Origin of the sequence: Rugosimonospora acidiphila (genome assembly GCF_039543385.1) — a bacterium.
In the GTDB taxonomy this organism is placed as follows: domain Bacteria; phylum Actinomycetota; class Actinomycetes; order Mycobacteriales; family Micromonosporaceae; genus Rugosimonospora; species Rugosimonospora acidiphila.
The window spans coordinates 1-57,671 of the sequence record NZ_BAABJQ010000044.1; the positions used below are offsets into that span (position 1 = coordinate 1).

41 protein-coding genes, 1 pseudogene and 2 riboswitches (1 of these 44 running past the window's edge) are annotated in these 57,671 nt (G+C 69.4%); of the genes and pseudogenes, 18 read left to right on the plus strand and 24 right to left on the minus strand.

The annotated features are described in order from the left end of the window. Positions 1 to 35 precede the first annotated feature (35 nt). The 4 genes from ABEA87_RS39145 to ABEA87_RS39160 all read right to left on the minus strand — a co-directional run bounded on the left by ABEA87_RS39145 (position 36) and on the right by ABEA87_RS39160 (position 3,769). Positions 36 to 1,013 carry an asparaginase gene (locus ABEA87_RS39145; protein WP_345638533.1) on the minus strand — a complete coding sequence of 326 codons (978 nt, stop codon included), beginning with the start codon at positions 1,011 to 1,013 and terminating at the stop codon, positions 36 to 38. 96 nt (positions 1,014 to 1,109) lie between these two features. Next, positions 1,110 to 1,922 (minus strand): Clp protease N-terminal domain-containing protein, encoded by an 813-nt coding sequence (locus ABEA87_RS39150; RefSeq protein ID WP_345638535.1) that lies wholly within the window; start codon positions 1,920 to 1,922, stop codon positions 1,110 to 1,112. Positions 1,923 to 2,069: 147 nt separating this feature from the next. Beyond that, positions 2,070 to 2,960 (minus strand): aminoglycoside phosphotransferase family protein, encoded by an 891-nt coding sequence (locus tag ABEA87_RS39155; protein WP_345638537.1) that lies wholly within the window; start codon positions 2,958 to 2,960, stop codon positions 2,070 to 2,072. Positions 2,961 to 3,052: 92 nt separating this feature from the next. Then, positions 3,053 to 3,769 (minus strand): SRPBCC family protein, encoded by a 717-nt coding sequence (locus ABEA87_RS39160; protein ID WP_345638539.1) that lies wholly within the window; start codon positions 3,767 to 3,769, stop codon positions 3,053 to 3,055. A gap of 205 nt (positions 3,770 to 3,974) precedes the next feature. On the opposite strand from ABEA87_RS39160, the gene htpG reads away from it, so the two are divergent. Further along, positions 3,975 to 5,891 (plus strand): molecular chaperone HtpG, encoded by a 1,917-nt coding sequence (gene htpG, locus ABEA87_RS39165; RefSeq protein WP_345638541.1) that lies wholly within the window; start codon positions 3,975 to 3,977, stop codon positions 5,889 to 5,891. A 137-nt stretch (positions 5,892 to 6,028) separates the two neighbouring features. Here htpG and ABEA87_RS42820 read toward each other — a convergent pair. Further along, positions 6,029 to 6,112: pseudogene (locus ABEA87_RS42820) on the minus strand (IS5/IS1182 family transposase); the annotation flags it as partial. A gap of 394 nt (positions 6,113 to 6,506) precedes the next feature. Between ABEA87_RS42820 and ABEA87_RS39170 the strand changes: the two are divergent. The 4 genes from ABEA87_RS39170 (at position 6,507) to ABEA87_RS39185 (ending at position 19,095) form a co-directional block, all read left to right on the plus strand. Next, on the plus strand, positions 6,507 to 9,143 hold the full coding sequence (locus ABEA87_RS39170) for a LamG-like jellyroll fold domain-containing protein (protein WP_345638543.1): 2,637 nt from the start codon (positions 6,507 to 6,509) through the stop codon (positions 9,141 to 9,143). A 70-nt stretch (positions 9,144 to 9,213) separates the two neighbouring features. After that, positions 9,214 to 13,299 (plus strand): LamG-like jellyroll fold domain-containing protein, encoded by a 4,086-nt coding sequence (locus ABEA87_RS39175; protein WP_345638545.1) that lies wholly within the window; start codon positions 9,214 to 9,216, stop codon positions 13,297 to 13,299. A 410-nt stretch (positions 13,300 to 13,709) separates the two neighbouring features. After that, complete coding sequence (gene araB, locus ABEA87_RS39180) at positions 13,710 to 15,362, plus strand: ribulokinase (protein WP_345638547.1); 1,653 nt, start codon at positions 13,710 to 13,712, stop codon at positions 15,360 to 15,362. Between the two features lie 655 nt (positions 15,363 to 16,017). Beyond that, positions 16,018 to 19,095, plus strand: coding sequence for an RICIN domain-containing protein (locus ABEA87_RS39185; RefSeq protein ID WP_345638549.1), 3,078 nt, complete (start codon positions 16,018 to 16,020; stop codon positions 19,093 to 19,095). 194 nt (positions 19,096 to 19,289) lie between these two features. On the opposite strand, the gene ABEA87_RS39190 is transcribed toward ABEA87_RS39185, so the two are convergent. The 4 genes from ABEA87_RS39190 to ABEA87_RS39205 all read right to left on the minus strand — a co-directional run bounded on the left by ABEA87_RS39190 (position 19,290) and on the right by ABEA87_RS39205 (position 24,452). Further along, positions 19,290 to 21,239, minus strand: a complete 1,950-nt coding sequence (locus ABEA87_RS39190) for a glycoside hydrolase family 127 protein (protein ID WP_345638551.1) — start codon at positions 21,237 to 21,239, stop codon at positions 19,290 to 19,292. Beyond that, a complete protein-coding gene (locus ABEA87_RS39195; protein ID WP_345638554.1) occupies positions 21,236 to 22,054 on the minus strand; it encodes a carbohydrate ABC transporter permease in 819 nt (272 codons plus the stop codon). The genes ABEA87_RS39190 and ABEA87_RS39195 overlap by 4 nt, the downstream gene beginning before the upstream one ends. A gap of 6 nt (positions 22,055 to 22,060) precedes the next feature. Beyond that, positions 22,061 to 23,023 carry a carbohydrate ABC transporter permease gene (locus ABEA87_RS39200; protein WP_345638556.1) on the minus strand — a complete coding sequence of 321 codons (963 nt, stop codon included), beginning with the start codon at positions 23,021 to 23,023 and terminating at the stop codon, positions 22,061 to 22,063. Between the two features lie 109 nt (positions 23,024 to 23,132). Beyond that, a complete protein-coding gene (locus ABEA87_RS39205; protein ID WP_345638558.1) occupies positions 23,133 to 24,452 on the minus strand; it encodes an ABC transporter substrate-binding protein in 1,320 nt (439 codons plus the stop codon). 212 nt (positions 24,453 to 24,664) lie between these two features. Between ABEA87_RS39205 and ABEA87_RS39210 the strand changes: the two genes are divergently transcribed. After that, the gene (locus ABEA87_RS39210) at positions 24,665 to 25,678 is read left to right on the plus strand and encodes a LacI family DNA-binding transcriptional regulator (protein ID WP_345638560.1); all 1,014 of its coding nucleotides are present in this window, start codon (positions 24,665 to 24,667) and stop codon (positions 25,676 to 25,678) included. Between the two features lie 67 nt (positions 25,679 to 25,745). Here ABEA87_RS39210 and ABEA87_RS39215 read toward each other — a convergent pair whose 3' ends face one another. From ABEA87_RS39215 to ABEA87_RS39245, 7 genes are all read right to left on the minus strand, one after another. Further along, on the minus strand, positions 25,746 to 26,810 hold the full coding sequence (locus ABEA87_RS39215) for a substrate-binding domain-containing protein (RefSeq protein ID WP_345638562.1): 1,065 nt from the start codon (positions 26,808 to 26,810) through the stop codon (positions 25,746 to 25,748). Positions 26,811 to 26,926: 116 nt separating this feature from the next. Next, positions 26,927 to 27,955: an ABC transporter permease gene (locus ABEA87_RS39220; protein ID WP_345638563.1), complete on the minus strand. Its 1,029-nt coding sequence runs from the start codon at positions 27,953 to 27,955 to the stop codon at positions 26,927 to 26,929. Then, on the minus strand, positions 27,952 to 29,004 hold the full coding sequence (locus ABEA87_RS39225; RefSeq protein ID WP_345638564.1) for an ABC transporter permease: 1,053 nt from the start codon (positions 29,002 to 29,004) through the stop codon (positions 27,952 to 27,954). The genes ABEA87_RS39220 and ABEA87_RS39225 overlap by 4 nt, the downstream gene beginning before the upstream one ends. A 58-nt stretch (positions 29,005 to 29,062) precedes the next feature. Further along, a complete protein-coding gene (locus ABEA87_RS39230) occupies positions 29,063 to 30,604 on the minus strand; it encodes a sugar ABC transporter ATP-binding protein (RefSeq protein ID WP_345638566.1) in 1,542 nt (513 codons plus the stop codon). A 143-nt stretch (positions 30,605 to 30,747) separates the two neighbouring features. Next, entirely contained in the window at positions 30,748 to 31,737 is a 990-nt protein-coding gene (locus tag ABEA87_RS39235) for a LacI family DNA-binding transcriptional regulator (protein WP_345638569.1), read from the minus strand. A gap of 1,180 nt (positions 31,738 to 32,917) precedes the next feature. Further along, positions 32,918 to 33,931 carry a hypothetical protein gene (locus ABEA87_RS39240; RefSeq protein ID WP_345638571.1) on the minus strand — a complete coding sequence of 338 codons (1,014 nt, stop codon included), beginning with the start codon at positions 33,929 to 33,931 and terminating at the stop codon, positions 32,918 to 32,920. Positions 33,932 to 34,068: 137 nt separating this feature from the next. Continuing rightward, a complete protein-coding gene (locus ABEA87_RS39245) occupies positions 34,069 to 36,921 on the minus strand; it encodes a beta-L-arabinofuranosidase domain-containing protein (protein ID WP_345638573.1) in 2,853 nt (950 codons plus the stop codon). A 694-nt stretch (positions 36,922 to 37,615) separates the two neighbouring features. Between ABEA87_RS39245 and ABEA87_RS39250 the strand changes: the two genes are divergently transcribed. Continuing rightward, a complete protein-coding gene (locus tag ABEA87_RS39250; RefSeq protein WP_345638574.1) occupies positions 37,616 to 38,653 on the plus strand; it encodes a zinc-dependent alcohol dehydrogenase in 1,038 nt (345 codons plus the stop codon). Here ABEA87_RS39250 and ABEA87_RS39255 read toward each other — a convergent pair. Further along, positions 38,637 to 39,449, minus strand: a complete 813-nt coding sequence (locus tag ABEA87_RS39255; protein ID WP_345638576.1) for an IclR family transcriptional regulator — start codon at positions 39,447 to 39,449, stop codon at positions 38,637 to 38,639. The two genes, ABEA87_RS39250 and ABEA87_RS39255, sit on opposite strands and share 17 nt — an antisense overlap. 135 nt (positions 39,450 to 39,584) lie before the next feature. Here ABEA87_RS39255 and ABEA87_RS39260 point away from each other — a divergent pair, with 135 nt between their 5' ends. Then, positions 39,585 to 40,520 (plus strand): U32 family peptidase, encoded by a 936-nt coding sequence (locus ABEA87_RS39260; protein ID WP_345638578.1) that lies wholly within the window; start codon positions 39,585 to 39,587, stop codon positions 40,518 to 40,520. A 22-nt stretch (positions 40,521 to 40,542) separates the two neighbouring features. Here the strand turns inward: ABEA87_RS39260 and ABEA87_RS39265 are convergent, their stop codons facing one another. After that, complete coding sequence (locus ABEA87_RS39265; protein WP_345638580.1) at positions 40,543 to 41,709, minus strand: mandelate racemase/muconate lactonizing enzyme family protein; 1,167 nt, start codon at positions 41,707 to 41,709, stop codon at positions 40,543 to 40,545. Beyond that, entirely contained in the window at positions 41,706 to 42,578 is an 873-nt protein-coding gene (locus ABEA87_RS39270; RefSeq protein ID WP_345638582.1) for a FadR/GntR family transcriptional regulator, read from the minus strand. The genes ABEA87_RS39265 and ABEA87_RS39270 overlap by 4 nt, the downstream gene beginning before the upstream one ends. Before the next feature lie 336 nt (positions 42,579 to 42,914). Between ABEA87_RS39270 and ABEA87_RS39275 the strand changes: the two genes are divergently transcribed. Beyond that, entirely contained in the window at positions 42,915 to 43,289 is a 375-nt protein-coding gene (locus ABEA87_RS39275) for a VOC family protein (protein WP_345638584.1), read from the plus strand. A gap of 382 nt (positions 43,290 to 43,671) precedes the next feature. After that, positions 43,672 to 45,906, plus strand: a complete 2,235-nt coding sequence (locus tag ABEA87_RS39280) for a transglycosylase domain-containing protein (protein ID WP_345638586.1) — start codon at positions 43,672 to 43,674, stop codon at positions 45,904 to 45,906. Positions 45,907 to 46,013: 107 nt separating this feature from the next. On the opposite strand, the gene ABEA87_RS39285 is transcribed toward ABEA87_RS39280, so the two are convergent. Together ABEA87_RS39285 and ABEA87_RS39290 are read right to left on the minus strand one after the other, a co-directional pair. After that, on the minus strand, positions 46,014 to 46,505 hold the full coding sequence (locus ABEA87_RS39285; protein ID WP_345638588.1) for a MarR family winged helix-turn-helix transcriptional regulator: 492 nt from the start codon (positions 46,503 to 46,505) through the stop codon (positions 46,014 to 46,016). Positions 46,506 to 46,672: 167 nt separating this feature from the next. Further along, a complete protein-coding gene (locus ABEA87_RS39290; protein ID WP_345638590.1) occupies positions 46,673 to 46,918 on the minus strand; it encodes a hypothetical protein in 246 nt (81 codons plus the stop codon). A gap of 198 nt (positions 46,919 to 47,116) precedes the next feature. Between ABEA87_RS39290 and ABEA87_RS39295 the strand changes: the two genes are divergently transcribed. The 7 genes from ABEA87_RS39295 (at position 47,117) to ABEA87_RS39325 (ending at position 53,290) form a co-directional block, all read left to right on the plus strand. Next, on the plus strand, positions 47,117 to 47,842 hold the full coding sequence (locus ABEA87_RS39295) for a class I SAM-dependent methyltransferase (protein ID WP_345638592.1): 726 nt from the start codon (positions 47,117 to 47,119) through the stop codon (positions 47,840 to 47,842). A 54-nt stretch (positions 47,843 to 47,896) separates the two neighbouring features. Continuing rightward, positions 47,897 to 48,469 carry a GNAT family N-acetyltransferase gene (locus ABEA87_RS39300; protein WP_345638594.1) on the plus strand — a complete coding sequence of 191 codons (573 nt, stop codon included), beginning with the start codon at positions 47,897 to 47,899 and terminating at the stop codon, positions 48,467 to 48,469. Positions 48,470 to 48,689: 220 nt separating this feature from the next. After that, the gene (gene trpD, locus ABEA87_RS39305) at positions 48,690 to 49,964 is read left to right on the plus strand and encodes an anthranilate phosphoribosyltransferase (protein WP_345638596.1); all 1,275 of its coding nucleotides are present in this window, start codon (positions 48,690 to 48,692) and stop codon (positions 49,962 to 49,964) included. 93 nt (positions 49,965 to 50,057) lie between these two features. After that, entirely contained in the window at positions 50,058 to 50,576 is a 519-nt protein-coding gene (locus tag ABEA87_RS39310; protein WP_345638598.1) for a toxin-antitoxin system HicB family antitoxin, read from the plus strand. A gap of 45 nt (positions 50,577 to 50,621) precedes the next feature. Further along, a complete protein-coding gene (locus ABEA87_RS39315; protein ID WP_345638600.1) occupies positions 50,622 to 51,467 on the plus strand; it encodes a DUF4097 family beta strand repeat-containing protein in 846 nt (281 codons plus the stop codon). 18 nt (positions 51,468 to 51,485) lie between these two features. Further along, on the plus strand, positions 51,486 to 52,502 hold the full coding sequence (locus ABEA87_RS39320) for an ATP-binding cassette domain-containing protein (protein ID WP_345638603.1): 1,017 nt from the start codon (positions 51,486 to 51,488) through the stop codon (positions 52,500 to 52,502). Further along, a complete protein-coding gene (locus ABEA87_RS39325; protein ID WP_345638605.1) occupies positions 52,499 to 53,290 on the plus strand; it encodes an ABC transporter permease in 792 nt (263 codons plus the stop codon). Before ABEA87_RS39320 ends, ABEA87_RS39325 begins: the two co-directional genes overlap by 4 nt. 86 nt (positions 53,291 to 53,376) lie before the next feature. Here the strand turns inward: ABEA87_RS39325 and ABEA87_RS39330 are convergent, their stop codons facing one another. From ABEA87_RS39330 to ABEA87_RS39335, 3 genes are all read right to left on the minus strand, one after another. After that, positions 53,377 to 54,372, minus strand: coding sequence for a C40 family peptidase (locus tag ABEA87_RS39330; RefSeq protein WP_345638607.1), 996 nt, complete (start codon positions 54,370 to 54,372; stop codon positions 53,377 to 53,379). Between the two features lie 7 nt (positions 54,373 to 54,379). Further along, positions 54,380 to 54,513: riboswitch (cyclic di-AMP (ydaO/yuaA leader) on the minus strand. A gap of 134 nt (positions 54,514 to 54,647) precedes the next feature. Beyond that, entirely contained in the window at positions 54,648 to 54,767 is a 120-nt protein-coding gene (locus tag ABEA87_RS42870) for a YciI family protein (protein ID WP_459112889.1), read from the minus strand. Between the two features lie 221 nt (positions 54,768 to 54,988). Then, the gene (locus ABEA87_RS39335) at positions 54,989 to 55,840 is read right to left on the minus strand and encodes a C39 family peptidase (RefSeq protein ID WP_345638609.1); all 852 of its coding nucleotides are present in this window, start codon (positions 55,838 to 55,840) and stop codon (positions 54,989 to 54,991) included. 346 nt (positions 55,841 to 56,186) lie between these two features. Beyond that, positions 56,187 to 56,329: riboswitch (cyclic di-AMP (ydaO/yuaA leader) on the minus strand. Positions 56,330 to 56,896: 567 nt separating this feature from the next. Here ABEA87_RS39335 and ABEA87_RS39340 point away from each other — a divergent pair. Further along, positions 56,897 to 57,671, plus strand: part of the annotated coding region (locus ABEA87_RS39340) for a sialidase family protein (protein WP_345638611.1) (this coding region is incomplete at its 3' end). Its footprint extends 353 nt past the window's final position; 775 of its 1,128 annotated nt are in view.

A 57,671-nucleotide genomic window follows, 5' to 3' on the forward strand; every position in this document is an offset into this window, starting at 1 on the left:
GCCCCGCGCCCGGCGCCGGCGCCCCGCGCCCGGCGTCAGAGCTGTTGGAACCAGTCGCGGGCGGCCCGCACGCCGCCCTGCGAGCCGAGGGCGACCATGAGGGCGGCGCGTGCCTTGCCGGGCGCCAGTCCGCGGGCCCCGATCGCGCCGACGCGTCCGGCGAGGCCCGCGATGAGCGGCAGCTCGGCCAGGTCCACCGGGCGGGTGTGGCACCGGGAGGCGATGACCACCGGAATGTCCTCCTCGATGAGGTCGCCGATGGCTACCAGGAGGTTGCCGGGAACGTTGAACATGCCGGTGCCCTCCAGCACGATCCCGCGGGCACCCCGGTCGACGGCGGTGGTCAGTAGTGCCGGTTCGATGCCGGGGTAGGTCTTGATGAGCGCGACCTCGGATTCGGCTTCGCCGTCCGGCTCGGGTGGCCGGGGCGGCGGGGTGCCGAGCGGTTCGACGCGCGAGTCGACGATCCGTCCGATCGGGGCATGGGGAGCCGAGGAGAACGCGGCGATGCCGGCGGCGTCGACCAGCGTCACCCAGCGCGCGGCGTGCAGCTCATCGTTGAGGCATGCCGCGACGCCGGCGCCGGCGAGGGTGGGATCGGTGGCGGCGGCGATGGCGCCGGCGAGGTTGCGTGGCCCGTCGGACGAGAGGTCGTCCAGCGGGCGCATCGCACCCGTGATGACTATCGCCCCCTGCCGGGCGGCCGGCCCGGCCAGCAGGTCGATGAGGAAGGCGGTGTCTTCGAGGGTGTCGACGCCGTGCGTGATGACGACGCCGGCGAAGCCGTCATCGAGGATCGCGGCGCGGGCCCGGCGGGCCAGTGCCATCATCGTCGCCGGGGTGGTGTCCCAGCCGGGTTCGGACAGGACGTCCTCGACGCTCACGTCGGCGTCCGGCAGGTCCGCGCCGATGGCGTCGAGCAGCTGCGCCCCGGACGCGACGTCCTCGTGCCCCGGGCGGCGGCGGTAGGCGATGGTGTCCTTGTTCGCGAGGAGCAGGATCCGCTCGGCCACGTGTGGTCTCCCTCTATCCGGTAGTCCCTGCCGCGGCGCCGGCCGGGGCGGACCATGCCGCGCCGGCCGGCGCGCGTGGTCGGTCGGTGCCGGGACTCAGGCCCCCGGTGCCGGGTTCACCCGCTCCTCCAGCCGCTGGATCCGGTCGAGCAGCGGCTGCAGCTGCTGGCTCATCACGGCCGCGAGCGCCGTGGTGTCCGCCGCGCCGGCGGCCGAGGACGCCTGGGCGCGCAGGTGCACGTAGCCCGCGAGGGCGGCGACGACCCCGCGACGGGTCAGCCGCAGCTCCGCGCCCAGTGACCGGAGAATCTGACCGGCCGTGCCGTCCGGCTCGGCGACCAGCCCGATGAGCAGGTGCTCGCACCCGACGTAGTTGTGCCCGAGGGCGGTGGCCTCGGTGACGGCCAGCTCCAGCGCATTGGCGGCCGGTCCGGTGAAGCGCTGCGACTGGCCGGCCCCGGACGGGTCTGCCACGGCCGAGCCCGCTCCGGACGCGCCCGCTCCGGCCGGGCTCGCTCCGGACGCGTCCGCCTCGGTCTGCTGGTGGCGGGCGAGCTCGCTGGCGATCTGGTCGGGCCTGATCTCCAGGGCGCGTAGCACCTGCACTGCCAGGTTGCCGCCCTCGTCGAGGATTCCGCCGAGGAGGTCTTCGCTGCCGACCATGGTCGATCCGGCCGTGCGTGCCCGCTCGGCGGCGAGCCGCAGCGTGGCGCGGGCGCGGGCGGTGAAGTTCGGCAGCCTCGCGGCGAGGGCGGCGTCGTCCAGGTCGCCGAGGGCCGTTTCCCGGATCGCGGTGACGCGGCGCACCGCCTGCTCCAGTGCCCGCTGGCAGATCGCGGAGACGGGCACGCCGCTGTCCCTCACGGCCTCGGCGAGCTCATCGGGCAGATAGACGTTGATCTTGGGCATCACGGGGTCCTCCCTCGTCGCGCAAAGGTGTACCCCTTGTATACCCCCACTGGGGTTATCTGTCGAGTCCGGGATCTCCGGCGGCCGTTGTCGGATGCCGGCGGAGCGCGCGGCCGCTGTCCGGGCGGAGGGCCTTCCGTACGGGAATCAGCGCAGGGCGAGCAGCCAGCGCGCGCTCTCCACATGGCGCGGCGTCCCCACGCCGCCCCGGATGGCCCACACCACGGTCTGCGCCAACGTCCAGTCGCGGGCGCGCTCCCGGTCGATGTCCAGTTCCGCGCTCAGCCGGTCCAGTCGCAGGCGCAGCTGCCGCCGGCTGTGGCCGAGCTCGTAGTCGCGCACGATGGGGGCGATGGCGAACGCCCGCTCGCCGACCAGCGGCTTGGGGTCGATGGCCAGCCATGGCTGCCGGTCGGCGCTCAGCACGTTGTAGGAGTGCAGATCCTGGTGCAGCAGCACGTGCTCGTCCGGGCCGTCAACGAGCCCGTCCAGCAGGTCGCGGGCCGCGTCGACGAGCCGGCGCTCGCACGGCCGGCCGGCCCGCTCCCACTCCGGCATCAGGTTCTCGGCCCACCGCCGCGCCTCGTCCGACAGCGGAGTGAACGGCTCCGCCGCCGGCTTCGACAGCACCGGCAGCAGGTCGACGAAGACCGACAGAGCGTTGTCGAGGTCGGCCCGCGCCAGATAGTCACCGGGGGCGCAGTGCTCGACCAGCAGCGCGCAGCGCCGCTCGTCGTGGGCGAGCAGGCGCACCACGCCGTTGCCGTCCCAGTGCCGCAGCGCCGCCGCCTCGTGTTCGCTCTCCCGGTCGGGAAACTGGAGCTTGAGCACCGCCGTCGACGAGTCCGGCAGGGTGGCGGGCAGCACCAGGGAGACCTTCGAGTCGCCGTACGGCTCGCCGATGCGCAGCGACCAGTCGGATACCACCTCGGCCAGCGTGTCCGGCAGCGCCGCCAGCCACTCCCGACCCGCGTCGGTGCCGCGCAGCCGGCCGAGCGGCTCGGGCGGCTTCAGGGACCGAGGGTCGTAACCCCCCATGCCCTGATCCTGCCCAAGCCGGCCGCCGCGCGCGTCGATTCGGGCCCGATACCCGGGCTCGCTCGGGTGACCGGGCCCGTGCGCCCGGCGGGTTATCGCCCGGGATGCGGCGCTGTGGCGCCTTCGGGCGGTTCGGTGGCGGGCGGTTCGGCGGCAGGCGGTGCGGCGGCAGGCGCGGGTGCCCCGGTGTAGGCGGCGGTCACCCGGTCCGCCGCCGCCCGCGCCTCGGTCGGGTCGGTGCCACCCGCGATGCTGGCGTCGCACCATCCTCGGCTGCTGGCCGCCATGAACTCACGCCCCTGCTCGGAGGCCACCCAGGTCGCCACCTCGGCCGGGTCCAGCGCGGTGCCGCCCGACGTGAGGTGCAGGGCCAGGCCCATGATGATCGAGTCCCAGCCGATGCCCACCGCGCCCGGCCCGAATTCGGCCCACCGCTGCTGGTCGAGGGGGGCGATGTGCTCGATCTCGAGGCGGGTGCCGCCGCTCGGCGCGGGGTCCAGGCGCACCTCGATCCAGCTGACCTCGCCGCCGAACTCCCAGGTGGCCGCGAAGCTCTTCGGCGGGTCACACTGCTGGACGGTGCCGCCGGCCTGGCCCTCCAGCTGGTAGTGGCCGCCCAGGCGCAGGTCGCCGGAGATCGGCAGGAACCAGCGGGGGATGCGCTCGGCGCTGGTGCAGGCGTCCCAGACGTCGTCGATGGGCGCGTCGTAGGTCTGCGTGAGGGTGACCGTGCGCGCCTCGCCGGCGTCGAGCGTTCGCGAGCCGACCTGCCGTCGGACGGCGTTGATCTGGGTGGTGACGTCAATCATTGAGCCTCCTCGGATCTGACCTGCCGGATCTCATCCCGGCTCAACGTAACAGCGCTGGCTTATATAAGCCAGACCTATAATAAGCGCGGGGCCGACCCCGAGCGGTCGGCCGTTGATCGACCCGTTGCCCTACGCTGGACGCGGCCCAATCGCCAACCCCTCAGCAACAAGCGGTCCTCGTGACCTGCCCGCGGAAAGGAGTCCCATGAGCGGCCAGCCGGAGACGCTCGAGTTCCAGGCAGAGGCTCGCCAGCTTCTGCAGTTGATGGTGCATTCCATCTACTCCAACAAGGACATCTTCCTGCGTGAGTTGATTTCCAATGCCTCCGACGCGCTGGACAAGCTTCGACTCGAGTCGCTGGTCAACAAGGAGTTGTTGGTCGACGCGTCCGACCTGCACATCACGATCGAGGTAGACAAGCAGGAACGCACGCTGACGGTGCGCGACAACGGCATCGGCATGTCTCGCGACGAGGTCGTGACGCTGATCGGCACCATCGCGAAGTCCGGCACGGCCGAGCTGCTGCGCAAGATGCGGGAGACCAAGGACGCCGCCTCGCAGGACCTGATCGGCCAGTTCGGCGTCGGCTTCTACGCCAGCTTCATGGTCGCCGACAAGGTGACGCTGGTGACGCACCGGGCGGGGGAGAGCGGCGCCACCCGCTGGGAGTCCACCGGCGAGGGGACGTACGAGATCTCCTCGGTCGACGACGCGCCGCAGGGCACCGCGGTCACGCTGTACCTCAAGCCCGAGGACGCCGAGGACCACCTGTTCGACTACGCGGCGGACTGGAAGATCAAGGAGATCGTCAAGCGATACTCCGACTTCATCGCCTGGCCGATCCGGATGGACAACGAGCGCACCGACGCCGAGGGCGTGACGACGCGCGAGATCGAGACGCTCAACTCGATGAAGGCGCTGTGGGCACGCCCCCGGGACGAGGTCAAGGACGACGAGTACAAGGAGTTCTACCGGCACATCAGCCACGACTGGAGCGACCCCCTCGAAATCGTCCACATGAAGGCCGAGGGGACCTTCGAGTACGAGGCGCTGCTGTTCATCCCGTCCCACGCGCCGTTTGACCTGTTCATGCGGGAAGGCAAGCGCGGGGTTCAGCTCTACGTCAAGCGCGTGTTCATCATGGACGACTGCGAAGAGCTGATGCCGGAGTACCTGCGCTTCGTCAAGGGTGTGGTGGACGCGCAGGACCTGTCGCTCAACGTGTCGCGCGAGATCCTGCAGCAGGACCGGCAGATCCAGCTGATGCGCCGGCGCCTGGTGAGGAAGGTGCTCTCGACGGTCAAGGACCTGCTGACCAGCAACCCCGAGGGGTACCACACCTTCTGGACGCAGTTCGGGCGGGCGGTCAAGGAGGGACTGCTCAACGACCACGAGAACCAGAAGGCGATCCTCGACATCGCCTCGTTCGCGTCGACCCACGACGGGGGGAAGGACACCACTCTCGCCGAGTACGTGGCGCGGATGAAGGATGGGCAGCAGAGCGTCTACTACATGACGGGCGAGTCGCGACCGACGCTCGAGAACTCGCCGCACCTCGAGGCCTTCCGCGCCAAGGGGTACGAGGTTCTGCTGCTGACCGACCCGATCGACGAGATGTGGGTCGAGTCGGTCCCCGAGTACGACGGCAAGCGGCTGCAGTCGATCGCGAAGGGGCAGGTCGACCTCGACACCGAGGACGAGAAGAAGGACGCCGAGCCGCAGCGGGAGCAGCAGAAGAAGGACTTCGCCGCGCTGCTGTCCTGGATGGGCACGGCGTTGCGGGACTCCGTCAAGGAGGTGCGGCTGTCCTCCCGGCTGACCACCTCGCCGGCCTGCATTGTCGGGGACGCGCAGGACGTGACGCCCACGCTGGAGAAGATGTACCGCGCGATGGGTCAGGAGGTGCCGCAGGTCAAGCGGATCCTGGAGGTCAACCCGGCGCACCCGCTGGTGACCGGGCTGCGGGAGGCCCACGAGCGCGGCACGGACGGCGACGACGGGGCGCTGGCCGAGACGGCCGAGCTGCTGTACGGGATGGCGCTGCTCGCCGAGGGCGGCGAACTCGGCGATCCGGCCCGGTTCACCCGCCTGCTGGCGGACCGGCTGGCGCGCACGCTGTAGTGCGGTGGGGCCCCGGACGCGCGATGTCCGGGGCCCCACCGCGTCGACGACGCGCAGGCGTGGCTGGCCGACTCGGCGCGCCACGCTCTGCTCGCCGTTCCCGACACCGGACCGGCGCGGTAGCCGACTCCGGTCCGCCGAGAGCGGGCGGAGTGCGATACCCCGAACAATGAGCCGATCTGCCGCATCGTGAGCTTCGTGCGCCGGTGCCTGGCGACCAGCGGGCGGGTAGGGATCTCCTCCACCGCGAAGTGATCCACTGTGGACCGCCTTTGGAGTCTGCGAGACGTCCCTTAGCGATCCATATCGTGCCAATGGCCGCGGCCCGCCGCCGGGGCCAGTTTTCGTGGCCGATGCGGCCGTTGACATTGGCCGAGGCGACTCATAGGGTTTCGTCACTACCGGCCGAACGTCATCCGATATCTCGAACAGAACGTCAAGGCTCCCTAGAGTTTGACCGACCGTCGCGCCCCGGGCAATGGTTGGCTGCTCGATGGTGTGCGGGCAACTGTCATGGCAGCCGCCGGTTCTCCCGACTCGCTGCCACAGTGTCGCGGCGTCGTTCGGATCGACCGGACTGTATGACGCGGGGCCGCAACCCATGAGGAGGGAACGGTGTCTGCAGAACAGCCCGAACGGCCGCGGTTCGACCGTCGTGTCTTCCTGCGAGCCGCGGGTGGGGCGACGGCCGGCGCGGTGGCCTCGGCCTACCTCGCCGGACCGGCCCAGGCCGCCTCCGACGCGGGAGGTGCCGCGCCGGACGCGACGACTCCGGTGCTGACCGGGCCGGTGAACGCCGGGGCGTTCACCTCAACGGGCAACCCGGTCGTCACCAGCATCTACACCGCCGACCCGGACGCATTCGTCTACAATGGACGTTTGTATCTCGACACCGACCGGGATGAGGCGCCGCTCGGCTTCGGCAACTTCCGGATGCGTGAGTGGCACCTGTACTCGACCGACGACCTCAAGCACTGGACGGATCACGGCCCGCGGCTGACGCTGGACGACATCCCCTGGGCCAACGCCAACGCCTGGGCGCCGCAGATGGTGGAGAGGGACGGCAAGTTCTACTGGTACCTGCCGATGCAGCAGGCGTCGTCGGGCGCGATGACCGTCGGCGTGATGGTCGGCGACTCGCCGCTCGGGCCCTGGACCGACCCGCTCGGACACCCGCTGATCGACGGTTCCGTGGCCAACCACAGCGGGTTCGACATCGACCCGACGGTGCTGGTCGACGACGACGGGCAGGCATACATCTACTGGGGTTCGTTCGGCTCACCGCGCGCCGCCAAGCTCAAGAGCAACATGATTGAGATCGACGCCCTGGGCGGCCCGGCCGCTGGGGGCGGCGCGATCGGCCCCCGGGCGACCGGGAAGATCGGCAACGCGGTCAAGCTGAGCGGCACCAGCGACTACGTGAACCTCCCGTCGAACATCACCGCCGGCCTCAACGACTTCACGGTCGCCACCTGGATCAACCCGGCCGCCCTGACCACCTGGACGCGCATCTTCGACTTCGGCACCGGCACCGGCGTCTACATGTTCCTCACCGTCAGCGCCGGGGCCGCGCCGCGGTACGCCATCACCACCGGCGGCAACGGCCGCGAGCAGCAACTCAACGCGACCAGTCCGCTGGCCACCAACGCCTGGTCGCACGTGGCGGTGACCGTCACCGGCAACACCGGCACGCTCTACATCAACGGCAACCCGGTGGCCACCAACGCGAACATGACCCTGCACCCGGCCGCCCTGGGCAACACCAACCAGAACTGGATCGGCCGCTCGCAGTTCGGCGACCCGTTCCTGAACGCCACCATCGACGACTTCCAGATCTACAGCCGGGGGCTGTCCGCCGCCGAGGTGCAGGCGCTGGCCGGCGGAGCGCCGGGCACGGGCGACGTCGCCAACTACAAGTTTGACGAGGCCAGTGGCGCGACCGCGGTCGACTCCTCGGGCAACGGGCGCGATGCCACCATCATCTCGCCGGTGGTCAATGTGCTCACCCCGCAGGGCCTGACCGGGTACTGGGAGGCGCCGTACCTGTTCAAGCGCAACGGCCTGTACTACCTGGCGTACGCCCGGGGGAACCCGGCCACCGGGGGCAACCCGGCGAGCATCGACTACGCGACGGCCACCGCCCCGATGGGGCCGTGGACCTACCGGGGCCGGATCCTCGACACCGTCACCAACACGACCACCAACCACTCGGCGATCGTGCAGTTCAACGGCCAGTGGTACATCGTGTACCACAACGGGGCACTGCCCGGCGGTGGCGAGTTCCGCCGGTCGGTCTGCATCGACAAGGTGTTCTTCAACGACGACGGCACCATCCAGAGGGTGGTCCAGACGTTGGGTGCGGCCGCCCTGGCGCCGGTCGCCTGGTACCGCTTCGACGAGACCAGCGGTGCGGCGGTCGCCGACGCCACCGGCAACGGAAACGCCGCCACCCTGGTGGGCGGGGCCGCCCGGGCGCGCGGCGTGCTGGCGGGCGCGATCAGCCTGGACGGGCAGACCGGGTACGCGGCCCTGCCCACCGGCCTGATGTGGAGCATGTACGACTTCACCATCGCCTGCTGGGTGAAGCTCAACCCCGGCACCACCTCCCCGCACATCTGGGACTTCGGCACCGGCACCAACGTGTACATGTACCTGACCCCGAACGGCGCCGGCACCGTGCGGTACGCCATCACCACCGGCGGGGCAAGCCGCGAACAGCGCATCAACGGCACCGCTCCGCTGCCGACCGGCGAGTGGGTGCATGTCGCCGTCACCAAGTCGGCGCTGACGGCCCGGCTGTACGTCAACGGCGTACAGGTCGGCCAGAACACCAACATCAGCCTGTACCCGGCCCCGTTGGGCAACACGCCGAACAACTGGATCGGCCGCTCGCAGAGTCCGGCCGATCCGTTCCTGGGTGGCCTGGTCGACGACGTGCGCATCTACCAGCGTGGCCTGCCGCCGAGTGAACTGGCCGGCCTCATCGTCGACGGTCAGGTCGCCGGGCTGCTGGACTACGTGTCCGCCCAGCCGTACGGCGCCGGTGCCACCAACTCGCTGACGGTGGTGCTGACCCAGGCCCAGGCACTGCTGCGGGCGGGGCGGCCCGCCGACGCGAGCGGCGTGCTGGCCGGCGACTTCCCCGATGCCGTGGGCGCGCTGCGTGGCGGGGCGCTGACCGACGCGCAGGCCACCGACCTGCTCACCCGCGGCGCGGCGATCGTCACCACCATCCAGACCAGCCTGTCCTAGTAGTTGCCAACCAACGCACAAGGAGAGGGAACGGACGCGCATGTTACGACCACGATCCAGATCCAGAGCAGTGCCTGCCGAGGAGCGTGAGCTGGCGGCGAGCCTGGCGCGGACGAACGGCCGGCGCCGGGCGCCGCGCCGGTTGGCGGCCAAGGCCCTGATCGCCTGCTTCGCGATGGTCGCCAGCATGGTGGCCACCGCCGGCACGGCGCACGCGACGTACCACCCGGGCGAGCCGGCGGGCATGGACCCCGGCACCCCGCCGTTCGTCGGTTCGGCCGACCCGGTGCCCGCACCGCCCGGGACGTTCGACCCGTCAAAGAGCGAGCTGCAGACCATCTACGACGCCGACGTGGCGGCCGGCGGCACCTCGTACTGGTTCGACCGGATCCTGGCCCGCCCCTATCTGAACGACTCCGACCCGCTGATGACCCGGGGCCGGGCGCTGTACATGTACAGCACGTCCGAGCGCCAGCTCGGCTTCCAGGCCGGCGGCACGGGCGCCAACGGCGGCGGCGGGTACGCCTACCGGCAGCCGCCCACCACCGGTGCGGCGCAGAACCTGTACACCGTGGCGGTCTCGGGCGCGACGGTCACCGAGGACACCTCGAAGCAGCTGCAGTACCCGAGCTACTTTTCCGGCGTGTACAACGCCGGCGCGCTGAACATCGCGGAGAAGAAGTTCATCACCGACAACGACGTCGCGGTCACCGACCTGACCCTGACCAACACGGGTACCACGTCGACCACGACGACGCTGACCGCCAGCTCGCCGATCGCCACCACGCCCTCGGCGGACAACTCCGAGCTGACCGGTACGGTGGCCATCCGCTACGCGCTGACCACCATCTTCCCGCGATTCAGCGGGGACGGCTTCACGGCCAGCGGCAACGCGCTGACCCGCACCGTGACGCTGGCGCCGAACGCGTCGATCAGCCTGAAGCTGCAGCTCGGCGCGATCGCCACCGAGATCCCGCAGTCGCTGACCGACTACCAGCGCTACCGCGGCTACGACCCGAACACGGCCTGGTTGACCCAGATGAAGGAGTACAACCAGTTCTGGGTGGACACCGTGCCGTACGTCGACCTGCCGGACGCGAACGTGGAGAAGATCTCCTACTACCGCACCTGGGAGAACCGGTACAACACGTTCGACGGCAACATCCCGGGCAACGACTACCAGTTCCCGGTCGACCTGGAAGGCGCGCTCGGTTACAACAACCAGATCTCGCTGACCGTGCCGATGCGGATGAACGACCTGGAGTACTGGCGCGATCCCGAGTACTCGTACGGCTCCTGGCTGTCCCAGGGTGAGGAGTCGGCGTGCCAGGCGTACCACGACAACCCGGGCAACACCGGGAACTGGAACAACACCTACGAGCAGTGGACCTCGGCCCAGGCGTGGCAGAGCTACCTGATCCACGGCGGTCCGACGTCGGTGGTGAACAACCTGGCCGAGTACAGCGACTGTGACCTTGAGGGCACGCTCGGCAAGATCGACACCAACAAGAACGATCTGATCGAGTACTCGTCCGGCACGCTGCCGGGCAACGACGCCGACTCGGTGGCGTTCAAGTACTACGGCACCCGGCCGCAGGACCGCACCGAGAGCTCGTACTGGTACGCCGGCGCGCAGGCCGCGTCGCAGGAGTACGCGCTGGTGGGCAACACCGCCAAGTCGTCGCAGATGAGCGACATCGCCAGCGGCATCAAGAGTGCCCTGCTGAACAACCTGTGGGCCAGCGGCCCGGTGACCAACACGCCGACCGGCACCGGCACGGTCGCCACCGGACCCCGGGTAACGGGGAAGATCGGTAACGCGGTTCCGCTCTCCGGTAGCAGCGAGTACGTGAGCATGCCGACCGGCATCGTCAGCGGCCTGTCCGACTTCACCATCTCGACCTGGGTCAACCCGGGCGCGAACACCACCTGGTCGCGGGTGTTCGACATCGGCACCGGTACCGGCACCTACATGTTCCTGACGGTCAACGCCGGCAGCGGTCCCCGGTTCGCCATCACCACCGGCGGCAGCGGGGCCGAGCAGCAGCTGAACGCCACCTCGCAGCTGCCGCTGAACCAGTGGTCGCTGCTGACCGTGACGCTGTCGGGCACCACCGGAACCCTGTACGTCAACGGCAACCCGGTGTCGACCAACGCCAACATGACGCTGCACCCGTCGAACCTGGGCAACACCAACCAGAACTGGATCGGCCGCTCCGCGTTCGGGGACCCGTACCTCAACGCCAAGGTGGACGACTTCCAGATCTACGACCACGCCCTGCCGGCGACCGACGTGCAGGCGCTGGCCGGTGGGCAACCGGGCGCGGGCAACGTGGCGTCCTACAAGTTCGACGAGGCCAGCGGCGCGACCGCGACCGACTCGTCGGGCAACGGCAAGAACGCGACCATCATCTCGAGCACCAAGCCGACGGTCACCTGCCCCGGCGGCGTGTTCCTGCAGAAGGACCTGACCACCGGCAACCTGGTCTGCTGGAAGGACCAGCAGAACTTCACACCGTTCATCAACGGCATCCCGCCGGACACCGCCGAGTACACCCAGGCGCTGCGGTACTACGCCAGCTCCGCGGATTTCCCGATCTTCCCGGTGTACACCGCCGACCAGGCCGACCAGGCCGCGGACATCGCCTGCGCAGCCTGCTCGCAGGGCACCAACAACTTCTCGAACATCAACGCCACCCTGCAGGCGATGCTGTACTCGTCGGCGCTGCGCAAGTACCCGTCGCAGTACATCACGCCGGACATGTACCGGCAGCTGATCGAGTGGTTGGCCTGGAACGAGGACATCAACGGCAACAACCAGTTCCCGGACAACAACGAGTACTTCTTCAACTGGAACCCGACGACCCAGACGCTGGGCCGCTCCGGTATCCACGACGACGTGCTCGGCTCCTTCAACTGGATGTTCTTCCAGGACATCGCGGGCCTGCAGTCGCGGCTGGACAACCAGGTGGAGCTGTACCCGATCGACATGGGGTACGACCACTTCACCGCCAACAACCTCAGCTACCACGGCAGCAACCTGACCATCGTCTGGCAGAAGCCGGGCGGGACCGTCTACTACCCGAACGCCCCGATGGGGTACTCGCTGTACATCGACGGCAAGCGCGCGTTCACCGTCGACGACCTGGCCCACGTGACGTGGAACTCGGCGACCGGCGCGGTCACCGTGAACGACGGCAGCGCGACGCAGGTCTCGGCGCACGCCGCCGTGCCGCTGAAGACGGCCACCCAGGTGAGCCTGTCAGACAACGCGCGAATGGTGGACAGCTTCCAGAAGGCGGGAGTGGACATCTCCTCGACCACCGGCGGAGTGACCAACCTGGCCCAGGGCAAGACCGCCACGGCCTCGTTCACCACCACCACCCCGGCCTCGCAGCGCACCAGTCCGGCCAACGCGGTGGACGGATTCACCATCAGCGGCCTGCCGGTGACGTCGGGCTCGTACGTCGGCACCAACCCGATCTGGGGCGACGTGGGCTCGCCCAACGCCCAGGACTGGTTGCAGGTGGACCTCGGAAAACCGACCCAGATCAACAATGTGAAGCTGTACTTCTACAGCAACAAACAGTTCGGCTCCGGCGGCAACACCTACCGAGAACCGAGCTCGTACTCGGTGCAGTACTTCGACGGTACGAACTGGGTCGACATACCGAACCAGGCGCACTCGCCGGGTACGCCGCAGGCCAACTACAACGAGGTCGACTTCGCTCCGGTCACCGCGCAGCAGGTACGGGTGCTGATGACCCGGCAGACCGGCTTCGCGGTCGGGCTCAAGGAGGTCCAGGTCGAGAACGTTCTCGACTGGCAGGGCTTCTCGGGCCGGGTCGGCGACGAACCGACGGTGAACTCGGCGCCGGCCGGCGCCGCGGTGCCGGTCAGCTTCGGGATCGGCGGTGACCAGGGCACCTCGGTGCTCGCCGGCTCCCCGCAGTTCCAGCCGATGTACTGCGGCACCGACACGCCCAGCGGCCCGGCGGTGTCCGAGCTCAGGTCGGCGGGGCTGCACTACGACCCGGCGACCAAGCAGTACGTGTACACCTGGCAGACGGACAAGGGCTGGAAGGGCACCTGTGGCCAGCTGGACCTCAAGCTGAGCGACGGCACCACCCACAGCGCGACCTTCTCGTTCTCCTGATCCGTTTTCCTGGGTCGTGCTAGCGCGACCCAGCCGAGAGGCCCGGTGCCGGTGGGTGGAATGCCCGCCGGCACCGGGCATCCGCGCTTCCCGGGTCGGGAAAACGGCCCAAAAAAGCGAATGAATGTCCGATATACCGAACAACATCCGGCACGGGCGGCCTACCGCTCGTGCCGCTCCCGCTCTCGACCGAGCCCGGGATCGGACCGGTCGATGGCCGGCGAGACCGCAAGCGTAGGCGAAAACCCTTGCCCGCAAAGGGGGGCGGGCCAACCCGAAGGCATTGACAGCCGGCCGTCGATGGGCCAGCCTATGCACACACGTTATGCGCGTGTTCAGTATTTCGAACACGGGCGGCCGATAGCGGCCTGAGCCAAGCGTCGGCACCGCACTGACTGACAGGAGTTCGGATGGCCAGCTACGTCGTCGGGATCGACTTCGGCACCCTGTCGGGCCGGGCCCTGGTGGTACGCGTTGAGGACGGGGCGGAGCTGGCCAGTGCCGTGCACCCCTTCGCGCACGGCGTGATTGATCGGACCCTCGGCGGCGAGGAGTTGCCGCAGGGCTGGGCGCTGCAGGACCCGGAGGACTACCGGGACGTGCTGCGCGAGGCGGTGCCGGAGGCGGTGCGCGCGGCGGGCGTCGAGCCGCGCGAGGTGATCGGCATCGGCATCGACTTCACCGCGTGCACGGCGCTGCCCGTGCTGCGCGACGGCACCCCGCTGTCCCAGCTGCCCGAGTTCGCGGACCGGCCACACGCGTACGCGAAGCTCTGGAAGCACCACGCCGCCCAGCCGTACGCCGACCAGATCAATGAGCTGGCGGTCCGCCGGGGGGAGGGGTGGCTCGGCCGCTACGGTGGGCGCATCTCCGCGGAGTGGCAGTTCGCCAAGGGCCTCCAGCTGCTGGCGGAGGACCCCGAGATCTACGCGCGCACCGACCGGTGGATCGAGGCGGCCGACTGGATCACCTGGCAGCTGGCCGGCGTCGAGACGCGCAACGTGTGCACCGCCGGCTACAAGGGCATCCTCCAGGACGGCCGGTACCCGTCGTCGGCGTACCTGTCCGCGTTGGACCCCGACTTCGCCGGCTTCGTCACCGACAAGCTGGCCCACCCGCTGTCGGAGCTGGGCGCCCGGGCCGGCGGGCTCACCGCGACGGCGGCCGCGTGGACCGGGCTGCCCGAGGGCATCGCGGTGGCGGTCGGCAACGTCGACGCGCACGTGACCGCGCCCGCCGTTGGCGCACTGCGCCCCGGCCAGATGCTGGCCGTGATGGGCACCTCGATCTGCCACGTGATGAACGGTGAGCGGCTGGCCGAGCTGCCCGGGATGTGCGGCGTGGTGCAGGGCGGGATCTCACCGGGGCTCTGGGGGTACGAGGCGGGGCAGAGCGGGGTGGGCGACATCTTCGCCTGGTACGTGGAGAACTGCGTGCCCCCGTCGTACCATGCGCGGGCCCGTCGCGAGGGAGTCGACCTGCACACGCTGCTGTCCGGGCTCGGCGCCGCCCAGCCGGTCGGGGCGCACGGGCTGGTGGCGCTGGACTGGCACAGCGGCAACCGTTCCGTGCTCGCCGACCACGACCTGACCGGGGTCATCGTCGGGCAGAGCCTGGCCACCCGGCCGGAGGACACCTACTGGGCGTTGATGGAGGCGACGGCGTTCGGCACCCGCACCATCATCGAGGCGTTCGAGTCGGCCGGCCTGCCGGTCACCGAGCTGGTCGCGGCCGGCGGCCTGATTCGCAACCCGTACCTGATGCAGTTGTATTCGGACGTGACCCGGCGCCCGGTGGCCACCACCGCCGCGGAGCAGGGGCCGGCGCTGGGCGCGGCGATCCACGCGGCCGTGGCGGCCGGCGCCTACCCCGACATCTACCGGGCGTCGGAGGAGATGAGCGCACCCCGGGCGGCCGTGTACCAACCGGATACCGCCCGCGCCGACGGGTACGACGCGTTGTACGGCGAGTACCGCCGGCTGCACGACTACTTCGGCCGCGGCGGCAACGACGTGCTGCACCGGCTGCGGGCGCGGGCCCGCCGCCAGGCGGTCATCGCCTGACGACGCGCCGCGGTCGTCAGTGACCGGATAACGGGCGGGCCGGTCGACCGCTGGACGCGGTCGCCGACCGCCCCGACGATCCAAAAGTGCGATGCCTGCCCGACGGCCGGCACGCTCCACAGTGGAGTTCAGTGCCGGCTTGGCCGGTCAGGTCTTGGTGGGGATTCCCGGTCTGGGCGGGATCCCCACCAAGACTCGCTCAGCGGCGGGGCTTTCGGCGCGGGCGTGGCGGTCCGCTTGCACAATCGTTGCCACGCGACGTCCCCGCGATCCTGCCGCTCCGCGGGTCGATAGCGCCGCCGCGTGCGGCCGAGCGCCGAGCCCGAAATCTTGTTCGAAATATCGAACGCCGCACGGCTGGACTGGTCGATGGGCCGCGATCGCCGCTGGTGGTGGCCGGTCCGTGCGCGCCTCGGGATGGCCCGAGGCGCGCGCCGATACCGTGCGGGGAACTCCGTTCCGGCCGGATGACATGTCGTTGACAGTCGATGTCTTGGGGCCTTACCGTTTGCGCAGGATGTGAATGCAGTTCGATATATCGAATCGATATGCATCATTCTGTTCGCGCGGTGACCCGCCCGTACGCGTGCGCCGCTCCCGTACCCCGGCCGGCCCTCACGCCGGCCGCCGTCCCACCCCCCTCAAGGAGGAGCATGTGAGCAAAGGGCTCAGGACGCGACGGCACAGACGGTTCGCCGCCGGTGCCGTGCTCGTGCTCGTCGCGGCCACACTGTCCACAGTGGCCACAGCACAAGCCGCCTCGGCCGCGGTGACGTTCACCAGTACGGTGGTCAATCAGGCCAGCGGGAACTGTATGGATGATCCGTACTCGTCGACGTCGCCGGGTACGCAGTTGATCCAGTATTCGTGTAACAACGGGTCGAATCAGGGTTGGACGTTCGCGCCGGTGTCGGGTACGACGGCGACGTATACGGTGACGTCGTTCGCGGGTCTGTGTGTGGGTGTCGCGGGGTCTTCTACGGCTGACAACGCGGCGGTGCAGCAATTGACCTGTAGTGGTGCGACGAGTCAGCGGTTCACGTTGACGCCGGTGTCGGTGTCGGGTGCGACGAACACCTTCAATCTGGTGGCGTCGAACTCGGGTAAGTGCATCGTGCCAACGGGCGACACGACCGCCAACAACACGGTGCTGGTGCAGCTGCCCTGCACGACGGCCACCACCCGCGTGTGGCGCATCCCGTCCTACAACGGCGGAACCACCAGCGGCAACACGGTGACCGTCGCCAACCCGGGTACCCGCACCACGACGGCCGGCACCTCGGTGTCGCTGCAGATCAGCGCGAGCGACTCGGCCTCCGGCCAGACGCTGCACTTCTCCGCCACCGGCCTGCCGAACGGGCTGTCCATCAGCACGAGCGGCCTGATCACCGGCACCCCGAACACGGCCGGCACGTCGACCGTGGTGGTCACGGCCACCGACGGCACCGGTGCCGCCGGCTCGGCGTCGTTCAGCTGGGTGGTCAACTCGTCGGGCGGCGGTGGGACCACCACCTACCTGGGCATCCCGGCCGTGGCACCCAACGCCTGCAACAACTCCAGCCTGCCCAACGCGTACGGCACCAACTTCCCGGTGCCGGCCGACCCGCTCGGGCAGGGCTTCGCCAACGAGACCGCGCTGGGCTGGGACGGCAACTACTGGCCGGTGCTGCAGTACCTGTCCGGCTCGTTCTTCGCCCGCGGCGTGCCGACCACGTACAACAACAACGGCACCAACATCTGCGGCTCGATGTACTCGTTCAGCATCTACCACTACGGCGGCAACCGCGCCGCCCAGTCGGTGCAGTGGACCCAGGAGTCCGGCTACCTGCCGGCCATGACCACCTCGTTCACCTCCGGGTCGGTGGCCGTGTCCATCAAGGAGTTCGCCGACAAGGTGACCATCAGCGGCCACGCGTTCGATCTGGTCTACACGCGGGTGTCGGTCACCAACAACGGCAGCGCCTCGGTCACCATCGACCCGGGTGGCACCGGCACGAACCTGGTCCGGCTGACCAGCACGTCGCTGAACACCGTGGCCGCGCACGCGACGAGCAACCACGACTACGTGGTGGCCGTCGACAACTTCGGCAACGGCGCCGCGCTGCCGACCGGCACCACGTTGTCGTCCGCCGCGCCGAGCTTCGACACGGCCGACGCCCAGATGGCCGCGTACTGGAACGGGCGCATCGGGGAGACGGCCGGCTTCGGCCTGCCGAACCTGACCCTGCCCAACACCGGCAGCCTGGCCAACCCCGGCACGGCGCTGGTCAACGCGTACAAGGCCGGCACCGTCTACGGGCTGATGATGCAGGTCGGTGAGGCGCAGTTCTCCGGCGCGGACAACTACTCCTGGCTGCTCAACCACGACGTGCCCGGTGAACTCAACTCCCGGCTGGAGACCGGCGACTACCACGACGCGCAGAACCTTCTGCTCACCGCGCGGATCTCGCAGGCCACCAACTTCAACGAGCACGGCGCCAACTGGTACTACGACGGTGACTGGAAGACCCCGGCCACCTGGGCGTACTACCTGGCCAAGACCAACGACACCGCGTTCGTCAGCCAGTACTTCCACGACGACGCCAGCGGCTCCAGCCAGTGGGGTCCGAGCCTCTACACCATCATGCACACCATTTACTCCGGGCAGCTGTCCTCCGACGGTTCACTGAAGGCCAGCTTCGACAACGACTCGTCCGGCCGCTGGCTGTTCGACGACTACTCGGCGCTGGAGGGCCTGGCGGCGTACAAGTACATCGCCACCCGGCTGGGCAACACCACGGAGGCGCAGTACGCCAACACCGCGTACAACAACCTGCTCAGCCACACCAACACCCTGGTCGCCAACAACGAGTCGGCGCATGGCTTCAGCTACCTGCCGTGCGTGATCGACCAGGCGAACACGTCCAACCGGTGCAACACCTACAACGACGCCAACTGGGCCTCGCCCGTCTGGGTGGGTCAGAACCAGTGGTCGACGATGCTGATGGGCGGCACGCTCAACGGCGTGATCGGAGACCCGGCACAGTCGGACGCCATGTACGCCATGGGCTTCGCCCGGCTGGCCTCGCACAGCCTGCCGTACCCGACGTTCGGCGCCTTCAACGGGTACTCGACGGCGTACAACACCGCGTACGCCTCGAACGGCCTGTTCGGCAGCAACTACCGCGACCTGCCGATCACCAGTTACGCCTGGCAGATCGCCACCACCACCGGCGGCCCCAACGCCTGGTGGGAGGCCAACGGCTCCGGGCCCAGCACTTCCAACCCGTGGATCGGCAACCACGCCGGCCCAGAATTCGGCGCCATCCCGTACGCCTGGCCGATCTCCGCGCAGCAGGAGGGCCTGCTGCAGTCGATCGTCGCCGAGGGCCTGTCGGCCACCGGCAGCGGCCCCTACACCTACACCCGGCCGCTCTACATCGGTCGGGGCATCCCGAACACCTGGATCGCCTCCGGTCAGACCATCAGCGCTTCCAACCTGACCAACTCGTACTCGGTCAGCAGCGGCTCGCGCTCGACCTACGGCGTGTCCATCTCGGTGACCAAGCCGAGCACGCGGGTGGTCACGGTCAACCTGTCCGGCAGCCTGCCGGGCGGTGCGGTCTCCATCCAGCTGCCGATCTTCCTGTCGGTCGGCGTGAACTCGGTCAGCGGCGGCACCTACAACGCCTCGACGCACACGGTCACCGCCAACTCGGGTGCGACGAGCATCGCCATCACCCTGGCGAGCTGACCGTCCGTTCGTGGATTGGCGGCGCACCAGCCGCGGCGCCATGACAGTCGCCCCGTGCCGGCTCATCCGGCACGGGGCGACCTTTGCTGCTGATCGATATGCGCGAGCCTGTGCCGTGACGCCGTGACGGGGTTGGCGCGACCGCTAAGACGCGGGTGCGATCGCGGATCCCGTTGCGGGGCCGGCCTGGCGCCTCACCGTGTCGGTATCCACACCCGCATGGTGCTCGGTCCGCGGTTGGCCCACCGGTGGTAGGGAACGAGCGGCAGCTCGATGTCGTACGCGTCCTCGATGTAGGCATCGAGGCGCCCGTAGGGCTGCTCGATCCCACCGTTCGGCACGAAGAGCACCCCGGCCGCGACGGCACCGTCGCCCACCGGCCGCGGCGGCTGCTTGGGATCGATGCGCAGTGCCTGCACGTCAGCCCCGCCGGGGAGGTCGACCGACTCCGCGCACAGCACGAGCGGCCCGCGTTCGACCGCGACGGTGCCACGCACGGCGTCGATTCTCGGGTCGGCGGTGGTCCAGCGCGGCTCCATCGGGAGCCGGAGGACGATGCGACTGTCCGCCGCGGCGTCGTGAACGGTGTGGGACGGCGCCTGCGCGCGCGACACCTGGCCGTCGACCTCGACGGTGGCGCCGTCCGCCCAGGAGGGGATGCGCAGGGTCAGGGTCCACCGGTCGCGGGGCGCGGCGACCACCGTCACCGTCACCTCGCCGTCGTCCGGGTAGCGGGTGGACACGTCGAGCCGCACGTCCTGCCCGTCCTCGAGCGAGGCGTGGATGGTGCCCGGAGCGTACTGGAGCAGTTGGACGCCGTCCCGGTTCGTGGTCGCGACGTAGGTCGCGAGTTGAGCGAGGGTACGGGCGACGTTCGGCGGGCAGCAGGCGACTTCGAACCAGGGTGCGCGCAGCTGGGCGTGTGCGCGGGGGCTGACCTCGTCCGGGTCGCTGGGCTGGCCGGCGACGCGCTGGTGCAGCGGGTTGGTGTAGAAGAACGCCGTGCCCTCGGTGCTCGGTGAGGCAGCGACCACGTTGTAGAGGGTGCGCTCGATGGTGTCGGCGTAGGCCAGGTTGCCGGTGGTGAGAAGCAGGCGCCAGGCGACCATGATGGACGCCACGCCGGCGCAGGTCTCGCAGTACGCGCGGTCGGGCGGCAGCTCGAAGTCGTCGCCGAAGGCCTCGTCCTGGTGGTGTGAGCCCATGCCTCCGGTCAGGTAGGTCCGCCGCTGAAGCGTGCGCTGGTACTGCCGCTCCACGGCCTCGACCGTCGGGGAATCGTCCGCCTCGACCGCGGCGTCCACGGCGCCGGCGGACAGGTACAGCGCCCGCACGGCATGCCCGCGCAGCACCTGCGCGTCCGCGATCGGGATGTCGTCCTGGAAATAGGACCGCCCGAACTCGATGTCCTGCAGGCTGTGGCGTCCCCGCCGGTCCAGGAACACGCGGGCCTGCCGCAGGTACCGGCGCACTCCGGTGGCACGGTAGAGCTCCACGAGCGCGGTCTCGATCTCGGGGTGGCCGCAGACCCCCGCCAGGCCGTCGGGGCCGAAGGTGTCACAGACGTGGTCGGCCGCCTTGCACGCGATCTCGACGAGCCGGTCGTGATGTCCGGACCTGATCCGGGCTACGGCCGCTTGGATGAGGTGGCCGTAGCAGTAGAGCTCGTGGCCCCATTCGAGGTCGGAGTAGCGGGACGGCTGGTCGGCGTTGCCGAAGCGCGTGTTGAGATAGCCGTCGGGTTGCTGGGCCGACGCGATCCGTTCGACGATGCTCTGCAGTCGCTGTTCCAACTCCTCATCGCCGGTGCGGGCGATCTCCCATGACATGGCTTCGAGGAGCTTGTACACCTCCGAGTCGGAGAATTCGCGGCCGGAGCGGGTGTGGCCGACGGTGCCGTTCGCGACGGCGTCGAAGTTGGCCGTCCAGCCGACCCGCTCCTGCCAACGGGCGATGTGGGGAATGATGGCGTCCCGGTTTAGCTGCTGCCGGTGCCCCCAGAACCCGCCGGATATGCGGATCTTGTCGATCCCCAGCGGGAGCAGAGTTGCCGTACCTGGCGCGACCGGCGCGACCGTGAGGCGAGCGGTAGTGACGCCGTCCGGCTGGGTCGCGTTGTGACCATCGTTCACTGTGTGGGTCATCCTTTCACCGCGCCCGAGGCGAAGCCCCGGATGTAGTGGCGCTGCAGAGCGAGGAACAGAATCACTGCCGGGATGGTCAGCACGACGACGCCGGCGGTGGTCGATCCGTAATCGATGACGCCCATGGTTTGCTGGCGCATGTTGACCAGCGCGAGCGGTAGCGGGGCGTTATTGCTGCTGAGCAGGTAGAGGGAGACCATGAAGTCGTTCCAGGCGGCCAGATATGCGAACAGGCCCACCGTGATGAGGCCGGGGCGCACCGCCGGGATCATGACTCGACGGAAGGCCTGGAACGAGCTGCATCCGTCGATCAGGGCCGCGTTCTCCAGGTCGCGCGGCACGGCGGTGAACGAGGTGCGCATCATGAAGATGCCGAACGGGATCTGAAACAGGGTCAGCACGAGCACGACGCTGAACAGCGAGTTCTGCAGACTGATGTCCTTCATCCACACCAGCAGCGGAATCAGCAGGGTGGCGTAGGGGATCATCATGATCGACAGCACCAGTACGAACAACACGTTCTTGCCCCGGAACCGGAAGCGCGCGAAGGCGTAGCCTCCGGTGGCCGCCAGCGCCAGCGTGAGGGCGGTCGCGCCGATCGAGATGATGAGCGAGTTCATCAGGTACTTGGGCAGGCCGTACCCGTAGGAGAACAGGGTCTCGTAGTTCTTGAAGCCGTACCCGTGGATCTGCGCCGTGCCCGGGCTCGGTGACACCGAGCTGACCACCGCCCAGACGAGGGGGATGATGAACACCACCACCATCACCGTGGTGAGGAGGTAGTAGACGGATTGCGATGCGACTGACTTCTTCATCTCCTGCTACTCCTCGTCCGCGCCGACGCGCAGCGCGCGCAGTTGGACGATGTTGACCAGCACGAGCGCCAACAGCAGGAGAACCGACAGCGCCGCGGCCATGCCGAGGTCCTTGTGGGTCTCGAAGGCATCGCGGTAGATCAGCTGGACGATCGTCATGGTCGAGTTGTTCGGGCCGCCCTTGGTCAGGATGTAGAACTGGTCGAAGGCCAGCAGCGAGCCGGTGACCGACAGGATCATGGTCATCGCGACGGTGGGGCGCAGCAGCGGCAGCGTGATGCTCGTCAACGTCTTCCACCGGCCCGGCCCGTCCAGCCGGGCCGCCTCGTACACCTCGACGGGAATGGCCTGCAGGCCGACCATCATCAGCAGCATGTAGAAGCCGGCGAAGCGCCAGACCACGAGGATCACCGTGCCCCACAGCGCGCCACCCGGTGTCCCGAGGATGGAGGACTGGCCGCCGGCGCCGCCCAGATCCTCCAGGATGTGCGTGATCGGGCCTACCTGAGGTGAGTACAGCGCGTAGAACAGCAGGGAGGCCGACGCGATACCGAGCGCCGAGGGGATCAGGATCGCGGTGCGCAGAAAGTTGTTCCACCGCCGCGACTCCTGCACGAGCAGGGCGAGCCCGAGGGCCACCGGCATCAGAATCACCGTGGTGACCACGGTGTACTTCAGGGTGAACCAGATGGACTGCGGCAGCAGCGGATCGTTGAACAGGTTGGTGAAGTTGTCCGGGAAGTTGTTGCCCTGGGCCCCCCCGAGCAGCGTCCAGTGGGAGAACGCCATGACGACGACCACGACGATCGGGGCGACGAACAACAGCAGGAGCAGGATCGCGGTCGGAGCGGCGTAGAGCCATCCGGTGCGGTTCTCGGCGCGGGCTTTCTTGGACCGGAATGCGGCACGACGCGCTTGGCGCGGTGGCGCCTTGTCAAGGACCGGGGTCAGCGACGTCGGTGGGGCCATGGTCTGACCTCCGTAGGACTGTGCGAGGGGTGTCCGGCAACAGCCGGGAACGGCTCGACTACCGCCGTTCCCGGCTGGGATGTGCGCTTGGTGCGTTTCTAGCGCGCGGTCACTGTCCGAGTGCGGTGGTGATCGCCTGGTTGTCTGCGTCGATCTTCGATGCGTCGCCCCAGACGGCGTCCTGGAAGAGGATCTGGAAGGGGCTGCCCGCCGCGTTGAACGCGTCGTTGAAGTTCGTGGCGATCGGCGTCTGGCCGGTCTTGATGGTGCCGTTGCCGATGAGCGTGCGCGGATCGGCGTCCTTGTAGCCGCTCTCCAGCGTCTTGAAGTTCGACGCGGTGTCGTTGTTGTCGGCGAACACCGTCTGCTGTGCCTGCTCGCTCATCAGCCAGGCGAGGAAGTTCCAGGCCTGGGCGACGTGCTTGGAGTCCTTGGTGATGCCGATGGCGTCCCCGCCGAGGAAGGTCGAGGAACCGCTGTCGACGCCGGGGATGGGCGCCACGCCGATCTGGAACGGCGAGGACTTGAACAGCGCGCTGACCGCCGTGAAGGGGTACTGCATGACGCCGATCTTCCCGTTCTGGAACGGTGCGGTCCACGTCGCGCCGGTCTCGTCCTTCGACCCGGCCCCCAGCCCGTTCGGCGTGTTGGCCAGCTCACGGTAGGCGTTGAAGACCTTCTTGGCCGAGTCGCTGTCGAGCAGCGACTTCTTGCCGTCATCGCTGATCGCCTGGTCGCCGTTGCCCCACAACATCGGGAAGAGCGTGAAGACCAGCGCGCCACCGGACTGACCGGCGACGTACGTGCCGGCCACGTCCTTCTTGTTCAGCGCGGCGACCGCCTTGGCCTGGGTCACGAAGTCGTTGAGGTTGGCCGGACCCTTGTTCGGGTCGAGCCCGGCCTGCTGGTAGAGGTCCTTGTTCCAGACCATCACCGAGATGTCGCTGACGAACGGCAGGGTGTGCTCCTTGCCGTCGACCGTGCCGGCCTTGATGTGCCCGGACTGCAGTTCCGACTTCTCGGGCAGCGCGTCGATCTGCTTGGTCAGGTCGTGGAAGATGCCTTGCTGCGTCCAGTAGGGCACCCGCACGACGTCGCCGGCGAGGATGTCCGGCAGGCTGTCGGTCTGCACGGCCGCGCCGACCTTACCCTCGACGTCGTCGTTGGGCAGCAGCTCGAGCTTGACCTGGTTCTTGTGCGTCTTGTTGTAGGCGTTGACCGCGTCGGTCGCCTGCTTCTCCAGGGGTGCGCGCGACCAGAGCGTGATGGTCGTCCCGTCATCCGTGCCATTTTCGGGGATGGACACTGTGCCGCTACTGCCGCTGCTTCCGCCGCCACAGGCGGCGAGGGTCAGGGCGACGGCACCGGCAACCGCGACCGCCGCTAGGGCGAACCGGTTGCGGCGTGGAGCAGGAGCTATCGATTCCATGTCTGGTGCCTTTCATTCTCGACGCGGAGCACCGGCCGACCTTTGCTCGAGGTCATTCGTTCGTTCGTTATTGACCGCTTCCGGCCGCTCCGAAAAGACAGAAAAGCTTTTCGGCAACTTAACATGCGCGCCGGAACTGGGTCAAGCACGGTTGCGCGGCATCCTGCTAGCCTTCAGAAGAAGGCCGTACATAGCGTCCCAGGAGACCGAAATTGGTTGAGAAGAGCAAGCCGGCAACGCTGAGCGACGTCGCCCGCCTGGCCGGCGTTTCGGTCGCGACGGCGTCGAAAGCCCTGAACGGGCGGGCGCAGGTACGCGCATCAACCCGCGAAAAGGTCTTCCGTTCCGCCGAGGCACTCTCCTTCGTCCCCAACCCGCTGGCGCAGGGGTTGCTGTCCGGCCAGACCGGAACCGTCGGCCTGCTCACCTCGGACCTGGAGGGCCGCTTCTCGATCCCCATCATGATGGGCGCCGAGGATGCCTTCGGCGCCGATTCGACCTCGGTGTTCCTCTGTGACGCCCGCGGCGACGCGATCCGGGAACAGCACCAGCTGCGCGCGCTCCTGTCGCGCCACGTGGACGGTCTCATCATCGTCGGCGCCCGGCCGGATCCGCGCCGCTCCCTGGGGCCCGACATCACGGTGCCGGTCGTGTACGCCTACGCGCCGTCGGACCACCCCGAGGACTGCTCGATCACCAGCGACAATGTCCACGGTGGGCGCCTGGCCGCCGAACACCTGCTCGGCATCGGCCGGCGCAGGATCGCCATCATCACCGGAGACTCGGCGTACGGAGTGGCACACGACCGGGTGGCCGGCCTGTTGCAGGCGTTGCACGACGCCGGCCTGCAGCCCGTGGAGGCGCCGTTCTTCGGCTCGTGGTCGGAGAGCTGGGGCAGGGCCGCCACGCGCATCCTCCTGGAGGCGCATCCCGAGATCGACGGGCTGATCTGCGGCAGCGACCAGATAGCTCGCGGGGCGATGGACGCGCTGCGCGAACTGGGCCGTGACATCCCCGACGACGTAGCGGTCATCGGCCACGACAACTGGGAAGTCCTGGCCACCGACGCGCGGCCGCCGCTGTCCAGCATCGACATGGACCTGCAGGAGCTCGGCCGCCGGGCCGCCGAGAAGCTTTTCGACGCTATCGATGGGCGGCCGTCACACGGGATCGAGAAACTTCCCTGCCGCCTGATGGTGCGCGGATCGACCACGCCCACCCACTGAAAGGGTCTTTTCGCCGCGCGGGCGGTGCGATCCACCGGGATCGCACCGCCCACAGTGGAGCAACGGATCAGAAGTCGTACTGCATGTAGTTGTCCTTGGTGAACTCGAGCGGCTTCGAGAAGATGATGGTGCCCGGAGCCGGGTCGTTGCTCACCGTGAACGTGCCCAGGTCGCCCGCGTCGAACGAGCCACCGGCCGCCGGCATCGTGCCGTCGGCCACCTTGCGCGCCACCTGGGCGATCAGCTCACCCTGCTTGACCTCGTCCCAGAGGAACAGACCGGTCAGCGAGCCGTCCTCGAAGTACTGCTTGTTCGGGTTGGGGTCACCGATGCCGAACACGCCGATCTTGCCCGCCTTGCCGACCGCCTTCACCGCGGCCAGCGCGCCCGGCACCGCCGCGCCGTCGATCGGGATCAGGGCCTTCAGGTCGGGGTTGGAGTTGATCAGGTTGGTCGCCTGGGTCTGCGACGTGGCCTGGTTGGACTGCCCGTACCCGATGGGGCCGACCTTCAGGTTCGGGTAGCTGGACTTGATGTAGTCCTGCATCGCGTCGATCCAGGCGTTCTGGACGGTCGCGTCCTTGGTGGAGGACAGGATGCCGATGGTGCCGGTGGAGCCGAACTTCTGCACCACGGCGTCGATGAGCGCCTTGCCCATGTCCGGGTACGCGGTGTCCTGGATGAAGTAGTCGCGCGCGGACGGCGTGACGTCGGAGTCGAACCCGATCACCTTGATGCCCGCGGCCTTGGCCGCCTGCAGCGCCGGGACCTCCGAGGTGGGGTCATTCGCCGAGTACGCGATGACCTGCGGCGGGTTGTTGCTCTTCACCAGGCCGTTGATGATGTTCGCCTGGTCCGGGCCGCTCGCCTGCACCGAGGCGGTGTAGTTGATCGTCTCTTTCAGCGAGGGCGCGATCTGCTTGGCGCCCTTCACGTTCGCCTCGAAGACGGCCAGCCCGAGCAGCTTCGGGACGACGGCCACGGTGATCGGGTCGCCGGCCTTGACCTTTGTCGCGCTGCCACCGGACGACGACGCGCTCGTGCCACTGGAGCACGCGCTCACGCCGATCACCGTGGCAACCAGTAGCGCGCCGACCTTGGCACGCTTCGTGAAGCCGCTTGCTTGTCGCATGGACATTGTCCACTCTCCTTCGGGACAACCAATGTGATCGATAGGGGATAGGGGATACCCGGCGACGGCCGGTTCGGCCGCCGCGTGTTGGTGGAGCTCCTCGCGAGACCTGTCGACTACCGCTGTCGCATCGGTCTGCGGAACCCGCGTTGGGAAAGCAGCCTTCGCAGTGCGCTGCCCATCGACTCGCCCGTCCGGCGCTCCAGGGTGAGCTTCACGACGAGCGCGATGATGAGCAGGATTCCGGTGATCATGGTTACGGTCAATGAACTGCGGCCCGAGATGAGCAGCCCCTGGGACAGGAAGCCCAGGAAGAACACGGCGACGATGACCTCGGCCATCCGGCCCTTGCCGCCGAAGATGTCGACGCCGCCGAGCACCACGCAGGTGATGGCCGGCAGCAGCAGGGTGGTGCCGATGTCGTCGCGGGCGGAGTTGTAGTACGCGGCCAGCACCAGCCCGGCGATGCCCGAGAACAGGCCGCTGAGGCCGAAGGACAGCACCAGCGTGCGGTACGTGCGGATGCCGGCGTAGTCCGAGGCGGACCGGCTGTACCCGATCATCGTCAGCGCGCGACCGAAGCCGGTGCGGGTCACCAGCAGAGCCGTGAGGATGGCCAGCACCAGGAACAGCACCAGAGCTGAGGGGATCGGCCCGACCAGGCCGGTACCGAGGCGCTGGAAGATGTCGCTGAACCCGTACGGCGGCGACTCACCGCCGATCGAGGTCGCCAGGCTGGTCGCGATGAACTGGGTGGCCAGTGTGACCAGCAGCGAGTCGATGCCCAGCAGGGACACCACGAGCCCGTTGAACAGCCCGAACCCGACCCCGGTGGCGAGCGCGATCACGATCGCGAGCCCCATGCCCGTACCGTGCTTGAGTTCGGTACCCACCACGATGGCGGACAGGCTCGCCGTGGCGCCGGCCGACAGGTCGATGTTGCCGGTCAGGATGACCACACCCGCGCCCAGGGCCAGGATTCCGATCGGCACGAACTGTTCGGTGAGGATCAGGATGCCGTTGCCGTGCCCGGCGAACTGCCGCGTGGTCAGGCTGAAATACACCAGCTCGGCGATCAGCGCGACGCCCAGGGTCAGGCCCCAGGTCGGCAGCCGGAACCGCCGGGGCAGCGCGATGTTCGTCATGAGGACCTCCGCAGCCGAAGCCGTCCCAGTCGGAATGTGTTGTTCTGCCGCCGGGCCTTACCGTCGGCGAGCACCGCGATGAGGATCGCCGCGCCGACACCGGCCGGCTGCCAGATCGCCGGAATGCCGGCGAACACCATGGCGGTCAGCGTGAGGGAGAGGAACACGCTGCCGGCGATGGCGCCGATCGCGCTGCCCCGCCCGCCGGTGAGCGCGGTCCCGCCGATCAGCGCGGCGGCGATGGCGTTGAGGTTGGAGTTGTTGTCGGTGCCGGTGGTGGCGACCGCCGAGCCGGTGCGCATCAGGTAGACCACCCCGGCGAGGCCGGCGAACAGCCCGCAGATCACGTAGCAGGCGAAGATGACCTGGTTGGTGCGGATGCCCGACCGGTACGCCGCCTCCAGGTCGTTCCCGGTGGCGTACACCGCCCGCCCGAAGCGGGTGTGGCGCAGCACCAGGGCGGTCACGATGACGGCCGCGACTCCGATCAGCAGGATGGTCGGGATGCCCCAGACGATCGTCTCGCTGCCCAGGTCGGTGTACTGGGTGGGTACGTGGTCGACCTGGTCCCCGCCGGTGACCACGAATTGCAGGCCACCGTAGACGCTCAGGGTGCCCAGGGTGGCGATGATGGGTGGTAGCCGCAGCACCGCCACGAGTACCGCGTTGCCCAGGCCCAGCACCAGACCGACCACGGCGCCGAGCAGCACCGCGGGCAGCAGCGTCATGCCGTGGTCCTGCGCGCGGAACCCGACGATGACGGCGGACAGCCCCATGATGGGCGCGATCGACAGGTCAACGCCCCGGCTGAGCAGGACGAACGTCTCGCCCAGCGCGAGGAACGTGATGACCATCGAGTCGGCCAGGATGAACGAGATGTTCCGGGAGGTCCAGAAGTACGAATGGTGGGCGACGCTGGCTAGCACGATCACCACCATGACGGCCAGTAGCAGCAGTTCGCGGCGCAAAAACACCGCGGACCACGACCTGCGGTACACCGTCGGTTCGGCGGGCTGTCGTAGCCTCGCTTCGGTTGTTTGGGTGCTCACGCCCCCACCTCGCTCCGCTCGTTGGGCTCATAGCGGCCTTGATCTGTCTGCCAGCGCGTCATTGCGCACCTACCGCCAGGTGGCCGAGGTTCTCCAGGGTGATGTCGTCGCCGGTCACCTCGCCGACGACCCGGCCCTCATATACCGCGTACACCCGGTCGCACAGGCGCACGAGCTCCTCCAACTCGGAGGAGATGACGAGGGCGGCCAGGCCGTTCCGGGTCAGCGACTCGATGATCTCGTAGATGCCTTCCTTGGCGCCGACGTCGACGCCCCGGGTCGGCTCGTCGAAGATCGCCACCTTCGGGGCCGCCGCGACCCACCGGGCCAGCAGCGCGCGCTGCTGGTTTCCGCCCGACAGCGCCTTGATGGGAAGCTCCATCGAGGCGGCGCGCACGTCCATCTGCTGGGCGGCCTGCTGGGCGACGAGCTGCTCCTGACGCGGACGCAGGAACGTGCCGATCCACTTCGGCAGCCGGCCGATCGTCGCGGCGGTCACGTTGCGGGCGATGTCCACGTCCGCGAAGACGCCGTTGCGTCCCCGGTCCTCGGCGAGGTAGACCAGCCCGGCGTCGATGCAGCCGCGCGGCGAACGGGCGGTGATGTCGCGCTCGCCGAGCTTGACCCGGCCTGCGGTCGGGCTGCGCAGTCCGAACACCGCCTCGGCGAACTCGGTGCGACCGCTGCCCACGAGGCCCGCCAGGCCGACGATCTCGCCGGAGCGTACCTGCAACGTGAACCCGTTGACCTCCGGCGGGCAGGACAGCGCCTGGACGTCCAGGGCGACCTCGCCCGGCGTCTCGGCGTGCTGCGCGCGCTGGGTGACCGCGAGCGAGCGGCCGACCATCGCGCCGACCAGCTCCTGGCGGGTCAGCTCGCCGCGCTCCGCCTCGGCGACGACGCCGCCGTCGCGCAGCACGGTGATCCGGTCGCTGACCTCGTCCACCTCGTCCAGCCGGTGGCTGATGAAGCCGAGCGCCAGATCCTGCTCCCGCAGGTCGTTCATCAGCTCGAAGAGACGCTCCGAGTCGTGAGCGGTCAGCGGCGAGGTGGGTTCGTCGAAGAAGATGACCCGGCAGTCGTGTGCCAGCGCGCGGGCGCACTCGACGAGTTGCTGCTGCGCGATCGACAGCCGCCCGGCCGCCATCCGCGGATTGACCTTCAGCCCGACCCGGGAGAAGACCGCGTCCGCGCTCGCGTACACCTTGCGCCAGTCGACGTTGACCAGCAGCCTGCCCTTCGGCAGCGCGCCGACATAGAGGTTTTCGGCAACCGACAGGTCGGGCATGAGCCGTGGTTCCTGCGGTACGAGGTAGATGCCCCGCGACTGTGCCTCGCGGGGTGTCAGGCCTCGCTGTGGCACGCCACCCAACGACAGGCTTCCCCCGTCGGGGGAGTAGACGCCGGCCATCACCTTCAGCAGCGTGGACTTGCCCGCGCCGTTCTCCCCGACGAGGGTGTGAATCTCGCCGGCGTGGAACTGCACGCTTACGGACTTGAGGACTTCGACGCCGGAGAATTTCTTCGAAATATCGACCGCGTCGTAGCGCAGGCCGGAGCCTTTCGGCTCGTGCGCTTCGTCCGTCGAGTTCACCCGCACGGACCACACACCTCCCTGGATTGGGTCGGGTACGGGTCACCCGTGGTGCCGACCGCGACAGTCAACGGCTTCACATCAAATAAACAACTGTGTATGTGCTCGTTAACAATCACGGCCGTCACCTATCCCGAACTTGGCTGGAACTAGGGGACTTTGTTGGGGGTACTGCTCCGGCGCACAACCAGCTCCGGCATGACGACGCTGCACTCGGCGGCGTCGCCCGTTGATTCGATTTGTCCGATGAGCAGCCGCACACAGCGCCTGCCCACCTCACTGAAGTCCTGCCGCACAGTGGTCAACGGCGGGGTGAAGTATGCGGCCTCGGGGATGTCGTCGAAGCCCACGACGCAGACCTCGTCCGGAACGGCCCGCCCGAACTCGTGCAGCGCGCGCAGCAGGCCGAGGGCCATGTGGTCGTTGCCGGCGAACACGGCGGTGACCTCTGGCAGGCGGGCGAGCACCCGCCCCGCCTCGTACCCGGAGCGGGCGCTCCAGTCGCCGGTCAGCGGTGGCGGCACGTCGACTTTGGCCTCGTCCAGCGCCCGCATCCAGCCCTCGACGCGGCCCTTGGACTCCGACCAGTTGGCCGGGCCGGCCACGTGCCAGACGGTGCCCCGTCCGGCGGCCAGTAGATGCTCGGTGGCCCGCTGCGCCCCGTCCGCCTGGTCCACGGTCACGGAGGCGATCCCGGACTCGGGATGCGCGTTGACCACGACGGTGGGGATGTCGGTCGGCAGGTCGGCCAGGGCCTCGCTGGCCGAGGAGAGCGGCGCGATGACCACCACGCCCTCCACGCCGGCGGTGGCGAGCCGCTCCACCGCCTCCAGGACGGACAGCCGATCGATGGAGGCCAGGCCGACGGTGTTGACCCGGTAGTCGGCGTGCCGCGCGGCGTCGTCCACGCCGTGCATGGTCGCCGCCGGCCCGTACAGCGTGCTGTCCAGACCGATCACGCCGATGGTGCGCGAGTGACCGGTCACGAGCGTGCGAGCGGCGCTGTTCGGCCGGTACCCGAGCTCCTGCATGGACCACAGCACCCGGGAACGCGTGCTCTGCCGGACATTCGGATGGTCGTTGAGCACGCGGGAGACGGTCTGGTGCGAGACGCCGGCGAGCCGTGCGACGTCCATCATGGACGGACGATGTGCACGGGCGGCCACCACCGGATCCGAACCGGGGGTTGACCGCTCCTCGCCTCGCGGAGCACGACGGCTATCCACGCGACACTCCCATCCGACGTTCCACCGAAGAGTGTGAGCGTTAACAATGCGGTAACCATAAGGACGGGCCCCGAGACCGTCAAGACCCGACATGAAACCGTGATTCTCCATGCATGAGTGCATGCGCAACCGTCCGTGCGTTCAACATGGGGGCGGGCGACGGCCCGGACACACCGGCCCCCTGGTGTTTTGCCTGATGGGTTGGCGCACCGGCGTGCGTGGCACGCCAGCGGGCTTGGTCGGGCCGGGACGGGTGCGACCGCTTCGTGCCAATTTCCTTGTGGCGCAAGCGTTTCGCGCTGTGGAACACGCGTGGATGCTTTGCTCGCGCTTACCCCGAGGCAGCGGTTTTCGCCTGATCTGTTGGGTTCGGCTCAGCGGGGAACGCGTGGGGGCGCGGGGCCAGCGGCGCGGCAAGCCATGGAGGATCCTCAGCTGGTGGTGGCTTTTCCCGCGGCGGGGCAGAGGCCGGCAGGGCTCGGCGCGATCCCCAGCAGGCGAACGGGCCCCCTGCGCGCGTGAGGCTCGTCGCGCGCTCGGCCACGGCAGGCGCGCCGGGGCCCGCCGCGCCCACGCGACAGCGCGCGCACACCCTCGTGGGCGTGCACGGCTGGACGGTGCGGGCTATGTCCGACCCCAGACGTCGAGGCGAAATCTGAACGAAGACGGAGCTCGAACGTCAAGGCGGCGCCCGAACGTGAAGACAGAGCCCGAACGTCAAGCCGGAGCCTGAACGTCAAGCCGGAGCCTGAACGTCAAGGCGGCGCCCGAACGTGAAGACAGAGCCCGAACGTCAAGCCGGAGCCTGAACGTCAAGGCCGAATCTCGAACGTCGAGCCGGAGTCCGATCGCACCGCGGAGCCACGTCGCGGGCCAGTCGCGCGGTCTGTGCGACCGCACGAGGGTGCCCGCGGGTGCGGAGGTACGTGGGGGTGGGGAAGGTGCTTCACGGGTGCGAGAGGCGCTTTACGGGGCGTGCGAAGGTGCCTGCGAACGTGGAGGGGCACAAACGTGCGCCGGCACGAGGCCGGCGCACGCCTGCTCGCGCCGGGCGGTCGACCGGGTTACGGCCCGACCGCCCGGCGCGGGCGATTCAGCTACCGATGCCCGCGGGGCCGGCCTGCTGGGCGGCCGAGGTGCCGCTGCCCTGCCGGCTCTTCACCTGGGCCAGCACCGAGGAGTCGCGGCCGGCGGAGGCCGCCGGGGCGACCGACTTGGCGGCGGCGTTGGGCGTGAGCGCCCGGGCGCTGGGCGTGACCGAACCGGACGCGGCGGGCGCGCACTGGTCGGTCGCCTCGCCGCGGATGCGGCTGCTCGACCCGACCGGCGCCGTGGCGTTGCCGGTGCAGCTCAGGTTGTCGCGGATAACGTTGTCGCTGACGTACACCGGCGCCGCGTTGTTGGTCAGCGCGAGGCCGGAGGCGAACACGTCGAACCCGCAGCCGGTCAGCGGCGCCGAGGCGCCGACCTGCACCAGGCTGCCATCGGCGGCGGTGCTGCCGTCGATGGTGGTGTTGCCGTCGATCTCGGACGTGCAGACCACGCTGCCGGTCTGCGCGCCGCTGATGCCCACGGTGCCCTCGATGACGCTGTTGTACACGTCGGTGAGGACATCGCCGCTGGTGGTCAGGTTCTTGGACATGCGGGCCGACTCGAGGTAGGTCTCGCCCTGGGTCGAGTTCACGCTGACCATCGACGAGCCGATGCTGTAGAAGAAGCCCGAGCTGGTCGCGGTCACGTTCCCGCCCAACGTGCTGTTCTGGGCGTAGCCGCCGAAGGCGGTGTTGAGCTTGACCGCACCGGTGACCGTGCTGTGCTCGATGTCGACGAAGCCGTTGTCCTGCACGGCCAGCGTGCCGTTCAGCGTCGAGTCGGTGAGCAGCAGGTTGCCGCCCCCGCGTACGGTCGTGGCGCCGTTGATGGTCACGTTGGTCAGGTCACACGACTTGTTCGCGGGCACGAACAGGTCGTTGGGGACCGTGACGTCCGAGGCGGTGCCCGTGCACGACGTGGTCAACGCGGCCGATGCCGGCATTGCGATGGCCACCGCGCCGGCGGCCGCCGCGGCGAGCGCGGTCGCGAGGATTGCAGAACGTCGGTAACGCATAGGTCTGGCGTTCCCTTCTGTTGAGGCACGTCCCCGGCGCCACTGGGGCGCCGGGGGCGATTACCGCGGTGCGGACTGAGCTCGGTACGAGAGTTACGTTAATCCGTTGGGGGGAAACGAGGGAAGCTCGCGGCGGATTACGCCGCGAGGTTCGACCGACCGGCGGAGGACAGTACGGCCTCCCGTTCCTGGCGGGTGAGCAGTCCGTTGCTGTACCAGTCGGACGAGACCTGGTCCACGGCGCGCAGAAGGTCACCCTTGTCGGCGAACGGGGCCTGGTCCCAGACCGTGTCGAGGAAGGTCCGGCCGTCGGTGCCGACGTGGTTGGTTACGCCGCTGTTCACGGCGCCGAACACCACCTGGGGCTCCACGCGGTGGAAGTAAACATGGTACGGGTTGGTGTCGTCGATGTAGAACGGCTGAAGGGTCAGACCGTTCGTCGTGAACGTCATCGGCGTCGAGGTCGGCTGGATCGCCTTGCTCAGGTCGCGGCTCAGCGTGTAGTCCTGGTACATCGTCAGGTTCTGGTAGCTGGTCGCGGAGCTCTTGATGACCAGCGGGACCGGGCCGAAGGCGATGGTCTGGGTCTGCGGCTGGTCGAGAGCACGCTCGATGCGCAGCGAGAACGGCGCGGCGACCTGGATGGTGTCACCGTCGGCCCACTGCCGGCTCAGCGTGACGTAGTCGCCAGCGGTCGCGGTGACCTTTTGCGCCTTTCCATTGATCTTTACGCTGAAGCCCTTTTCCACCCAGTACGGGACCCGCAGCTTGATGTCCAGCTGCCCGCTGCCGTTCACGGTCAGCGTGCTGGTGCCGGCCGGGTCGGTCGGGTAGTCCGTCGCCAGGCTGATGCTGAAGCCCCGGTCGGCCCAGTCCAGAGTGGACGGGATGTACAGGTTGACGTAGAGCGCAGACTCGTCCACCGAGGTGAAGTAGATGGAGTCCTGGAACTTGGCGTGCGACTCCAGGCCGGTGCCACCGCAGCAGGTGCCCAGGTTGCCGTAGCTACGCCGGGTGCCGGGGTTGACCGGGACGAAGTAGGTCAGGTTCGGGTTGGTGTCGCTGCTGATGTTCTCCCGCGAGGCAAGGATCTGCCCGTACAGGCCCCGCTCGTAGTACTGCATGTACTTCGGGTTGCCGGTGTGGAAGAACAGGCTGCGGCTCAGCTTGAGCATGTTGTACACGCAGCAGCTTTCCGCGTTCGACGTCTGGATGGTGGACGCGATGACGTCCCGGGCACCGAAGATCTCACCGGAGCCGGCCATCCCACCGTCGACGTAGATGCGGTGCGGCACCACCATGTCCCAGAAGTTGGACGCCGCGGTGAAGTAGTCGGCGATCCCGGTCTGCTCGAAGATCTCCAGGTATCCCTCGTACTGCGGGATGTGCTGGTTGGCGTGCTCGCCGTTGATGGTGTCCTGGTTGGCGATGGCCGCGTCCAGCAGGTACGTGTTGTCGAAGGCGCGCGCCGTGGTCAGGTAGTTCTCGTTGCCGGTCATCGCGTAGAGGTCGGCCATCACCACCGGCATCGCGTTGTACTCGCCGGCGATGTAGATCTTCCACATCTTGTCCAGCTGGGTACGCGGCAGATTCCCGAGCCGGCTGTACGCCCAGTCCGCCATGCCCAGCACGATGGTCAGGGCCTGCTCGTTGCCGGCGTGCTGGTACGCGTCGAGGAGACCCCGCATGATCATGTGGCAGGTGTACCAGGGTGCCCAGATCGTCGGGTACGTCGCGAACTGCTCCAGCAGGATGTACTGCTGCTCCGGGTACGCGGCCAGGTAGCCGGCGTGGCTCGGGCCGGGCGCACCGGTCGACGGGTTGGTGATCGCACCGTCCTTGCCGTTGCCGGACGAGTCCGGCGTGGTGTTCCCGGACGCCTCGTCGAACGTGTACCGGGCGACGTTGCCGCCGCCCAGCCCGCCGTCGGCGGAGGTGGTCAGGGCCTGCACCTCGGCGGCGCTCAACGCCCGGTTGTAGATCTGGAACTCGTCCAGCGAGGCGCTCAGCAGCGGGTCGCCGAAGGCCGACTTGCCGAGCCAGTTGTTGGTGGTCGAGCCGAGGCTCGACGGGGTCAGCGTCATGTTGGCGTTGGTCGCCACCGCAACCCCGTTGATGTACATGGTGGCGGTGGTGCCCGACAGCGTCACCGCGATGTGGCTCCACTGCTTGGAGGACAGCCGCGTGGTGCTGTTGAGCTGCTGCTCGCCGCCGCTGCCGCCGGTGGTGATGGAGAACCGGGGGCCCGAGCCGGCGCTGACGGTCAGGAACATGTACCGCGTGGTGCCGGTGCCGAAGTCGAAGATGCGCGACCAGGTGCTGACCGTCGCCGGGTTCACCCAGGTGGAGATGGTGAAGTCGGTCAGGCCGGAGACGATGCCGGTCGGCAGCGACACGAACTGGCCCTGGCCGTTGAGCTGCAGGGCCTGTCCGAACTTGCCGGCGACCCGGGAGACCGGCGGCGCGGGCGGGGCCGGCTGACCGACCGTGGCGTTCAGCGCGTCCTGGCACTGCCCGAGGGCGGTAACGAAGTAGTCGACCCGGTCCTTGAACGCGGTGTCGCCGGTGTGCGCGTAGGCCAGCGCCATGGCGCTGAGGAAGTGGCCGCCGTAGTGGCCACGCAGGTTGCCGTCGAAGGTCTCCCAGCCGCCCGGCGCCTGCGCGCCCAGGGTGTCCAGTCCAGCGTTCGCGCGATATACCGCGAGCATGCGGTCAATCGGGTACTGGAGCAGGAAGTTGAGGACGCGGTCCCGGTTGGCGGTGAACAGGCTGGGTGACAGAGTCACCTGCGTGTTGTCGAATGGTCTGATGGTCCAACTGGACGGCGTGGGGATCGTCGTGCCGGTGGGGGCCCCGGTGGCGCCGGTACCGTCCGCCGTCGCGTCCGCGGCCTGCGCGGCCGTGGCGAACGAGGTCGATCCAATTGCGGCCGTACCGACGGAAGCTAGTGCGCCTAACCGCAGGGCATCCCTTCGGGACAGGTTTGACATGTGCGGTCTCCTCCTTGGTTCGCGACAGACACAGGGGTCGTCGAGGTCAAAAGCCCGGGGTGTGGCGGGCGGGGGGCGGTGTTTGCGGTGCAAGGGCCACGCAGGAGAAGGTTTCGATGATTGGACATGCGTTGCAGATCGACGTCGGCACTCCGCCTGTCCGAAATACCGAACGCCATCCGATATTGGTTGCACGGTAGAACCATCGAGAAATGCTTGTCAACGTTTAGCGTGTCGAAGGGTTCACTCGCCGTCGTCGCTCTCTGTGCCGGGACTCCTTGTTCGGCAACGTGACCTGCGAAGATGTGGAGCGTTGACAGGCGGCCGTCGATGGGCGAGCCTATCTCCACCGTGAACAACGATGTGTCCGAGATTTCGAACAGCGTAACCGGCGGGGGTCGCGTCCGGCCCGCGCCCGCTCGGGTGCCGATTCGCTTCTATGCGCCGGCCGGCGCTGTTGGCCATCATGTAAGGGAGTTATGCCGGCTCGCGGCGCTCGCGTCTACGGACGCGGGTAGGGACCTGGGTGGCATCCTTCAGTCCGTTGTACCAACGGTCGCGGATCGGCTTCGCGTACCGTGCATGCGCGCCGCGCGCGGGTCAGTTCTGCCAATCACGGCAGCACGTTCAGGAGGGGATCTGGCGCAGTGTCCAAGAGTTCGGGGGACCGGTTGCGCCGTAGCCCGTGGACCGCGTGGACGGACTGACCGCCGTGCGTGCGTTCGTGGTCTCCCGGCCCGGCCGGTACGGCGTCGTCGAGCTACCCGATCCGCGCCCCGGACCCGGCGAGGTGCTGATCGCACCGGCGGCGGTCGGGATCTGCGGATCGGATCTGGAGTTGGTGGCCGGCCAGCGACCGGCGGACTTCGCTTGCTATCCGATCGTGCCCGGCCACGAGTGGTCGGGTCACGTGGTGGAACTCGGCCCGGAGGTGCGCGACCTCGAGGTGGGTCAACCGGTGGTGGCGCAGGGCGTGCGCGCCTGCGAGCGCTGCGACCGGTGCCGCGAGGGCCGGTCCAACCTGTGCGCCGGCGCGTACGCGGAGACCGGGTTCACCCACCCCGGCGCGCTGGCCCAGCGGCTGACCGTGCCGGTGGCGCTGGTGCACACCCTGCCCGCCGAGCGGGACATCGAGTCCGCCGCGCTGATCGAGCCGGCCGCGTGCGTCGCGAGCGGGTTGTTGGAGATTGGCATGCCGGCGGCTGGTTCCCGCATCGCGGTGGTGGGCGACGGCCCGCTCGGCCTGCTCGCCCTGCTGCTGCTGCGGCTGGCCACACCGGCGGAGCTGGTGATGCTGGGCCATCGTCCGGACCGGGTGGGCTACGCCGAGGCGTGCGGTGCGACGGCGGTACTGGTCAATGCCGACGGTACGGAGCCGGAACTGCGCGCCCGCTTCGATCTGGTGGTCGAGGTGACCAACTCGGCGCCGGGCGCGGCGACCGCGCTGGCGCTGGCCCGGCGCGGCGGAACCGTGCTGCTGCTGGGCATCTCGGGATCGGGCCGGCCGGCGCTCGATCCGGATGTGATCAGCCTGGGTCAGCTGCGGGTGCAGGGCGCCTTCGCGGCGTCGCCGGCCGCGTGGCGGTTCGTGGTCGCGCTGTACGCCGCCGGGCAGTTCGACCCCGCCGCGCTGATCAGCCACCGGTTCGACCTCGACGAGACACCCGCGGCGCTGGCGGCGCTCGGCGACCGCGGGGTCAAGGCGCTCAAGGTGCTCATCCGGCCGAACTGACCGCCAGCCGCTCCAGCCCGATCGCGTCAGAGCTACCGGAGTAGCCCAGCCGGTGGGACAGGGTCAGCGCGCCGGCGCGCACCAGCGACGTCCACTCCTTCTCCCGTTCCGGGCTCCACCGGATGATGGGCACCGAGATGCTGATCGCGGCCACCACCGCTCCACTGTGGTCGGCCACGGGTGCGCCCACGCACCGCACGGCGTCGTTGGATTCGCAGTTGTCGTACGACACCCCCTGCGCGCGCACCTCGGACAGCACGGCGCGCAGCCGGGCCGGCGAGGTGACGCTGTTGGGTGTCATGGCCGGCAGCGTCTGCCCCGGCGGGTACCGCGCCTCCAGCGCCTCCGTGGACAGCGCGGCGAGCAGTACCTTCCCCACCGCCGTGCAGTGCGCCGGCAGCCGCCGGCCGACCGCGGAGACCATCCGCACCGGATGGGTGGAGTCCACCTTGGCCACATAGACCACGTGTGCGCCGTCGAGTACCGCTATGTGCACCGTCTCGTCGCAGGCCCCGGCGACCTCGGCGGCCACCTGCTGCGCCTCGCGGGCCAGGTCGAGCTGCTCGGCGAACCGGTTGCCCAACTGGAAGAGGCGCATGCCGAGCCGGTACCGGATCGGCGAACTCTCGGACGCGATCAGGTAGGAGCGGTCGACCAGCGTGTTGACGAGTTCGTGCACCGTGGTGCGGGGCAGCTTGAGCCGCTCCGCGATCTCGGGCGCGGTGAGCGTGTTCCGATCCAGGAACAGCTCCAGCACATCCAGCGCGCGGGTAACGGCCGGCACCGCTCGGGCCATGACACGGACTCCCTTCGACGGACCGACAGTCTAGCGTGTTATTGACGAGAAACTGCGCTATCGATAACGTCTTTTGTACGGCATACTGAATTGAGTCCGAGATATCGAATAACTCATCAGGGGTGGCGGGGTGCGATGACCGACTCGACAACGAGTGATCTACTCACCGCGCTGGGGCTGCCGGCCTCGGACCAGTATCCGCCCGGCCCGTCACAGCGGCGTTTCCCGGATGGTGCGCAGTACCGGGTAGAAATTCCCAGCGTGGAGGGCCCGGCCTGCCTGGAGGCGGTGCTGGTGGAGTCCGAGCGGTTCGAGGTTCCGGTGACCCGGGTGTCGCAGGGCAGCGGCGTCGGACTGCTGACCGACGGCGAGATAACCGAGATGGTGCGGATGGCGGCGGGCGCCGGCGTCGAGCTGAGCCTGTTCGCCCGGCCGTGCGCCGGCTGGGACGCGTCAGCGATGACCCGGGCGTCCGGGGGCGCCGGCCTGGCCCCGACCACCCGCGGCCAGGATCAGCTGGTCGCCGTGGTGGACGAGATCCGGCGGGCCGCCGACCTCGGCGTGCGCAGCGTGCTGGTCGCCGACATCGGGGTGCTGTCGGTCTTCTCCCAGCTGCGCGCCGCGGGCAGCCTGCCCACTGACATGCAGGCGAAGGTCTCGGTGATGCTGCCGGTGGCCAACGCGGCGGCGGCACAGGTCATCGCCGGGCTCGGCGCGGACACCATCAACCTGCCGACCGACCTGACCCTGTCGCAGACCGCGGCCATCCGGTCGGTGGTCTCGTTGCCGCTGGACATCTACGTGGAGGCGCCGGACAATCTGGGCGGCTTCGTGCGGCACTACGAGCTGCCCCGGCTCATCGAGCTGGTCGCGCCGGTTTACGCGAAGTTCGGCCTGCGCAACGCCCCCGACCTGTACCCGTCCGGTGGGCACCTGGAGCGCACGGCCGTGGAGCTGACCCGGGAACGGGTGCGCCGGGCCCGGCTCGGGCTGGACCTGCTGGCCCGCAGCGGCGCCACGCCCACCTGCTCGGCCCGGTACGCCAAGGGCCTGGCCATCCCGGTCGGTTAGGTCGCCACCTCCTCGGCCCGGCCTACGCGTCGGCCCGGTCGACCTCGTTGCGCCGCTCCCAACCGTCCCGGAACAGGTTGAAGTGCGCCCCGGTGCGTGGGTGCTCGGCGGCCCGCTCGCGGTCCAGCCGCACGCCCAGGCCCGGCTCGGTGGGCAGCGCGAAGCAGCCGTCCTGCTCGACCCGGGGCGCCCCGATCACCACGTCGAACAGCCACGGGTCGGCGAAGTCGTTGAAGTGCTCCAGCACCTTGTAATTGGCGCACGCGATGGCGAAGTGCAGGTTGGCCGCCGTACCGGCCGGCCCGCAGACGTTGTGCGGGGCCATCAGCACCCCGTACGCCTCGGCCCAGCCGGCCAGCTTGCGCAGCGCCGTCAGGCCGCCGAGGTGCGTCAGGTCGGCCTGCACCACGTCCACCACGCCGGACTCGAACAGCTCGCGGAACTCGGGAAGGTCGTGCACCCGTTCGCCGGTCGCGATGGGCAGCGTGGTGCCGGCCCGGACCTGGCGCAGCGCGGCCGGATAGTACGGCGCGACCGGCTCCTCGATCCACTCCGGACGGTACGGCTCGAGCGCACGCGCGGCGGCCACCGCGGTCGCGGCGGTGAACCGGCCGTGCATCTCGATCATGAGTTCGGCGTCCGGGCCGATCCGATCCCGGATCGCGGCCACGATATCGACCGCCTCGCGTAGCTGACCGTGGCTCAGTTCGGCGCTGGCCGCCCCGAACGGGTCGACCTTCAGCCGCCGGTAGCCCCGGGCCAGCACACCCTCGGCCAGTCGCGCGTACGACTCGGGGCTCCGCTCGCCCTGATACCAGCCGTTGGCGTACGCCGGCACCCGCTGCCGGGAAGCGCCGCCGAGCAGCCGCCACACCGGCACCCCGAGCGCCTGGCCCATCAGGTCATAGCAGGCGACGTCGAACATGGCCAGCGCGGTCTGGGTCACCTCGCCGGCCCGCCCGTACTCCTCGATGCGCGCCCGCACGCCCAGCCGCTCCACGTCGAACGGGTCGCTGCCGATCACGTACCGGTGTGCCAGCTCGTTGACGCAGGCCAGCAGGGTGTCCGTCTTGTTGAGCATGCGGGCCTCGCCGAGGCCGCGCAGCCCGTCGTCGGTGATCAGCTCGACGTAGGTCAGCTCGCGCCAGGGAGCCCCGACGACGATGGTGTTGACGTCAACGATCTTCACGGCAGCTCCAGGGTCTCGGCCTCGGGTGTGCTCAGCGTGGCGAACGCCGCGCGCAGGTCCCGGGCGGTCTGGGCGAGGTGGTCGCGCATGGCGGCGGCCGCGCCGGCGGCGTCGCGGGCGCGGATCCGGTCCAGGATGGCGTCGTGCTGCCCGATCACGTCGGCGATGCTGCCGCCGCGGGTCAGGTGACCGCGCAGGCTCTGCAGCCGGCTGGCGTGCAGCGGACCCTCCATCGCCTCGATCAGGAAGTTGAGCAGCTGATTACCGCTGGCCGCGGCCAGGCTCTCGTGGAAGCGGATGTCGGCCGCGTGGATGGCGTCGGGGTCACCGCCCTCGGCCACCTGGCTCATGGCGGCGAGGGCCGACTCGGCGGCGGCGACCTCCGCGCGGCTGGCCCGCTGAGCGGCCAGCGACGCGGTGTGCACCTCCAGCGCCCGGCGCACCTCTAGCAGGTCGAGCAGCTGGCGTGGGTCACGGCGGATGGCCGAGGCGAAGAAGTCGCCGATCGGCCTGGCGTTCGGGTAGGCCACGGTGGGACGGCGACCCCGGTGGATCTCCACCAGCCCGCGCGCCTGCAGACCCTTGATGGCCTCCCGCACGGTCAGCCGGCTCACGCCCAGCTCGGTGCCGAGGTCGGACTCGGAGGGCAGCTCGGCGCCCGGCTCCAGATCGCCGAGCACGAGCTGCTCGATGCGCCGCACGACCTGCTCGGTGACGCTGCCGGAGCCGCGGCCGGCGGGACGGCCACGGGAACCTGTCTGATCGCGGATGGCCGGCTGCTCCGGATTGGCAGTCTGACCCGGGATGGCGGACTGATCAGGGATGGCGGTCTGATCGCGAACGGCGCACTGGTCGCCGGTGCCTGCCATGCTGGCCATCATTCAGGATGCGAGCGATCGACGGCAAGACTTGTCAGCTAACCGAGGCCCTGGTATTGCCTCCACCTTGGACAAGTGCGCCCGCAATTGGGAGATCGCCGCGCCCTACTGTCTGATAAGGCTCAGCCAATTATCTGATAAGTGCTCCCCAACCCCACTGGTGACTGTCACTCCACAGTGGACGACGATGGGATGTGAGCACACCGGCCATGGTCGCCCCTCGTTCCGTATCGGCCGCGACGGATCGGCGGCGATCGAGGTCGCTCGTTCGGTATCTTGAGGTATCGACGGCGTCCGACACCGCTCGTGAGAGGGGGGCGACGCGACATGATCAGCGTGCGCTACATCGTGAACGACGTCGACGCGGCCATCGCGTTCTACCGTGACCTGCTCGGCTTCCGGGTCGACCTGCACCCGGCGCCGGTCTTCGCGATGCTGTCCCGGGGAGAGCTGCGCCTGTTGCTCGCCGCTCCGGGAGGGCAGGGGGGCGGCTCGCAGTCGATGCCGGACGGCCGGAGCCCCGAGCCGGGCGGTTGGAACCGGTTCCAGATCGAGGTCTCCGGGCTGGCCGGTGAGGTCGAGCGGCTCCGGGAGGCCGGGGTGCGGTTGGGCAACGACACCGTGCACGGCATCGGCGGCGACCAGATCCTGCTGGAGGACCCGGCCGGCAACCCGGTCGAGTTGTTCGAGCCCGGCTCCTGAGCCCCTCGCTCCCGAGCCCGCGCCGGTCTGCGGCCCCGCTCCCGGGCCGCGCCCTTGGTCGCCGAGCGTGTCGACGACCATGCAGTCTGTTACGCGCTGGGTCACGCCGTCCGGCACCCGTGCGGCCGGTGCCGGCACGCCGTGCTGCCGGCGCCGTGGCGTCGGGCCCCGGCAGTAGTCCCGGGTAACAGACTTATCAGGGATAAGGTGCAATCTGCATCTACCTGACAAGCCGGGGCAACGAGGGCCGTGTTTGCCGTCTTCCCTGCGAACGGCCTGGGCTCAGGCTGAGATTTCGGTTTCAGTTCTCCGCTCTGCTGGGCAAGTCGCCTCGCGTGTGGCAAGTCTTGAGGCGAGTTGTGGCTAGCGGTGGGAGTTGCGGATGACGGGCCGGTTTCTGGGCAAATTCACGGGGGTGGTCTTCTGCGTCGCCCTGGCCGGGCTGGTGCTCGCCGTGGCCGCGCTGCCGTTCACGCTGGTGGGCGGCCTGTCGGTCAAGACCCTGACCGCAGACTTCGACTCCCTGCCGAGCGACCTGAAGATCGTTCCGCCGCCGCAGACGACCTCGATCTACGCCCGTGACGGCAAGACCCTCATCACCACGTTCTACGACCAGAACCGCAAGAACGTCTCCCTCTCCGACGTGGCACCGGTCATGCGTCAGGCCATGGTGGCCGCCGAGGACACCCGCTTCTACCAGCACGGCGCGATCGACGTGAAGAGCGTGCTGCGCGCCGTGGTCTCCGACGGCAGCAGCGGCCAGATCGAGCAGGGCGCCTCGACGCTGACCATGCAGTACGTGCGCAACGTCCTGAAGACCGACCCCAACCTCACGGCCGATAAGCGCGCCGCGGCCACCGCGGACACCCCCAGCCGCAAGATCCAGGAAGTGCGGTACGGGGTGGCGCTGGAGAAGACGGAGTCCAAGGACCAGATCCTGCAGGGGTACCTGAACATCGCCTACTTCGGCAACGGCGAGTACGGCATCTACGCGGCCAGCGAGGGCTACTTCGGGGTTCCGCCGAGCCAGCTGACCCTGCCGGAGGCGGCGCTCATCGCCGGGCTGGTCCAGTCGCCGGACACCGACAACCCGGTCACCGGCGACAAGGCCGCCGCGCTGTCCCGGCGCACCTACGTGCTCAACTCGATGGCCGGCATGCACGTGATCACGCAGGCGCAGGCCCAGGCGGCCCAGGCCACGCCGCTGACGCTGCACCCCAGCCAGCCGCCGAACAACTGCACCGCGGTGCCGGCGGCGCACAACGACTGGGGCTTCTTCTGCGACTACTTCCGGCAGTGGTGGGACGCCCAGCCGGCGTTCGGCGCCACCGTGCAGGACCGGGAGCGCGCGCTCAACGAGGGCGGGTACACGGTCGTCACCTCCCTGGACCCGAACATCCAGGCATCGGCGCTGCAGCAGTCGCTGTCCGTCTACGGGTACGACAACGAGAAGGCGCTGCCCATCGCGGTGGTGCAGCCCGGCACCGGGCAGGTGCTGTCGATGGCGGTCAACCGGCACTACAGCCTCGCGTCCAACCCGGCGGGGCAGGAGTACCCGAACACGGTCAGCCAGCTGATCGCCGGGGGTAACGGGATCAACGGGTACCAGGCCGGCTCCACCTTCAAGCTGTTCACCATGCTGGCCGCGCTGCAGTCGGGCCTGCCGCTGTCCACCAGCTTCAACTCGCCGTCGCCACTGGTCACCCGGTTCCCGGCGAGCGGACCGGGCAGCTGTGGCGGCTTTTGGTGCCCGGTCAACGACAACCCGTCCTTCATGAACGGTGTGCGCACCATGTGGGACGGGTACGGCCGGTCGGTGAACACGTACTTCGTGCAGCTGGAGGAGCAGATCGGTCCGGAGAAGGCGGTGGCCATGGCGCAGCAGCTGGGCATCACCTTCCGGGCCCCGAGCGACGCCCAGCTCGCCACCAACGACCCGAGCGACTGGGGATCGTTCACCCTCGGCGTCGCCGACACCACGCCACTCGATCTGGCCAACGCGTACGCGACGGTGGCCAACAACGGCAGCTACTGCAAGCCGACCCCGGTCGTGTCCATCACCGACTCCAACGGCAAGAAGCTGACCACCGGCGCGCCGAGCTGCCAGCAGGTCATCGACCCGGACATCGCGCACGCCGCCACCGACGCGGCCCGCTGCCCGGTCGGCCAGCAGTCCTTCTTCAACATGTGCAACGGCGGCACCGCCACGAACGTGGGCAGCATCTTCGGTGACCGGCCGGTGGCCGGCAAGACCGGAAGTTCGGACAACAACACCACCGAGACGTTCGTCGGCTTCACCCCGCAGCTCGCGGCGGCCGGCATCGCGGCGGACCCGACCAACGCGAACGACTCGGTGGGCTCGGCGGTCGAGTCGGCGGTGGCCGCGGCGGTGGCGCACACCATGATGACCGGCCTGAACGGCCAGCCCGTCAAGGACTTCACGCCCCCGCCCGAGTCGCTCGCCTTCGGCACGGCCGGCCCGCCGGCCACCAACAACCCGCCGGCCACGTCCCAGAAGGCGACCCCCGGCGACGCCGGCGACCAGGGCGATCAGGCGACCCCGCCGCAGCCGGGCCGGCACGGGTCAGGAGGACGTCGAGGCGGGCTCGGCCAGTGAGTCATCGTCCGTAGGGGTGGCGGTGGCGCCGGCGTCGGCGACGCGCAGCATCCGGTGACCGGTCGCGAGCACCGGCCTTGGGCTGGCGGGAGCGGGGTGGGCGTCGGTCATCGCACCTCTCCGGAGGTTGGCGACGTCTGACCCAGATCGACGAGTCGATCGAGGGCGGGGATCGCGGCGGTGATCGATTCGACATCCCCGGCGGGCAACTGGGCGAGCAGCTCGGCCAGCCGCCGTGCCCGTTCGGCCCGGCGGTGTCGCAGCACCGCCGAGCCCCGCTCGGTCAGCCACACCCGTACCACCCGGGCGTCGGCCGGGTCGCCGCGCCGCTCGGCGTAGCCATCCCGAGCCAGGCGGGTGACCAGCTGGGTCATGGCCGGCTGGGTGACGCCCTCCCGGACCGCGAGATCGGACAGCCGGGACGGCCCGTCGCGCTCCAGGGTTCGCATGGTGGACGCGGTGGTCAGGCTGATGTCCGGCGGGCTCAGCCGCCGGATCAGGGACAGCAGGCGCTCCAGGTGGGCGGCCAGGGCCACGGAGTCGAGCTCGGCCGGGTCCGGCTCGAGCCTTGACGTCGGGTCCCGAGGATCAACCGTCATGAGCATCAGTTTTATCACATGCTTATGAAAGTTGCTTATGGTTTCGACGATAATCGATTAATCGGCACGCCCGGGGGTTGGGTGCACGGGAAACGGGACGGGTGAGGTGATGCCTCGTCCCGTCCCGCTCGCGGTGATCTTGACTTGGATCGGGTGGTCGGTCCGCCCTACCGGTTGCGCATCCGGTACGTCTCGGCGGCCGCGTCGAGCCGGCGCCGGGCGCGGGTACCGGGGCCGATGGCGCGCTTCGTCCGGCGGTACAGGTAGACGGTGCCACCGACGATCAGCGCGCCGACGATCACGTAGAACAGCAGGCCCAAGAGCGCGTGGAACAGCCAGATCGCCAGCATCCCGGCCAGCACCAGGCCAACCACTGGCAGTAGCAGCCACGCCAGCAACTTAGCGGCGTTCATCGAACTTCTCCCGTCTCGGCGGAATGCACCCCCGCCCCGCCTTCCAATCTGACACAGTCGCGCCAGCCGGGCATCAGGGATGACCCTCAATCCACTGTGATGTCGCGCCGCCGACCCGGCCTGGGCTCAGGGGATCTTGAACGAGGGGCCGGCGGGGTCCGACCGGTTCCCGCCGCTGGGCCGCCCTATCCTGACGCCGTGACGGACTCCAACCAGCGGCAGGCGCGCTCCTTCGGTACGGCGGCCGAGAGCTACGACCGGTACCGGCCCACGTACGCGCCCGAGGCGATCGTCTGGGCGTTGGGCGAGCGCCCGCTGCGCGTGGCCGATCTCGGCGCCGGGACGGGGATCCTGAGCCGGGTCCTGCGCGGCCTCGGTCACGAGGTGGTCGCCGTGGAGCCCGACGACCAGATGCGCACCCGCCTGGCGGCGGTCAGCCCGGACATCACGGCCCTGGCCGGCGCGGCCGAGCGGATCCCGCTGCCCGACCGCTCGGTGGACGCGGTGGTGGCGGGGCAGGCGTACCACTGGTTCGACGTCGACCGCGCCCACCCGGAGATCGCCCGGGTACTGCGGCCGGGCGGGGCGTTCGCCGTCATGCGCAACGAGGCCGACCCGGCCACGCCGTGGACGGTCCGCTTCGCCGAGATCATCGATGGGCCCGGGGGAGACGCCCGCCCGGCCCCCGACTTCGGGGCGCGCTTCGGCCCGGTGGAACACGCCGAACGTCGCCACGAGATCCGGATGACGCCGGATGATCTCCTGGCGGTGGCCACCACCCGGTCGCCGTACCTGGTCGCCGACGAGCCGAGGCGGCGGGAACTGCTCGACGCCGTGCGCCGGCTGATCGCCGAGGCCGGGCTCGGCGACGGCCCATTCGCCATGCCGTACGTGACCCAGGTGTACCGCGCGACGGTGGAGTGACCGGAGGGCCCGCCGAAACCCGCGCCCGCGGGCGGGGTGTCCTAGAGTCGGGCGGTGCCCTCACTCGCCAGCCCGGCCGTGCCGGCCGGCTCGATGGCGGCGCTGACCCAGCCGGAGATATCCGCGGACGGCGTGGCTCTCCGGCCGTGGCTGCCGTCGGACCGCCCGGTCGTCGTGGCGGCGTACGCCGACCCCGCGATTCAGCGCTGGCACTGCCGATCCATGACCGACGACGAGGCCGGCGAGTGGATCGCGTCCTGGCCGGGACGATGGCGCGGGGAAACCGGGGCCGGGTGGGCGGTACTGCGCGCCGGCAGCGTCGCGGGGCAGATCAGCCTACGCCGGATCACCCTCGCCGAAGGGTTGGCCGAGGTGTCGTACTGGGTGCTGCCGGGCGAGCGCGGGGGCCGGATCGCGCCCCGGGCCCTGTCCGCACTGACCGCGTGGTCCTTCCGGACGCTGGGCCTGCACCGGATCGAGCTGAACCACTCGACGGCCAACCCGGCGTCCTGCCGGGTCGCCGGGCACGCCGGGTTCGCCGCCGAGGGTACGAAGCGCGGCGAGGCCCTGCACGCCGACGGCTGGCACGACATGCACTTGCACGCCCGCCTCGCCGGTGACCCCTGACCGCGTGCCCGCCCCTCCGGTGCCCGAGCCCGGTTTCGGCCGGGCCTCGGCACTGGGATCGCTGCGCTAAGGTATCCCCGTGATCAGGCGCATGAACGGTTGGTGGCCCGCCACGTAGGCGGCCCCTTCGTCATGCATCCAGACGGCCGCCCCGCGAGGCGGCCGTTGTCGTGTCCACAGCGCGGCGGGCTCCCGGGGCCCGACGCGGAAGGACACCTCGATGAACCAGACCCCGGCCCCCGCGGCGCCGGTCGCCCCCGCCGTGCCCGGGCAACCCGCCGTCTCCGGGCCGCCCACCGTCCCAGGGCCGCCCGCCGTCCCAGGGCAGCCCGCCGTCCCAGGGCAGCCCGGCGCTCCTGACGAACCGGGTGTGCCGGGCGAGCCCCAAGCCCGCGCGTCCCGCGACGCGCGCGAGGCCGAGCCGTCATGGAGCGCGCTGCTGGCGCGGCTGCTCTCCGGGTGCGAGCTGAGCGCCGCCTCGGCCGCCTGGGCGATGGGACAGGTGGTCCGGGGCGAGGCGTCGCCGGCGCGGCTGGCCGCCTTCCTGACGGCGCTGCGCGCCAAGGGCGAGACGGCGGCCGAGATCGACGGCTTCGTCGGGGCGCTGCTCGCCGCCGCGACCCCGGTCAGGATTCCGGGGCCCACTCTCGACATCGCCGGTACCGGCGGGGACGGGACCAACGCGGTCAACATCTCCACGATGGCCGCCATCGTGGCCGCCGCGACCGGCGCCAGGGTGGTCAAGCACGGCGGCCGTGCGGCGTCCTCGACCACGGCCGGCTCGGCCGACCTCGTCGAGTGCCTCGGGGTGCCGCTGGACCTGTCCCCGGAGCGGCTCGCCGCGGTCGCGGTCGAGGCGGGCATCACGTTCCTGTTCGCGGCGCAGGTGCACCCCGGCATGCGCCACGCCGGTCCGGTCCGGCGCGAGCTCGGCGTACCCACCGTCTTCAACGTGCTCGGGCCGCTGATCAACCCGGCGGATCCGACGCACCGGCTGGTCGGCGTGGCCGACCCCCGCCTCCTGCCGGTCATCGCCGAGGTGCTCGCCGCGCGCGGGGCGCGCGGGCTCGTGGTCCGGGGCGACGACGGCCTCGACAAGCTCAGCACCGCCACCACGTCAAGGGTGTGGCGGGTGAGCGGCGGCCGCGCCGTCCCCGATGCCGTCGACCCGCGTGCCCTGGGCATCCCGAGACCGGCCAGCGGCGCGCTGCGCGGGGGAGACGCGCAGGCGAACGCGCGGACGGTGCACGCGCTGGTGCGCGGCGAGCCCGGGCCGGTGCGCGACGCCGTGCTGCTCAACGCGGCCGGTGCGCTGGTGGCCGCCGCGCCCGCGGAGGCGACCCTGGTCGAGCAGCTTCGGGCGGCGTGGGACCGGTGCGCGGAGGCGATCGACTCCGGTGCCGCCTCCCAGACGCTGGCCCGCTGGGTCACGGTGGCGTCGGCTCCGGCGCCAGGTGGCACCGGGGAGCGCGGCCTCGGTCGGTTCGCGAGGTAGGTCAGCCCCTCGATCGACGGCGCTGAGCAGGTAAGACGCGTTCCCGACAGGTTGACGCTTGCCATGGCGCCAAGTATGCGCCATGATGGCGTCATGGATTTGACGCCCTACATCGAACGGGTCCGACAGGGGCTGCTGGCGGCGGCCGACGCCATCGGGGAGGAGGGGCGCGCCCTCGCGGAGCGCCTCGTCGTCCCGCTGGACTCGGAGGCGCGGCTGGCCCTGCTCGGCGCGCTTTCCGAGGCCGCGGACGAGATCACCGGCGAGATGGCGCCGGGCTCGGTCGACCTGCGCCTGAGGGGGCTTGACCCCAGCTTCGTGGTCACCGTGCCGCCGGCCGACCCTTGGTCGGAGCCATCCGGCGCCAACATGGCGCCAGTGGTGCCAGCGACGCAGACTCCCGGTCCCGAGGACGAGGGGGCGACCGCCCGGATCAACTTCCGACCCCCGGAGCAGCTCAAGGCCCGGATCGAGGAGGCCGCCGCCCGGGAGGGGCTGTCGGTCAACGCCTGGCTGGTGCGCGCCGTCGGCGAGGTACTCGACGCCTCCGGGCCACGAGACAAGCAGCGCCGGCCGTCCGGCGGCCGGTCATTCACCGGTTGGGTTCGCTGACCGTCATCCCGTCACCCAGTCGCCCCGTCACCAAGGAGGATCGCCATGCCCACCTACGCCACGCCCGCCCCGATCACCGCCGTGATCGAACTTGTCGCCGGTGACGTCCGGATCATCGCCAGCGATCGCGCCGACACCGTGGTCACGGTGCGCCCGCACGATGAGTCGAAGGAGTTTGATGTCAAGACCGCGGCGACGACCCGGGTCGATTACGCCGACGGGAAGCTGCTGGTCAAGTCCCCCAAGCCGCTGCAGGTGTACCTCACCAGCAAGTCCACGGCCGTCGACGTGACGGTCGAGCTGCCGACCGGTTCGCACCTGCGGGGCACCACCGCGCAGGGCGACCTGATCTGCGAGGGCCGCCTCGGCGATTGCACGTTCCGAACCTACGACGGCGACATCGTCGTGCATGAGGCCCACCACGTGCGGCTGACCACCGTCAACGGCCGGATCACGGCCGACCGGATCACCGGTGACGCGCGCGTCACCGGCTCGGGGGAGGTGCGGCTCACCGAGATCGGCGGTGCCGCGCACGTGAAGAACCTCAACGGGCCCAGTTGGATCGGGCAGGCCGCCGGCGACATTCATGTGAACTCGGCCCACGGCGACATCATCGTCGACCGCCCCGGCCAGCGGATCGTCGCGCGAACCGCCAGCGGCAGCGTCCGCCTCTACGAGCTGACCCACGGCGAGGCGGTCCTGCAGACCGCCTCCGGTGAGGTCGAGATCGGCATCCGCCAGGGCAGCGCGGCATGGCTGGACGTCAGGTCGTCGAACGGCCAGGTGCACAACGAACTCGACACGACCGCCGGGCCGGAGCGGACCGAGGAGACCGTGCAGGTCCGCGCCCGCACCCTGGACGGCGACATCCTCATCCGCCGCGCCGCCTGACCGAGCGAAGGAGCAGACATGACGAACCACACCGCGCCCACGGCCACCTCGCCCACGGTCGCCGCCTCGCCGGTCGACGGGTCGCTGACCGGAGCGGGCCACGCCATCGCCGTCACCGGCCTGCGCAAGTCCTACGGGAACAAACTGGTCCTCGACGGCGTCGACCTGCACGTCGCCGAGGGCTCGGTCTTCGCGCTGCTCGGGCCGAACGGTGCCGGCAAGACCACCATGGTGCAGATCCTGTCCACCCTGATCCGGGCCGACGGCGGCCGAGTGAACGTCGCCGGGTACGACGTCGCCCGGGAGCCCGACGCGGTGCGCGACCGCATCGGCGTGACCGGACAGTTCTCCGCGGTGGACAACCTGCTCACCGGCGAGGAAAACCTCAGGCTGATGGCCGACCTGCGCCACCTCGACCGGGCCACGACCCGGCGGCGCACGGCGGACCTGCTGGAGCGGTTCGACCTGGTCGACGCCGCCCGCAAGCCGGCGGCCACCTACTCCGGTGGCATGCGGCGCCGTCTCGACCTGGCGATGACGCTGATCGGCGACCCTGGGCTGATCTTCCTCGACGAGCCGACCACCGGCCTCGATCCGCGCAGCCGCCGCACCATGTGGCAGATCATCCGGGACCTGGTCAGCGGCGGCGTCACGGTCCTTCTCACCACGCAGTACCTCGAGGAGGCCGACGAACTGGCCGACCGGGTGGCCCTGCTCGATCGCGGTCGCATCATCGCCGAGGGCACGCCCACCGAGCTCAAACGGCTGGTTCCCGGCGGCCACATCCGCCTCCAGTTCACCGACCCGCTCCAGCTCGACGCCGCCGCGCGCACGTTCGACGTCGGCCAGCGCGACGACGACGCCCTCACCCTGGACGTCGCCGGCGACGGCGGAGTCACCTCGCTGCGGGCGCTCCTCGACCGGCTGGACGGCGCCTCGATCGACGTCGCGGCCCTGTCCGTGCACACGCCCGACCTCGACGACGTCTTCCTCGCCCTCACCGGCCCCGCCACGACAGAAGGAACGGCCCGATGACCACGATGTCCCTCGCCGTGCGCGACTCGTCCACCATGCTGCGGCGCAACCTCAAACGGATGCTGCGCTACCCGTCGATGACGCTGATGATGATCGGCATGCCGGTACTCTTCCTGCTGCTGTTCGTCTACATCTTCGGCGGCACCCTGGGTAACGGCCTCGGCGGCGCGCAGGCGGGCCGGGCCGCGTACGCCAACTACGTGGTACCGGGGATCCTGCTGATCGCCGTGGCCGGCGCCGCTCAGGGAATCGCGGTCTCCGTCGCGATGGACATGACCGAGGGCATCATCGCCCGGTTCCGTACCATGGCGATCTTCCGCCCCTCCGTGCTGACCGGACACGTGCTGGGCAGTCTCGTCCAGTCCATGCTGAGCCTCGCCGCGATCCTCGGGGTCGGGCTGCTGGTGGGCTTCCGGCCGAACGCCACGCCGATCGAATGGCTCGCCGTGGCCGGCGTCCTGCTGATGGTCACCTTCGCGATCACCTGGTTCGCCGTCGCCTGCGGCCTGGTCACCAAGAGCGTCGAGGCGGCCAGCAACCTGCCCATGCCGATCATGCTGCTGCCGTTCCTCGGCAGCGGGTTCGTACCGACCGATTCCCTGCCCAGGGGCGCGTCGTGGTTCGCCCAGTACCAGCCCTTCACCCCGGTCATCGAGACCCTGCGCGGGCTGATGCTCGGCACCCCCATCGGCAACAACGGCGTCCTCGCCGTCGCCTGGTCCGGGGCCATCACCATCGGCTGCTACCTCTGGTCCCGGCGCCTCTACGGCCGTGACCCGTCCCGCTGAACCGACTGCTGAACCCGCCACCGCACTGCCCCGGAACCTGACGGTTCCGGGGCAGCCACGGGTAGCGGTGAGGGCGCGGGTTGGCCTCAGGCCCCGGGGCGGCGGTAGCCGGCGATCGGCAGGTACGGGTTGCTCAGCTGGGTCATCCGCACCACGTCACCGGTGGTCGGCGCGTGCACCACCCAGCCATCGCCCACGTACACGCTCATGTGGTGGTGGTCGCTGAAGTAAAAGACCAGGTCGCCGGGCTGCAACTGGGAACGCGTGACCGGCTTCGTGTCGTCCCACTGCCACCCGGTGAAGTGGCCGAGCGTGACGCCGGCCGCCTTCCACGCGTACAGGGCCAGGCCCGAGCAGTCGAAGGTGCTGGGGCCCGCGGTGGCCCACACGTACGGCTTGCCGATCTGCGCACAGGCGGTCTTGGCGGCGATCGCGCCGGGGCCGGTGGTCAGCTCGGCGGGGCAGGCGACCGGTTCGTAGGTGCCGCCGGACTTGCCGCTCTCGCCGTACGCCTGACGGCGCAGCACCTGCAGGCTGTCCATCTGGTTCTGGATGTCGGTCTTTTCCTTGGACAGCTGCTTGTCCTGCACGGTCTCGGCCGCGATGAGGGCGTCCAGCGGCTTCTTCTGCGCGTTGTACTTGGCGACCAGGTCGGCGGCGTCCTTGACGGAGTCGGACTGGCGGTGCGCGATGGCGTCCAGCGTTGACATCTGGTCGGCCATCGTCGCCGGGGTGCCGGTGGTCAGCAGGGCATCCAGGGGCGAGGTCTCCCCGTACTCGTAGAGCTGCGCGGACAGCGCGCTGACCCGGGTCAGGGTGAGGTCCACCTGGATCTGCAACGGCTTGATCTGCTTGGCCAGGTTGGCGGACTTCGTCTGGTTCTGCTGCAGCTGCGAGTGCAGCTCGTTGTACTGCTCGACGAGCGGTTCCAGCTTGTTCCAGTTGTCGTTGATCTGCCCCTCGATATCCGAGATCGAGGGTGCCGCCTGGGCGGTCGTGCCGGTTCCCACAACGAGGAACATCATGGCGGCGACGGCGACAAGGACACGGCGTGGCCGGCTGAGCACTCGGGCGTACGCCACGGGCGGCTCCTTCTTCCTCGACCGCCTACCGGGTTAGCTGACGGGTTCGGGCGGAAGAAGCCCTGCCGCGCGGCTGCGCGGGTTCACCCCAGTGCTTAGGTGGGTTCCCGGCTCGTGGTGACGACTCGGCGGTGTCCGGCCTCAGGGCCGGACGGTTAGGTGACCTTGGACGACCGAACGATAGCCACCGGCACCCGGTCATTACAAGCCGGACCGCCCAAGAGGGTAGTAGTCAGACCGTTACCGATTGACGTGCGTGCCGGTGCTCAGCGTCATTAGCCGGCGAATACTCCGTTCCAATCTTTGATGTGCCAACGGCGCACCAGACCGTTGATCACGAACGGCTCGTCCTTGGTGAACTCTTCGGCCGCTTCCCGCGTAGTGAAGATTGCCATAGCACCATCGCGGACCGGGTCGGCAAACGTGCCGTCCCTCAGCGGCGTGCCCCGATTATGAAACTCATCGAGGCGCCGCGGTGCCCGGGAATACTCGATCGGCAGGCGGCGTCGCCCGGCGAATAGCGGGGCGCCCCGTCCGGGAGCCGGCGACGGCTCCCGGACGAGGCGCCCGGGTTTCGCTTGTGACGGGAGGAGAGATCTACCCGTCGGCGGTCAGGTCAGGAGGAGTAGCCGCGGGTACCCATCCAGTTGGCCAGGTCGATGGTGGTCATCCAGTAGGTGTCGGCGCCCTCACCGGCCGGGTCGGCGATGTGCACGTCCCGCCCGTTGTCGCTGTACCCGATGACGGCGATGTAGTGGCCGCCGTCGTACTCGTGGTACCCGCCGGACAGGTCCTGCGCGCTGCCCACGATGTTCGCGACGACGCCGTACCCGTTGCTGATCGCGTGCACGACGTTCGCCTGCAGTTGGTCCATTTCAGCCGACGTCGCGCTGCTGCCGGGGATGAAGGTGGTGTGGTAGAAGCTCGTGCCCTCGAGGCGGTTGAGCTCGGCCGTGGTGTCGGCCGCCGAGTTGGTGCCGGCGGTCGTGGTGCCCATGGCCATGGCGATGGTGTCCTGGCTCGGCGCGGCGATCTTCGTGCTCGCCGCCATCCGGGTCGAGGCGGGGCCGCAGTAGTAGCCGTTGATCTGGTACTCGAAGTCGAACTTGAGGTCCTTGGCGGCGGGTGCCACGGGCTTGGCCGGGGCCTTCACGACCTTCGGCGCGGCCGGAACGGTCGACGCGTGGGTCGGTGACGGGGCGGCGGGCGACGGGGCGGCCGGCGACGACGCGGCCGATGCCGGCGCGGCGATTTCGGCCCCGGCGTTGCCCGAGCTGTTGATGGTGCCGGCGGCGTTGGCCAGCGAGATGGCCTGGGCGGTGCCGGGGGCAGTGGAGCGCTTGCCCAGGCTGAGCGGGAGCGCGATCAGCAGGGCCACGCCCAGCATCGTCGCCCAGACCAGGGCGATGCGGTGCGCGCGACTGGGCACGGCATGCTTGAAGTGCTTACCGAGATTTTGGGGGTTCACAAATTCCTCGCCAGGGGATTTCTATCGCTCTATGGAAGCGGATGGATTTCTGGAAAGGCCGACCGGTAAAGGTGTCACAGCCGGATGGAAAAACCATTCCGGGGATTTGTGCGAGGCAGGCTGGTACCACGTCCGGGTGGTGAATCGCCTGAATCGCGATCGCGTGCGCGAATTCGGTGACGCTACGGGCTGCTTGTGCCCGGCTGACCGTCCGCGCGCCGCCGGCCGGCGGTGGTGACTATCTCTCCGGCGTCACTGGGCCGCTGCGACCGGCGCAACGGGGCGCACTGGGTCGAGCGGGAAAAGCGCATGGTTGGACCACGACAACGTGAGTCGCACGAGCACGTTCTCCTTCCGGTGCCGCTTACCGGGTTAGCTGACGGATTCGGGCGGGAAAGATCGCCCTACCGCGAATAGAGGTATTCGCGGATTCACCCCACGAGCACGGGTCCCCGATTCGTGACCTGCACGATTCAGCGGGTCTGTTCCGGTGTCATCAAGTGACGACGGGGGGCCGGACCAGACGGGTTGACAGTACTGTCGGCCCCCGCCGCTGCCAACCCCCTGACCTCGGCTTCTCCCCGCGACGGGCGCGAATCGGCGCCGCGCGGGAGGGTGGCGGCTGCGAATCCGAATACGATCGGTGACAACGGCTCAACTCGATGTTCGATTACCGGCCGTTCGAAATCGGAAACCCTGTGCGTTCGGGGGACATCGACAACCCGCGTTCGATGATCGACTTTACGTGCCCGTGCGGGCGCGCCGGGTAGGTCCCGGGCTGGGCCGCCGCGATTTATATCACCGCCGGGCCGGGGCTCCGGGGCCGGGAGAGAGTCGAATTCTTGGTGGCTTCCCCCCCGGGCAGGGGGAAGGCCACCAGGATCTGAGCGCTTCTCGCGGCCGAGAGGGCGGGGCGGTAGGCGTGTGTTTTGCAGGCAAATCCGGTCGTGCCGGGCTTTTGGGTCGCACTCTTGCCAGGAATCGATGGTCTGGCTACGGTGCACCAAAGGCAGGACGTCCTACGTAGGATGTCCATTCAGTGCGAGAGGCCCGCATATGCCCATACCGTCCCGCATTACCGCCCTGGCGTCGCGCCGCCGGGGATTCCTGCCGGCCGTGGCCGCCCTGGCCGGCGCGTTGCTCATCGCGACCGCCGCGCCGGCCAGTGCCGCACCGGCCGGTGCCGCGCATCACCAGCCCCCACCCCCACCGCCCGCTCCGAGCCTCACCTCACAGGTCATCTACAGCCCGGCCCAGGATGCGGGATACACCTGTTTCCGGATTCCGTCGATCGTGAAGGCCAACGACGGCACGCTGCTGGCGTTCGCCGAGGGCCGGGTCACCAGCTGCGGCGACTCCGGGGACATCGACGTGGTGCTCAAGCGCTCCACCGATGGTGGCAAGACGTGGGGGCCGCTGCAGCTCATCAACGCCGGCAACGGCGACACGCACGACCAGCCCACCGCGGTGGTGGACAGCCGGACCGGCCGGATCCTGTTGATTACCAACGCGAATCCGGGCGGCACCAGCACCTCGGCCTGCGCGATCCCGTGTGACCGCACCGCGTACCTGCAGTACAGCGACGACGACGGCGCGACGTGGTCGGCGCCCCGCGACATCACCAGTCAGGTCAAGGACCCCAGCTGGAACGAGTGGTTCGTGACCGGTCCCGGCCACGGGCTCCAGCTGACCGAGGGGCCGCACAAGGGCCGGATCGTCGTCGGCTTCAACGCGGAGAGCGGCGTCGGCACCAAGGAGAACGCCAACCTCGCCGGGCTGGTCTACAGCGACGACGGCGGCAACAGCTGGCACATCGGCGCGACCGACAGCA

Coding starts and splice junctions, on each gene's coding strand:
- ABEA87_RS39150 (WP_345638535.1), bottom strand. CDS start 1,922: ATGCCCAAGATCAACGTCTATCTGCCCGATGAGCTCGCCGAGGCCGTG.
- ABEA87_RS39155 (WP_345638537.1), bottom strand. CDS start 2,960: ATGGGGGGTTACGACCCTCGGTCCCTGAAGCCGCCCGAGCCGCTCGGC.
- ABEA87_RS39160 (WP_345638539.1), bottom strand. CDS start 3,769: ATGATTGACGTCACCACCCAGATCAACGCCGTCCGACGGCAGGTCGGC.
- htpG (WP_345638541.1), top strand. CDS start 3,975: ATGAGCGGCCAGCCGGAGACGCTCGAGTTCCAGGCAGAGGCTCGCCAG.
- araB (WP_345638547.1), top strand. CDS start 13,710: ATGGCCAGCTACGTCGTCGGGATCGACTTCGGCACCCTGTCGGGCCGG.
- ABEA87_RS39190 (WP_345638551.1), bottom strand. CDS start 21,239: ATGACCCACACAGTGAACGATGGTCACAACGCGACCCAGCCGGACGGC.
- ABEA87_RS39195 (WP_345638554.1), bottom strand. CDS start 22,054: ATGAAGAAGTCAGTCGCATCGCAATCCGTCTACTACCTCCTCACCACG.
- ABEA87_RS39200 (WP_345638556.1), bottom strand. CDS start 23,023: ATGGCCCCACCGACGTCGCTGACCCCGGTCCTTGACAAGGCGCCACCG.
- ABEA87_RS39205 (WP_345638558.1), bottom strand. CDS start 24,452: ATGGAATCGATAGCTCCTGCTCCACGCCGCAACCGGTTCGCCCTAGCG.
- ABEA87_RS39215 (WP_345638562.1), bottom strand. CDS start 26,810: ATGCGACAAGCAAGCGGCTTCACGAAGCGTGCCAAGGTCGGCGCGCTA.
- ABEA87_RS39220 (WP_345638563.1), bottom strand. CDS start 27,955: ATGACGAACATCGCGCTGCCCCGGCGGTTCCGGCTGCCGACCTGGGGC.
- ABEA87_RS39235 (WP_345638569.1), bottom strand. CDS start 31,737: ATGATGGACGTCGCACGGCTCGCCGGCGTCTCGCACCAGACCGTCTCC.
- ABEA87_RS39240 (WP_345638571.1), bottom strand. CDS start 33,931: ATGCGTTACCGACGTTCTGCAATCCTCGCGACCGCGCTCGCCGCGGCG.
- ABEA87_RS39245 (WP_345638573.1), bottom strand. CDS start 36,921: ATGTCAAACCTGTCCCGAAGGGATGCCCTGCGGTTAGGCGCACTAGCT.
- ABEA87_RS39255 (WP_345638576.1), bottom strand. CDS start 39,449: ATGGCCCGAGCGGTGCCGGCCGTTACCCGCGCGCTGGATGTGCTGGAG.
- ABEA87_RS39260 (WP_345638578.1), top strand. CDS start 39,585: ATGACCGACTCGACAACGAGTGATCTACTCACCGCGCTGGGGCTGCCG.
- ABEA87_RS39270 (WP_345638582.1), bottom strand. CDS start 42,578: ATGGCAGGCACCGGCGACCAGTGCGCCGTTCGCGATCAGACCGCCATC.
- ABEA87_RS39275 (WP_345638584.1), top strand. CDS start 42,915: ATGATCAGCGTGCGCTACATCGTGAACGACGTCGACGCGGCCATCGCG.
- ABEA87_RS39280 (WP_345638586.1), top strand. CDS start 43,672: ATGACGGGCCGGTTTCTGGGCAAATTCACGGGGGTGGTCTTCTGCGTC.
- ABEA87_RS39285 (WP_345638588.1), bottom strand. CDS start 46,505: ATGACGGTTGATCCTCGGGACCCGACGTCAAGGCTCGAGCCGGACCCG.
- ABEA87_RS39290 (WP_345638590.1), bottom strand. CDS start 46,918: ATGAACGCCGCTAAGTTGCTGGCGTGGCTGCTACTGCCAGTGGTTGGC.
- trpD (WP_345638596.1), top strand. CDS start 48,690: ATGAACCAGACCCCGGCCCCCGCGGCGCCGGTCGCCCCCGCCGTGCCC.
- ABEA87_RS39310 (WP_345638598.1), top strand. CDS start 50,058: ATGGATTTGACGCCCTACATCGAACGGGTCCGACAGGGGCTGCTGGCG.
- ABEA87_RS39315 (WP_345638600.1), top strand. CDS start 50,622: ATGCCCACCTACGCCACGCCCGCCCCGATCACCGCCGTGATCGAACTT.
- ABEA87_RS39320 (WP_345638603.1), top strand. CDS start 51,486: ATGACGAACCACACCGCGCCCACGGCCACCTCGCCCACGGTCGCCGCC.
- ABEA87_RS39325 (WP_345638605.1), top strand. CDS start 52,499: ATGACCACGATGTCCCTCGCCGTGCGCGACTCGTCCACCATGCTGCGG.
- ABEA87_RS42870 (WP_459112889.1), bottom strand. CDS start 54,767: ATGGCAATCTTCACTACGCGGGAAGCGGCCGAAGAGTTCACCAAGGAC.